The sequence below is a fragment of the Streptomyces sp. NPDC044061 genome (assembly GCF_056434305.1).
The window spans coordinates 279,535-320,262 of the sequence record NZ_JBWKFL010000002.1 but is presented as its reverse complement, the minus strand read 5'-3'; the positions used below and the strand labels follow the sequence as shown (position 1 = coordinate 320,262).

General features: G+C 71.9%; 29 protein-coding genes (2 of these 29 cut by a window edge). 13 read left to right on the top strand and 16 right to left on the bottom strand.

Going from position 1 to position 40,728, the window contains the following annotated elements:
- Nucleotides 1-186, top strand: the 3' end of a protein-coding gene (gene dusB / locus AC07CM_RS03925) for a tRNA dihydrouridine synthase DusB (RefSeq protein ID WP_478874729.1). 1,089 nt of this gene lie to the left of the window's left edge; the window shows 186 of its 1,275 coding nt (coding positions 1,090-1,275); its start codon lies beyond the left edge, outside the window; the stop codon is at nucleotides 184-186.
- Nucleotides 187-331: 145 nt separating this feature from the next.
- Here dusB and AC07CM_RS03920 read toward each other — a convergent pair whose 3' ends face one another.
- From AC07CM_RS03920 to AC07CM_RS03910, 3 genes are all read right to left on the bottom strand, one after another.
- Nucleotides 332-1,948: an alkaline phosphatase family protein gene (locus AC07CM_RS03920; RefSeq protein ID WP_478874896.1), complete on the bottom strand. Its 1,617-nt coding sequence runs from the start codon at nucleotides 1,946-1,948 to the stop codon at nucleotides 332-334.
- Nucleotides 1,949-3,283: 1,335 nt separating this feature from the next.
- Nucleotides 3,284-5,221 carry an amylo-alpha-1,6-glucosidase gene (locus AC07CM_RS03915; protein WP_478874728.1) on the bottom strand — a complete coding sequence of 646 codons (1,938 nt, stop codon included), beginning with the start codon at nucleotides 5,219-5,221 and terminating at the stop codon, nucleotides 3,284-3,286.
- Nucleotides 5,218-6,672: an MGH1-like glycoside hydrolase domain-containing protein gene (locus tag AC07CM_RS03910; protein ID WP_478874727.1), complete on the bottom strand. Its 1,455-nt coding sequence runs from the start codon at nucleotides 6,670-6,672 to the stop codon at nucleotides 5,218-5,220. Before AC07CM_RS03910 ends, AC07CM_RS03915 begins: the two co-directional genes overlap by 4 nt.
- Before the next feature lie 120 nt (nucleotides 6,673-6,792).
- Here AC07CM_RS03910 and AC07CM_RS03905 point away from each other — a divergent pair, with 120 nt between their 5' ends.
- The 3 genes from AC07CM_RS03905 to AC07CM_RS03895 all read left to right on the top strand — a co-directional run bounded on the left by AC07CM_RS03905 (nucleotide 6,793) and on the right by AC07CM_RS03895 (nucleotide 14,366).
- Entirely contained in the window at nucleotides 6,793-8,013 is a 1,221-nt protein-coding gene (locus tag AC07CM_RS03905) for an ROK family transcriptional regulator (protein ID WP_478874726.1), read from the top strand.
- Between the two features lie 406 nt (nucleotides 8,014-8,419).
- Nucleotides 8,420-11,140 carry a pyruvate, phosphate dikinase gene (gene ppdK, locus AC07CM_RS03900; RefSeq protein WP_478874725.1) on the top strand — a complete coding sequence of 907 codons (2,721 nt, stop codon included), beginning with the start codon at nucleotides 8,420-8,422 and terminating at the stop codon, nucleotides 11,138-11,140.
- 625 nt (nucleotides 11,141-11,765) lie between these two features.
- Entirely contained in the window at nucleotides 11,766-14,366 is a 2,601-nt protein-coding gene (locus AC07CM_RS03895; RefSeq protein ID WP_478874724.1) for a tetratricopeptide repeat protein, read from the top strand.
- A gap of 604 nt (nucleotides 14,367-14,970) precedes the next feature.
- Here the strand turns inward: AC07CM_RS03895 and AC07CM_RS03890 are convergent.
- Together AC07CM_RS03890 and AC07CM_RS03885 are read right to left on the bottom strand one after the other, a co-directional pair.
- Entirely contained in the window at nucleotides 14,971-15,114 is a 144-nt protein-coding gene (locus tag AC07CM_RS03890; RefSeq protein ID WP_478874723.1) for a hypothetical protein, read from the bottom strand.
- A 91-nt stretch (nucleotides 15,115-15,205) separates the two neighbouring features.
- Entirely contained in the window at nucleotides 15,206-16,135 is a 930-nt protein-coding gene (locus AC07CM_RS03885) for an alpha/beta hydrolase (protein WP_478874722.1), read from the bottom strand.
- Nucleotides 16,136-16,243: 108 nt separating this feature from the next.
- On the opposite strand from AC07CM_RS03885, the gene AC07CM_RS03880 reads away from it, so the two are divergent.
- Nucleotides 16,244-16,690: a MarR family winged helix-turn-helix transcriptional regulator gene (locus AC07CM_RS03880; RefSeq protein WP_478874721.1), complete on the top strand. Its 447-nt coding sequence runs from the start codon at nucleotides 16,244-16,246 to the stop codon at nucleotides 16,688-16,690.
- A gap of 481 nt (nucleotides 16,691-17,171) precedes the next feature.
- Here AC07CM_RS03880 and AC07CM_RS03875 read toward each other — a convergent pair whose 3' ends face one another.
- Nucleotides 17,172-18,122 carry a zinc metalloprotease gene (locus AC07CM_RS03875; protein WP_478874720.1) on the bottom strand — a complete coding sequence of 317 codons (951 nt, stop codon included), beginning with the start codon at nucleotides 18,120-18,122 and terminating at the stop codon, nucleotides 17,172-17,174.
- 204 nt (nucleotides 18,123-18,326) lie between these two features.
- Between AC07CM_RS03875 and AC07CM_RS03870 the strand changes: the two genes are divergently transcribed.
- Nucleotides 18,327-18,665, top strand: coding sequence for a hypothetical protein (locus AC07CM_RS03870; RefSeq protein ID WP_478874719.1), 339 nt, complete (start codon nucleotides 18,327-18,329; stop codon nucleotides 18,663-18,665).
- A 37-nt stretch (nucleotides 18,666-18,702) separates the two neighbouring features.
- Nucleotides 18,703-19,629: an oxidoreductase gene (locus AC07CM_RS03865; protein WP_478874718.1), complete on the top strand. Its 927-nt coding sequence runs from the start codon at nucleotides 18,703-18,705 to the stop codon at nucleotides 19,627-19,629.
- A 170-nt stretch (nucleotides 19,630-19,799) separates the two neighbouring features.
- Here the strand turns inward: AC07CM_RS03865 and nirD are convergent, their stop codons facing one another.
- The 6 genes from nirD to AC07CM_RS03835 form a co-directional block, all read right to left on the bottom strand.
- Nucleotides 19,800-20,150 carry a nitrite reductase small subunit NirD gene (gene nirD, locus AC07CM_RS03860; protein ID WP_478874717.1) on the bottom strand — a complete coding sequence of 117 codons (351 nt, stop codon included), beginning with the start codon at nucleotides 20,148-20,150 and terminating at the stop codon, nucleotides 19,800-19,802.
- Complete coding sequence (gene nirB / locus AC07CM_RS03855; protein WP_478874716.1) at nucleotides 20,147-22,765, bottom strand: nitrite reductase large subunit NirB; 2,619 nt, start codon at nucleotides 22,763-22,765, stop codon at nucleotides 20,147-20,149. The genes nirD and nirB overlap by 4 nt, the downstream gene beginning before the upstream one ends.
- A complete protein-coding gene (locus AC07CM_RS03850; RefSeq protein WP_478874715.1) occupies nucleotides 22,766-23,980 on the bottom strand; it encodes an NAD(P)/FAD-dependent oxidoreductase in 1,215 nt (404 codons plus the stop codon). It lies immediately after the preceding gene.
- Between the two features lie 195 nt (nucleotides 23,981-24,175).
- Nucleotides 24,176-24,817: a class F sortase gene (locus AC07CM_RS03845; RefSeq protein WP_478874714.1), complete on the bottom strand. Its 642-nt coding sequence runs from the start codon at nucleotides 24,815-24,817 to the stop codon at nucleotides 24,176-24,178.
- 153 nt (nucleotides 24,818-24,970) lie between these two features.
- The gene (locus AC07CM_RS03840; RefSeq protein ID WP_478874713.1) at nucleotides 24,971-25,540 is read right to left on the bottom strand and encodes a hypothetical protein; all 570 of its coding nucleotides are present in this window, start codon (nucleotides 25,538-25,540) and stop codon (nucleotides 24,971-24,973) included.
- Between the two features lie 350 nt (nucleotides 25,541-25,890).
- Nucleotides 25,891-27,540 (bottom strand): M4 family metallopeptidase, encoded by a 1,650-nt coding sequence (locus AC07CM_RS03835; RefSeq protein WP_478874712.1) that lies wholly within the window; start codon nucleotides 27,538-27,540, stop codon nucleotides 25,891-25,893.
- Nucleotides 27,541-27,677: 137 nt separating this feature from the next.
- On the opposite strand from AC07CM_RS03835, the gene AC07CM_RS03830 reads away from it, so the two are divergent.
- On the top strand, nucleotides 27,678-28,112 hold the full coding sequence (locus tag AC07CM_RS03830) for a gamma-glutamylcyclotransferase family protein (protein WP_478874711.1): 435 nt from the start codon (nucleotides 27,678-27,680) through the stop codon (nucleotides 28,110-28,112).
- Here AC07CM_RS03830 and AC07CM_RS03825 read toward each other — a convergent pair whose 3' ends face one another.
- The 3 genes from AC07CM_RS03825 to AC07CM_RS03815 all read right to left on the bottom strand — a co-directional run bounded on the left by AC07CM_RS03825 (nucleotide 28,113) and on the right by AC07CM_RS03815 (nucleotide 31,994).
- Nucleotides 28,113-28,943, bottom strand: a complete 831-nt coding sequence (locus AC07CM_RS03825) for an arylamine N-acetyltransferase family protein (RefSeq protein WP_478874710.1) — start codon at nucleotides 28,941-28,943, stop codon at nucleotides 28,113-28,115.
- A 59-nt stretch (nucleotides 28,944-29,002) separates the two neighbouring features.
- Nucleotides 29,003-31,177: a molybdopterin oxidoreductase family protein gene (locus AC07CM_RS03820; protein WP_478874709.1), complete on the bottom strand. Its 2,175-nt coding sequence runs from the start codon at nucleotides 31,175-31,177 to the stop codon at nucleotides 29,003-29,005.
- Between the two features lie 139 nt (nucleotides 31,178-31,316).
- A complete protein-coding gene (locus AC07CM_RS03815) occupies nucleotides 31,317-31,994 on the bottom strand; it encodes a SanA/YdcF family protein (protein ID WP_478874708.1) in 678 nt (225 codons plus the stop codon).
- A gap of 153 nt (nucleotides 31,995-32,147) precedes the next feature.
- Between AC07CM_RS03815 and AC07CM_RS03810 the strand changes: the two genes are divergently transcribed.
- From AC07CM_RS03810 to AC07CM_RS03790, 5 genes are all read left to right on the top strand, one after another.
- Entirely contained in the window at nucleotides 32,148-33,008 is an 861-nt protein-coding gene (locus tag AC07CM_RS03810) for a sirohydrochlorin chelatase (protein ID WP_478874707.1), read from the top strand.
- A gap of 85 nt (nucleotides 33,009-33,093) precedes the next feature.
- Nucleotides 33,094-34,368 (top strand): deoxyguanosinetriphosphate triphosphohydrolase, encoded by a 1,275-nt coding sequence (locus AC07CM_RS03805; protein WP_478874706.1) that lies wholly within the window; start codon nucleotides 33,094-33,096, stop codon nucleotides 34,366-34,368.
- Between the two features lie 104 nt (nucleotides 34,369-34,472).
- Nucleotides 34,473-35,738, top strand: a complete 1,266-nt coding sequence (locus AC07CM_RS03800) for an NAD(P)/FAD-dependent oxidoreductase (protein ID WP_478874705.1) — start codon at nucleotides 34,473-34,475, stop codon at nucleotides 35,736-35,738.
- Nucleotides 35,739-35,785: 47 nt separating this feature from the next.
- On the top strand, nucleotides 35,786-37,687 hold the full coding sequence (gene dnaG, locus AC07CM_RS03795) for a DNA primase (RefSeq protein WP_478874704.1): 1,902 nt from the start codon (nucleotides 35,786-35,788) through the stop codon (nucleotides 37,685-37,687).
- Nucleotides 37,688-37,853: 166 nt separating this feature from the next.
- Nucleotides 37,854-39,032 (top strand): RNA polymerase sigma factor, encoded by a 1,179-nt coding sequence (locus tag AC07CM_RS03790; RefSeq protein WP_478874703.1) that lies wholly within the window; start codon nucleotides 37,854-37,856, stop codon nucleotides 39,030-39,032.
- Nucleotides 39,033-39,071: 39 nt separating this feature from the next.
- Here the strand turns inward: AC07CM_RS03790 and AC07CM_RS03785 are convergent, their stop codons facing one another.
- Nucleotides 39,072-40,728, bottom strand: the 3' portion of a protein-coding gene (locus tag AC07CM_RS03785; RefSeq protein WP_478874702.1) for an ABC transporter ATP-binding protein. It continues 272 nt past the right edge of the window; only the last 1,657 of its 1,929 coding nucleotides appear in the window; the start codon falls outside the window, past its right edge; its stop codon occupies nucleotides 39,072-39,074.

Below are 40,728 nucleotides of genomic sequence, written 5' to 3'. Positions count from 1 at the left end.
CTCCCCCCCCCCCCCCCCCCCCCCCACCCCCCCCCCCCCCCCCCCCCCCCCCCCCCCCCCCCCCCCCCGCCCCGCGGCCGTACGTCCGGCAACAACCGGGTGGTGCTGCCGGACGGCTGGCTGAAGGACCCGTACGACTGTGCCGGCGTCAGCGAGGACGCCGAGCTGGATACCTCCGGCGGTTGAGCGGTTCTTTCCCAGCTGCCCGGTTGAGCGGTACTTTCCCACCCACCCGCCCGCCTGACTCGGGCGGTCGGGTGGTGAGCGTCGCGGGGCTCTGCCCCGGGCCCCGGGGTGAGCGCGTCGGGCCCCGACGGGGTCGCGTTCCGGGTCAGCCCTTCCTGGGGTGGGGGATGGAGCCGTAGGCCGTCAGGAAGCGGTCTCGGAAGGAGCTCATCTTCCATACCGGGGCGTTGTGGGCGGGGCGGAGACCGTCCGTCCAGCCCCAGTCGGCGATCTTGTCGAGGACCTTGGGGTCCTTGGCGACGATCGAGATCGGCACGTCACGGCTGGCATGGTTGCCGCTGACCCGGGCGATGGGCTGGTGGTCGCCGAGGAAGACCAGAACCGTGTCGTCGTTGCCGTAGCGCTCCAGCCACTGGGTCAGCGCGGTCACCGAGTACTGGACCGACTTGCCGTACTCCTGACGGGACTTGGTGGTGTCGGCGATGATGTCGGCCGGCTTGTTGCCCGCCGCCTGGATGCCCTTGAAGATCGAGCCGTCGCCGAGCTGATCCCAGCCGACCATCTTCGGGATCGGAGCCCAGGGCTGGTGGCTCGAGGTGAGGATGAGCAGCGACATCCGCGCCTTGCCGTCGGCGGGCTGCTTGCTGTGCACCCGGTCCTGGTACTGCTGCAGCGCGTACTGGTCCGGCATGGTCGACCAGCTGAACTTCGGTCCCTTGTAGCCGAGTTGGAAGGCGTTGTAGACCTTGTCCAGGCCGTAGAAGCTCTGCTCCGGCCAGGCCTTCTGCACACCCGGCATGACGCCGACCGTGTCCCAGGCACCGGTCTTCTTGAAGGCGCCGGTGAGGCTGAGGTGGTCGCTCGCCATGACGGTGCGGTAGCGCTGCTGGTTGCTGATCCACAGCCCCGACATGGTGGTGGAGTGGCCGAGCCAGCTGCTGCCGCCGTAGGTCGCCGAGGTCAGCCAGCCGCTCTTGGCGTGGAAACCCGCCTTCGCCAGCGCCTCGGTGCGTTCGTCAAGGGTCTTGTCGACACCGGGCGCCATGATCGGATCCTCGATCGCGCTGCGGCCGTAGCTCTCGATGAACGTGAAGATCATGTCCTTGCCGCGCAGGTCGGGCACGAGCTGGGAGCCGGGGGTGTTCCCGAAGGCGTCCACCCTGGCCACCTTCTCGAACTCCGCCTCGTCCCGGAGGGTGTCGGCCACCCGGCGGGCCTGGATCTTCACGGCACTGGCTGTGCGGTCCGAGGCGATCGGCACGCCGGATATCTGCAGGCCGAGGGAGGAGCAGGTGATCCAGACGACGCCCGCGATCAGCGTGCCGCGGGTGGCGGTGCCGGTGTGTCGGGCCAGGAGGTTGCTCAGCCGGACCATGGACAGCGCCAGCAGCACGAAGAGCAGCAGTACGAGGGCGATCAGACCGGCGGTGGCGGCCAGGGTGGCCGTTCGGCCCAGCGAGTCCTCCAGGTACGACTGCGCGTCGCCGAGCAGACTCCAGTCCAGGACCAGGTTGAAGCTGCGGCCGAGGTACTGGTTGAACCCCATGTCGAGCAGGTTCAGCACGGTCATCGCGGCCAGCGCCATGCCGGACACCGCGGCCAGCACCACCCGGGGCCGGCGCGGCAGCGCCAGCATCACCGCGGCCCCGATGACCGCCTCCGCCGGTATGCGCGTGAACTTCGCCGGCCTGAGCCCGACGACGCTGTTCGGCAGCACGAGTGCGGCGACGACCAGGGCGGCGGCGAGCACGGTGAGGGTCACGGAGAGGGCCTGGGAGGCGGCCGGGTGCGCATCCCGCCACCGGCGGACCCGAGCCGACCAGCCTGCCCAGCGGCGACGGGTGGGGCGGGGGGTGGTGACGGTGCCGGCGGGTACGGCGGCGTTGGGTTCGGCCGCCTTCCCGTCGGGTTCGGAATCCTCGCCGACGGCTTCCGTAGAGGGAGAGGCTTCGGCGGTGCTCTCGGGCGCGTCGGCGGTGGTGCTGTCGGGGGCTTCGGCGGGCGCGTCCGTGATGGTGCCCTCGGGCGCGTCGTCGGCTGACTCGACGGGCGTGTGCTCGGGCGCGTTCTCAGCCGCGTCCTCGGGCGCGTCCGCAGCGGTGTTCTTCGCCGCGTCCTCCGGGGCGTCGGCGGCGGTCGTGCCCACCGATTCCTCCCGGCTGCCCTCGGGTCCCTCCGGGCTGTCCGCCCGTTCCCCCCGGCTGCCCTCCGGTTCCCCCGGGGTGCCTGCCTGTTCTGTCCGTTCCTCCCGGTCGGCGAGGACGTCCTCGGCTCCCCCGGCCGTACCCGGCGACTGACGCGTGCTCGTGTGCTGAGGCAACCCGGAGGTCCTTCCGTGCGCGACCCGTGACGGAGCGGCGGGCCACGCTGGGGAGGTTGGGCAGGGCCGGAGAGACCCGGCCCGCCTGGCCCGCCGCCATCCCGTACGGCCGGTCCGTGGCCCCTGTTCACAGCACCGGGCAAACACCCGGCAAACGCCTGGCCATCGGTTCCTCTGGACGCCCGGCGCACCACCGTCCGCCCGGTCTCGCCCGGAGTGTCACGCACGGCCGCCCGGCCGCCCCGCGCGGTCACGCACGGCCGCCCGGCCGCCCCGCGCGGAGTGTCGCCCACCGCCGTCGGTCCGCCCCGTGCGGAGTGTCGCCCACCGCCGTTTGCCCGGTCTCGCGCGGAGTGTCACGCACGACCGTCCGCCCGGTCTCGCCCCGCGCGGTCACGCACGGTCGCCCGGCCGCCCCGCGCGGAGTGTCGCCCACGGCCGTCCGCCCGGTCTCGCGCGGAGTGTCACGCACGGCCGCCCGGCCGCCCCGCGCGGGGTGTTGCGCACCGCCGTCGGTCCGCCCCGTGCGGAGTGTCGCCCACCGCCGTTTGCCCGGTCTCGCGCGGAGTGTCACGCACGGCCGTCCGCTCGCCCCACGCGGTCGCGCACGGCCGGCCGCCCACCCCGCGCGGAGTGTTGCGCACCGCCGTCGGTCCGCCCCGCGCGGAGTGTCGCCCACCGCCGTCCGCCCGGTCTCGCGCGGAGTGTCACGTACGGCCATCCGCCCGCCCCGCGCGGAGTGTCACGCACGGCCGTCCGCCCGCCCCTCACGGAGTGTCAAGCGCCCCCGACCGCGGTGAGCAGTGCGAGTGGCGCTGCTGCCGAGCGGGACTCGCGGACGCACGCGTGTGGGTAGGGCACCGGCTCGGGGTGGGTGTCGCGGCCGTAGCCCGCCAGCACCTCCGGCAGCCGGTGACCCGCGGCCGTCGCCGCGTCGACCAGGGCGTGCGCCACCGTACGGGCCTCGTCGTGCAGCCCGTACCGGGCCAGGCCCAGCGTGATCAGCGCGTTGTCGTGCGGCCAGACCGAGCCCCGGTGGTAGGAGAGCGGGTGGTACGCCGGCTGGCCGGAGGCGAGCGTGCGCACCCCCCAGCCCGAGAAGAAGTCCGGTTCCAGCAGCCGTCGCCCGACGACCTCGCCGTACTCCTTGTCGAGCAGCCCCGACCACAGCAGGTGCCCGGCGTCCGAGGCCAGCGCGTCGACCTGGCGGCCCTCGCCGTCCAGCGCGAGCGCCGGGAAGGAGCGCTCGCGCATCCAGAAGTCCCGCTGGAAGCGGTCCCGGAGGTCGGCCGCAGCCTGTTCCAGCAGCGCGGCGTACGTCTCGTCGGCCCACACCGTGCGGGACACCCACGCCGTGCGGCGCAGCGCGTCGTACGCGTAGCCCTGGGCGCCCGCGGCCATCACCGGCCCGGTGGGCCGGGTGCCGTCGGACCAGCAGATGGCGCCGGGGGAGTCCTTCCAGTTCTGGTTGGCGAGGCCGCCCTCGTCGGCGCGGTAGACCAGGTAACCGCGCGAGGTCAGTCCGCCGTGGTCCAGCATCCAGCCGACGGCGGCACGGGCGTGCGGCTCCAGGCGGCGGGCCAGGTGCGCGTCGCCGGTCCGCTCGACGTACGCCCCGAGCAGGATCAGGAACAGCGGGGTCGCGTCGACCGAGCCGTAGTACCGCCCGAACGGCACCTGCCCGAAGTGCGCCAGCTCGCCGTGGCGCACCTCGTGCACGATCTTGCCGGGCTGGGCGACCGAGGACATACCGGTCCCGGTCGCCTGGGTCGCGGCCAGCGCGAGCAGCGTGGCGGCGGCCGGCTGGGGTCGGTACGGCAGCGAGAACAGGGCGGTGAGCAGGGCGTCCCGGCCGAGCAGGGTGAGGAACCAGGGGGCGCCCGCCGCAGGGACGCGCAGCTCCTCGCCGTCGGGTCCGGTCGCCGGTACCTGCAGGGCGGCCAGGTCGGCCAGGCCGCGGGCGCAGGCCGCCGCCAGCTCCGGCCAGCCGGTCGGGAAGGCGACACCCTCCACGAACCTGCCCTCCAGGTCGAGGAGTTGTTCGTTCACGGCGGCGGGGGAGCGCGGCACGCGCAGGGCGCGCCGGTCGCCGTGCGGGCGGGCCATCACCCGCAGCACCAGCTCGGTGGTGCCGTGGGGTTCCAGGTCCAGCGTCCACACCAGGCGGCGGGCGCCGGTGCCGGTCTCCTCGACGGCGTCCGGGGCGGGCTCGGCCGTGATGGTCGTACAGGACCGCCATTCGGCCCGCCGGTAGGTGAACTCGATGCCGTCGTCGAGGACCTGACGGGACCGTACGACGCCCGCCTTGACGTAGGTGCGGTGGTCGGAGCGCAGCTCGAACTGGTCGGTGAAGTCGGCGTCGGCGGTGATGGCGAGGCGCACGGTGGTGGGCGCCGGACGGTTGCTGGTGATCCGCAGGGACTCGACGAACGCGCTGTCGCCGACGGCCTGTTCACGGAACAGGGTGTGCGCGGGCGGCTCCTGCCGGCCTCCGCGCGGCACCAGTACACAGCGGGCCGCGTCGCCGTCCGCGACGGGGCTGAGCACCTCGGGCACCGCGCCGTCGACGGTGAGCTGCCAGCGGCTGAGGTGCCGGGCGTCCCGTACGAATAACCCGTCCGGGGAGCTGCCGCCGCGCACCCCGCTGATGTCGCCCCGGTCGCCCACGGCGGCGAACGTCGCCCCGTGCACGAGCAGATGATGCCGGTCCGTCATCCCCGGTCCCCTCCCTTGTCACTCGTGTCGAACGCGCCGGCGGCCGTGCGGGACACGGTGTGTCCGGGGCGCTCGTGCAGCAGATCCAGAGCGAGCGCGGCGGTCCAGCCGAAGCCGGTCGCGCCGCACGCCTCGCCGGTGTACGGGTCGACGTACTCGGCGAAATCGGTGGCCTCGGCGAGGCCCAGCAGCGAGTCCCGCAGGGCGTCGGCCGGCTCCCGGTGACCGTGCGCCCGCAGTCCCCGCTCCAGCAGCCAGTTCGTGTTGAACCACGCCGGCCCTCGCCAGTACCGGTGCGGGTCGAAGGCCTCGCCGAGGAGGTCGTAGCTCGGGACCAGGGTTGTGGTGTCGCCCAGCCCGAAGTGGGGGCCGCGCAGCGTGCGCACGAGCGCGGCGGCGACCTCCCGGGGCAGGTCCGGCAGCAGCAGGGGGACCAGCCCGGAGACGCCGCGCTCGGGGACGAGGCCGCCGCCTCGCAGATCCCGGCACAGGAACATCCCGCTCGACGGGTCCCACAGACGGTCCACCAGGGCGGTCGTCAGCCGCTCGACGCGGGCGCGGCGGGCCGTCCCGGCCGCCCCCAGTTCCTCGGCGATCCGGGCCAGCGCGTACTCCGAGGCGATCAGCAGGGCGTTGAACGCCGGGTCCTCCACGGCGAACCCGCCACCCCCGGCCCCGCCCCGCGCGCCCGCCCCGTCCCGGTACTCGGCGTCCCGGTACTCCGCCGCCAGCCGCACGTACCGCCCGTAGTCCAGATCCGTCGGCCGGTCCTCGGCGGCGCCGTGGTCGAGGTCGGCGCGGCGGAAGGAGCGGGCCGGTGCCGGGGTGACGCGGGCGAGCGGGGCGTCCCAGCAGGGGCTGTTGTCCATACCCTGTTCCCAGGGGTGCACGACGGACACCAGGCCGCCACCGCCCAGGTCGCGCCGGTGCAGCAGATACCGGTGCCAGGCGGCCAGTCGCGGATACACCGCGGCGAGGAAGCCGCGCGCCCGCGACAGACCGGGGTCGGCGCGGTGCACCAGCCAGGCCGCCAGCGCGTGCACCGGTGGCTGCACGATGCCAGACGTCTGTACGGTGCGCGGGGCGCCCGCGGCGCGTCCCGCGGTCGAGGAGCGCCAGAAGTCGGGGCTCGGGAAGTAGGCGTCGAGCGGTACGGAGGGGTTGAAGACGATGTGCGGGACGCGCCCGTCGCCCCACTGGGCCGCCAGCAGCGTCTCCAGCTCCGTCTGCGCCCGCAGCGGCGCGAGGTGCCTGAGGCCGATCGCGATGAACGCCGAGTCCCACGACCACTGGTGCGGGTACAGGCTCCGGGAGGGGACGGTCGAGGCGCCCGTCCAGTTCGCGTCCAGCACCCGGGCCGCCCTGACGTGCAGGGACGTGTCGGAGGCCGGCGGATCGTATGCGATCTCGCGTTCCGGGACACGGGCAGTGAGCTGGGCAGTGCGATCCACTCGGGGCTCCCCGAAGACGTCCGGCCGACCGGGTTTGGTTGTGTCTACAACAGGGTTACGTCTATTTAACACGCAAAACTCAATATGTAATGCAAGCTTGGGAAACACAAGGGGGTGCGCATGACGGGACAGCCCGGGAGGACCGGCAAGACCAGCAGCCAGGCCGGCGCCGGCGATCTGCTCGAACTGGTACGCAGTGGACGGGCCGTGACACGCGGCGCGCTCCAGCAGGCCACCGGCCTGTCCCGCGCCACCGTCGGCCAGCGCCTCGACCGGCTGTTCCGGGCCGGGTGGGTGCGCGAGGGCGCCGGCGGCCCGGTCGACTCGCCGCTCGGCGGCCGCCCCTCCATCACCTTGGAGTTCGACGACTCCCACGCCGTCGTCCTCGCCGCCGACCTCGACACCCGGCACGCCCGCGCGGCCGTCCTCACCCTGACCGGCGAGATACTCGCCGAGCACTCGGGCACCCTGGTGATCGAGGACGGCCCCGAGGCCGTACTGGGCGAACTCGGCCGCTGGTTCGCCGAGTTGCTGACCAAGGCCGGACGCCGGCCGGAGCAGGCGTGCGGCATAGGGCTCGCGGTGCCGGGTCCGGTGGAGAGCGGGACCGGCCGGGTGGTGCAGCCGCCGATCATGCCGGGCTGGGACGGCTACGACATACCGGGCCGCCTCTCCCGCGCCTTCACCGAGCACACCGGCGCGCCCGCGGTCCCGGTCCTGGTGGACAACGACGCCAACCTCATGGCGTACGGCGAGCAGCGCGCCGGTCACCCCGAGTGCTCGGCGTTCGTGCTGGTCAAGGTGTCCACGGGTATCGGTGCCGGGGTCGTGGTCGACGGCTCGATCTACCGGGGCGTCGACGGCGGCGCGGGCGACATCGGGCACATCCGCGTGGGCGGCGAGGCGCTGTGCCGGTGCGGCTCGTACGGCTGTCTGGCCGCCGTCGCCAGCGGCGGCGCCGTGGCCCGGCGGCTGGCGGAGTCCGGGGTGCCGGCCGCGTCCGGCTCGGACGTACGGGACCTGCTGGCCGCCGGACACCCGGGGGCGGCCGCGCTGGCCCGGGAGGCCGGACGGCGGGTCGGGGACGTGCTGGCCACGGTGGTGACCCTGCTCAACCCGGGCGTCCTGATGATCGCGGGGGACCTGGCCGGAACCGCCTTCCTCACCGGCGTCCGGGAGCTGCTCTACCAGCGGGCGCTGCCCCGCTCCACGGCCCACCTGGACGTCGTGACGTCCCGGCTGGGCGAGCGCGCCGCGCTGACGGGTGCCGGGGCGCTGGTGGTGGAGCACCTGTACGCGCCGGAGCGGGTGGAGGAGCGGCTGCTCGCGCTGGGTGTGTGACCGGGGCGTTTCCGTCCCGGATCGGCGTCCGCATGGTGAAATCGGGCACGCTGTGGCAGCGTGATTCTCGCCACCCTTGATAAGGGTTGCGCTCAGATGAGCGGATCTTGGGCGACTGCACTTCTCCAAGGGGTGGCACTCGGTGCCACCCCTTGATCGTTCATCGATCGAACTCAGACGTGTCGAGAGCCGCTCACCTGAGCGGTATTCCATGCCCCTGGGTATGGATGCATTCAAGAAGTGAACACATGAAGCCGTTGTTTCTTGCCGAGCCTTGACTTTCGATCCGCTGGCGGACGAGTGGTTACAGGCTCATGACGCGCAAGTGGACGTACCCAGGCACCTTCGATCTGGGTATGTTCCTCGCCGTCAGGGCAGCCACCGCGGCCTCAAGGAGTCGAGACCCGTGTCGGAAAACAAAGAACCCCACGTAGCGAAGTTCGTTTACGACTTCACCGAGGGCAACAAGGACCTCAAGGATCTCCTCGGCGGCAAGGGCGCCAACCTCGCCGAGATGACCAACCTGGGCCTCCCGGTCCCTCCCGGCTTCACCATCACCACCGAGGCCTGCAAGGTCTACCTCGACAGTGGCGAGGAGCCCGCGGCACTGCGTGACGAGGTGAGTGCGCACCTCGACGCCCTCGAGCAGAGGATGGGCAAGAAGCTCGGCCAGGCCGACAACCCCCTCCTCGTGTCGGTCCGCTCCGGCGCCAAGTTCTCCATGCCCGGCATGATGGACACCGTCCTGAACATCGGCCTCTCCGACAAGTCGGTGCAGGGCCTGGCCAAGCAGGCCGGCGACGACCGCTTCGCGTGGGACTCCTACCGCCGCCTCATCCAGATGTTCGGCAAGACCGTCCTCGGCGTCGACGGCGAGCTCTTCGAGGAGGCCCTCGACGCGGCCAAGGAGGCCAAGAAGGTCACCGTCGACACGGACCTCGAGGCCGCCGACCTGAAGAAGCTGGTCACCAAGTTCAAGAAGATCGTCAAGACGGAGGCCGGCCGGGACTTCCCGCAGGACCCGCGTGAGCAGATGGACCTCGCCATCAAGGCGGTCTTCGACTCCTGGAACGGCGAGCGCGCCAAGCTCTACCGCCGCCAGGAGCGCATCCCCGGTGACCTGGGCACCGCGGTGAACATCTGCTCCATGGTCTTCGGCAACCTCGGCCCCGACTCCGGCACCGGCGTCGCCTTCACCCGCGACCCCGCCTCCGGCCACCAGGGCGTCTACGGCGACTACCTGCAGAACGCGCAGGGCGAGGACGTGGTCGCGGGCATCCGCAACACGGTCCCGCTCGCCGAGCTGGAGAACATCGACAAGAAGTCGTACGACCAGCTCATGCAGATCATGGAGACCCTGGAGAACCACTACAAGGATCTCTGCGACATCGAGTTCACCATCGAGCGCGGCCAGCTCTGGATGCTCCAGACCCGCGTCGGCAAGCGCACGGCGGGCGCGGCCTTCCGCATCGCCACGCAGCTGGTGGACCAGGGCCTGATCGACGAGACCGAGGCGCTCCAGCGCGTCAGCGGCGCCCAGCTGGCGCAGCTGATGTTCCCGCGCTTCGACGAGTCCGCCAAGATCGAGAAGGTCGGCCGGGGCATCGCGGCCTCGCCGGGCGCCGCGGTCGGCAAGGCGGTGTTCGACTCCTACACCGCCGTGAAGTGGTCCCGCTCGGGCGAGAAGGTCATCCTGGTCCGCCGGGAGACCAACCCCGACGACCTGGACGGCATGATCGCGGCCGAGGGCATCCTGACCTCGCGCGGCGGCAAGACCTCCCACGCGGCCGTCGTCGCGCGCGGCATGGGCAAGACCTGTGTCTGCGGCGCCGAGGAGCTGGAGGTCGACACCAAGCGCCGCCGGATGACGGTGCCGGGCGGTCACGTCGTGGAGGAGGGCGACGTCATCTCCATCGACGGCTCCTCCGGCAAGGTCTACCTGGGCGAGGTCCCGGTGGTCCCGTCCCCGGTCGTAGAGTACTTCGAGGGCCGGATGCACCCGGGCGCCGACGACGCCGACGAGCTGGTCGAGGCCGTGCACCGCATGATGGCCTTCGCCGACCGCAAGCGCCGGCTGCGGGTTCGCGCCAACGCGGACAACGCCGAGGACGCGCTGCGCGCCCGCCGCTTCGGAGCCCAGGGCATCGGTCTGTGCCGCACCGAGCACATGTTCCTCGGTGAGCGCCGCGAGATGGTCGAGAAGCTGATCCTCGCCGACACGGAGGAGGAGCGCGAGGCCGCCCTCCAGCAGCTGCTGCCGCTGCAGAAAAAGGACTTCGTCGAGCTCTTCGAGGCGATGGACGGCCTGCCGGTCACGATCCGCCTCCTCGACCCGCCACTGCACGAGTTCCTGCCGGACATCACGGAGCTCTCTGTCCGCGTGGCGCTCGCCGAGTCCCGTCAGGAGCCGCACGAGAACGAGCTGCGCCTGCTCCAGGCGGTCCACCGCCTGCACGAGCAGAACCCGATGCTGGGGCTGCGTGGCGTCCGCCTCGGACTGGTCATCCCCGGCCTGTTCACCATGCAGGTCCGCGCCATCGCCGAGGCCGCGGCCGAGCGCAAGAACGGCAAGGCCGACCCGCGCGCCGAGATCATGATCCCGCTCGTGGGCACGGTCCAGGAGCTGGAGATCGTCCGCGAGGAGGCCGACCAGGTCATCGCGGAGGTCGAGGCGGCGACGGGGGCGAAGCTCAAGCTGGCGATCGGCACGATGATCGAGCTGCCGCGTGCCGCGCTGACCGCCGGTCAGATCGCCGAGGCCGCGGAGTTCTTCTCCTTCGGCACCAACGACCTGACCCAGACGGTGTGGGGCTTCTCCCGCGACGACGTCGAGGCCTCCTTCTTCACGGCGTACCTCGAGAAGGGCATCTTCGGCGTCTCCCCCTTCGAGACGATCGACAAGGAAGGCGTCGGCTCCCTGGTGAAGGCGGCCGCCCAGGCCGGCCGCGCCACCCGCCCCGACCTCAAGCTCGGCGTCTGCGGCGAGCACGGCGGCGACCCGGAGTCGGTGCACTTCTTCCACGAGGCCGGCCTGGACTACGTCTCCTGCTCCCCGTTCCGCATCCCGGTCGCGCGCCTGGAGGCGGGCCGCGCGGCGACCCAGTCGGAGGGCAGCGACCACCGCTGACCTTCGCCCGACCCCGGAGCCGCCGTTGGTCCCCGACCCTCACCGATCGGCGGCGGCTCCGGCGCACGAAGAGGAGGGGGCGGCGCCCTGTGCGGGGGTGCCGCCCCTCCGTGCATCATCTGTGGAGACTGTCAAGCTAAGTCGCTGACCAGGCAAAATAGCGTTTGTGGGCGTTGACTGCCGGTGGATGGGCCCGAAGCCGTTGTGCCCTCGTTGTGCCCTCTAGGTGCGGCTAGCGTATGCCGATGTCGAGCGGTGGCAGAACATCTACTTCTGGCCCCTGTACACGGGCACCGCGATCCCGATCGACAGCTGGCGGTCGCGGATGTGGCTGGATACCTGGGTCTAGCAGGGCATACACGCCAGGACGGCCCGCCATGATGCCGGGCCGTCCTGGTGATTGATGGTTATGCAAGGTCGTCACCGGCCACCCTCGGACGGCCCGGAGACGGCCCAGCTGGCACGGGCAGCAGGTTTACAGCGGGCTAAGTCCGCTGTCCGTGACCTGCAGGTTTGCCTCTGCGTGCTGCTGCTGGGGGATACCTGGGGGAATTAGCGTTTGTTCCAGGTCTGCTCTGTGTCGCGAACAGCCGGTGACCGGGGTGGGTGCGCGGGTACGGTCGGGGTGCTGGATCCGACCGTGTTCGAGGGGGCTGGGGTGGCGGGCGGGGAGGCGCCGTACGGCGCTGAGGGTGGGGACCACGTCGATTTCCGTGATGGCGTGTTCACCGGCCCGGTCACGGGCAAGGGCGACCACCATCACTACTACGGGACCCGGCGGCCTGCGGCCGCGTGGCCGCATCAGGTGGGGGTGATCCCGCCACGGGCGGGCTGCTTCCAGACCCGGGCCGAAGTGGTACGGCTGCGTGAAGCGCTCTCGGGTGGACGAGCTGCGGTCCTGGTGGGGCAGGACACGGTGCATGGTCAGGTGCTGGCCGGAATGGGCGGGGTGGGCAAGACCCAGCTGGCCGCCAACTACGCCCGCACCGCCTGGCAGGCTGGTGAACTGGACCTGCTGGTATGGATCACCGCGGGCAACGCCACCGCGGCCGCCTCCGGGTATGCGCAGGCCGCCGTGGAGATCCTCGGCGCCGACCCCACGGACCGGGAAACGGCCGCCCGCGCGTTCTTGGCCTGGCTGGAACCCAAGGCCAACGCGACGCCTTGCCGGTGGCTGGTCGTCCTCGACGACGTCACCGACCCCGCCGACCTGAACGGGCTGTGGCCGCCGGCCGGCCCGCACGGCCGGACCCTGGTCACCACCCGCCGCCAGGACGCCGCCCTGGCCGGCCGCCTGATCAAGGTCGGACTGTTCACCGAGGCCGAATCCCTCGCCTACCTCACCTCCGCACTCGGCGCCCGTAACCGCCACGAGCCCGACGAACAGCTCACCGCACTCGCCCAGGACTTAGGGCACCTGCCGCTCGCACTGTCGCAAGCCGCCGCCTACCTCATCGACGCCAGCATCAGCGCCGCCGCCTACCGGAGACTGCTGGCCGACCGTGCCACCCTGCTCGCCGACGCCGCCCCCGAGGTCCTGCCCGACGGCCAGACCCAGACCGCGGCGGCAGCCTGGTCGTTGTCCGTCGACCGCGCCGACACCCTGCGCCCGGCCGGCCTGGCCCGCCCGATGCTCCAGCTCGCCGCGTTCCTCAGCCCCAACGGCATCCCCCAAACCGTCCTGACCAGCGCTCCCGCCCTCGCCCACCTGACCCTGCACCGCAAGACTCCCGTGTCCGTCACCGCGGACGAGGCGGTCGGTGCGCTGCGGGCGCTGGATCGGCTCAGCCTCATCGACCACAGTCCCGCCACCCCCCATCAAGCTGTCCGCGTCCACCAGCTCATCCAGCGCGCCACCCGTGACACGCTCACCCCCGACCAGCACGACCAGCTCGCCCGCACCACCGCCGACGCCCTCATCACCGCCTGGCCCGCCGTCGAACGCGACACCGAAATCGTCCAGGCTCTGCGCGCCAATGCCACCACCCTCACCCGTACTGCCGAAGACGCCTTGTACCGGCCCGACGCGCATGGGGTGCTGTACCGGGCCGGACGAAGCCTCGCCGAAGCCGGCCAGGTCAGCGCCGCCACAGCCCACTTCCATCGCCTGACCGAGACCACCTGCCGCCACCTCGGCCCCGACCACCCCGACACCCTGACCGCCCGCCACGACCTCGCCTACCGGCGGGGGGAGGCGGGGGATGCGGTCGGTGCCGCAGCCGCGTTCGAGCAGCTGCTGGCCGACCAGGTTCGGGTGCAGGGTGAGGACCACCCCCACACCCTGGCCGCCCGCCACGAGCTCGCCCGGTGGCGGGGGGAGGCGGGGGATGCGGTCGGTGCCGCAGCGACGTTCGAGCAGCTGCTGGCCGACCGAGTTCGGGTGCAGGGTGAGGACCACCCCCACACCCTGGCCGCCCGCCACGAGCTCGCCCGGTGGCGGGGGGAGGCGGGAGACGCGGCCGGTGCCGCAGCCGCGTTCGAGCAGCTGCTGGCCGACCGGTTGCGGGTGCTGGGTGAGGACCATCCCGACACGCTGGGCGCCCGCCACGACCTCGCCCACTGGCGGGGGGAGACGGGAGACGCGGCCGGAGCCGCAGCCGCGTACGAGGAGCTGCTGGCCGACCGGCTGCGGGTGCAGGGTGAGAACCACCCCGACACCCTGACCACCCGCCACAACCTCGCCCACTGGCGGGGGGAGACAGGAGACGCGGCCGGCGCCGCAGCCGCGTACGAGGAGCTGCTGGCCGACCGGCTGCGGGTGCTGGGTGAGGACCACCCCGACACCCTGACCACCCGCAGCAACCTCGCCCGGTGGCGGGGGGAGACAGGAGACGCGGTCGGCGCCGCAGCCGCGTACGAGGAGCTGCTGGCCGACCGGTTGCGGGTGCTGGGTGAGGACCACCCCGACACCCTGACCGCCCGCAACAACCTCGCCAACTGGCGGGGGGACGCGGGAGACGCGGCCGGTGCCGCAACCGCGTTCGAGCAGCTGCTGGCCGACCGGGTTCGGGTGCTGGGTGAGAACCACCCCCACACCCTGGCCACCCGTATCAACCTCGCCTACTGGCAGGGGAAGGCGGGAGACGCGGCCGGCGCCGCAGCCGCGTTCGAGCAGCTGCTGGCCGATCGAGTTCGGGTGCTGGGTGAGGACCATCCCCACACCCTGGCCACCCGCCACAACCTTGCCTATTGGCAGCGGAAGGCGGGAGAGACACCCCGCACCTGAAGGCCGACGGGATCCGACGCCGTCGACGAGCCTGACGGCCTGGTCGCATGGGTTGCGGGGTACTGGCGTACGCCTACGGTCCCGTTGCCCTCTACGGATGCCGCTCCTCACCGCTCCGGCTGTGCCTTGCACTACGGCGGTTTTCAAGAGCGTTGCGGTATCGCGCTGAAACCGTCCTCTGACCTGCATCAATGCCACAAGCTGGCTGCATGATCGGTACCTTGGCCCACAGATGGCCCACGGCGCGTACATCGAACCCAATGGGAGCGCACGGCGAGGGCCACCATGGTCGCGTATTGGGTGTTCCTGCTCGTGATGGCACCGTTCGTTCTTGCAGCTTCGCTATGCAGGAAGAAGGCGTAGGGCGACCAAGACCCCGGTCCGGTGGAGAGAAACACCCCACCTTGCCCGACCGCTAGCCCTGGATGGAAACCCGTATGGCCCGGGGCCGCTGACCTGCGGCTTTACTGCTAGCGGCTGCGGCTCGTCTGTCACTGTCGGTCACCGTTGGTCGCCTCGGGGGGCCTCGGACGGCCCAGAGACGGCCCAGCCCCACACGCTTAGAAGGGTGCGGCCTTGCCCAGCGAGCTACCCAAGGTAGTGATCACCGGCCCCGCCGCTCGTTGGCCGCCTGAGGCAGAGCCTGGATGGGTGCGCCGGCAGCAAGGTGCTTCCCCCGCAGCCAGAGCACCTCGTACAGGTCCTCGGCGCTGGCCCGGTCCAGTCGGAGAACAACGTCATCGGTCATGGCGGCAAGCTACTGAAATTGAACCCGTGATGTCGGCGATGGCGCTCTTGTGGCCGTCGCCGACATCACGTGGAGGCCGTCGGGGTCGGTGTCAGTGGACCGGTTCGAGATGGTCGGCGTCCGGGCGCTCGGCGCTCAGGTGGGCGGTGAGGAAGCGGGCGGCGCGGTCGAGTGCGGCGTCCGCCTCGTCGAGGCGGCCGTAGTGGTGTTGGAAGACGTGGGGGAGGCCGGGGCCGACTTCGAGCGTGACCTCGACGCCGTCGGCGCCCGCGCGGCCGGCCAGCCGGACCGCGTCGTCGAGGAGCACCTCGTTCGCCCCGACCTGCACGAGGAGTGGGGCCAGTCCGGTGAGGTCGGCGAGCACCGGACTGGCCAGGGGATGCGCCCTGTCGCCTGCGCCGACGTAGAGATCGGCGCAGGCACGCACGTCGGCCTCAGTGAAAATGGGGTCGGCGCTCTCCTTGGAACGGATGCTTCCTCCAGCGAGGGTGAGGTCGGCCCAGGGGGAGAAGACGACCACGGCTGCTGGTTGCGGCAGCCCGGCCTCCCGGGCGGCGAGCAGCGTGGCGATGCTCAATCCACCACCGGCGGAGTCACCGGCCATGACGAGGTCCCGTGGGTCGGTGCCCGACGCCAGCAGCTCGCGGTAGGCCGCGAGCCCGTCGTCGACAGCCGCGGGGAAAGGGTGCTCGGGCGCCAGCCGGTAATCGACCGACGTCGCGCGCAGCCCGGCGCGGCGGGCCAGTTCACCGACCAGCCCTGCGTGGGTGTCCGGTGAGCCGATGACGTAGCCGCCGCCGTGCAGGTAGAGCAGTCGGCCGCGGCCGGAGGCTTCGGCCGGCTCCAGCTCCAGTGTCGGCCGCCCGCCCAGGACGGTCCTGCGGGTGACCACGCCCTCCGGCGTGGGGCGGGTGACAGCTGCGGCGAAGCCGCTGCGCTGTTCCTCGGGAGTGGGCCGTGTCTCGCTGCGAGGGGCGGAACGGAGTATGGCGTCCAGGGCGTCGCGCTGCTGTCGGGACATGCGGGGCCTCCATGGGTCGGGGTGCGACGATGAATTCCTTGGAATCCATCTGCCCGACCCCAACCGGATTCCAAGGAAGATGATTCCTGGGAATCCACTGGAGCTAATGTGAGCCATATCACCCCGACCTTCACCGACCTGGTCCGTGTCGAGACCCGGCTCTACAACGCGGTGAACACCCGGTTGCGCGACGAACAAGGGCTGGGGTTGGGACAGTTCGAGCTCTTGGAGATCATCGACCGCGTGCCGGGATGCCGCGTTCTCGACATCGTCGGCGAACTGGCGATCACCGTGGGGGCCGTCAGCAAGGCGGTCGACCGGCTGGTGGCTGCGGGCTGGTGCCTGCGGGTCGCGCACCCCCAGGACCGCCGTTCGTCCGTCCTCCGCCTCACACCCGCGGGTGAGAAGCAGTTGTCCGCTTCCCGCCCCATTGTCGAAAGCGAGCTCATCTCACTGACCGCGGCGGTTCCCCCCGACGACCTCGCCCGCATCGCCTCAACCCTGGCCATCCTTCGCGCAACCCTCGAGGCGGGCACCCACGGCCGGCCGGGATGAGGGGACATGACCGGCGAATGGCATCCGACCCCCCAGAGTTGAGTGACGCTGCTTGGCCCCGCAGGGCCGACATCACGAATTCAATTTCAGTAGCCGACCAGCAGCGCCGTGTGGCCGTGCGCTTAGAAGATGCGGGCACGCTGTGGTGGGGCGGTCGGATGGTTCCGTGCTGCTCCCGTGCCGGGCCGCCAAGCAGCCGCTCGCAACGGGGCCGTGGGCCGCACTTATCCCCGGCTCATCGCCCCGACCCGAGCGGCGCTCAAAGCCACGGGCCGGCCGTACGTGATCGAGAACGTGGCCGGCAGCTGAACGTGTACACGCACTTGTGGGAGGCGGAGGAAGGCCGGACCGCCGCCATGATGGAGGCCGCGCTCGGCGATGTGCCCTGAGAGTGCCCTAGGAGGGGCGGCGGATGTCGAGTTCCCAGCTCAGGGTGTTGCTCTTACACCCTGTGCGGGGGTGCCGCCCCTCCGGTGTGCCGTCATACCAGCGCGGCCTGCCGGGTCAGTGGCAGGCGGGCGTGGTCGAGGGCGGCGTCCATGCGGGCCGCCTGGCCCTGGGTGAACATGAACATGGCCGCGTCGTCGGTGTAGTCCATGTAGTTCATGAACATGTCGCCGCTCGGCGCGTTGCCGCACGTCACATGGGGGAAGGCGGGCGAGCCGAGGTTGGGTCCGGCCTGGTTGGGCGTGTCCGACACGAAGTCGCTGCCGCTGCAGCCCTCGTCGTCGTCGCCCCAGATGTGCCGCAGGTTCAGCCAGTGCCCGATCTCGTGCGTGGCGGTGCGCCCGCCGTTGAACGGTGCGGTGGCCGTGCCCGTGGTCCCGAAGCCGGTGTGCGTGATGACGACTCCGTCCGTGGAGGCGGCGCCGCCCGGGAACTGGGCGTACCCGAGCAGTCCGCGCCGCAGCTGGCACACCCAGAGGTTGAGGTAGGTGTTGGCCGGCCAGGCGTCCATGCCCCCGCTGAGCGAGAACTTGACCATGTCGTCCGTGTCGAAGTCGCGGTGGGGGGTGTGGGTGCGGGTGATGCCGTCGGTGGGGCGCCCGAGGGAGTCGGTTCTGGCGAGATGGAACTCGACGCGGGCATCGGCGGCGAGGTCCCGCCACACGTCCGGCACTCGCGTGATGTCCGGGTTGGCGGCCCGGTAGTCCTGGTTGAGGACGTCGATCTGGCTCTGGATCTGGGCCTCGCCGATGTCCTGCTCGGGCGTGTTGAAGACCACGTGCACGACGACGGGGATGTCGATCACGCCCTGCCGTGCCGTCGTCTGCTGTGCCCGTTCGTAGGCGAAGGCGGTGTTCTCGATGGTCGCGCGGTTCGCTGCGTACTCGGGGTTCCGGTCGAGGAGTCTGCGGTGCACCTCCATCGCGCCGCACCAGCGGCTGTACTGGGCTGAGGTGGCACGGAGGAACGACTCTGCGTTGGACATGGCTGTGCCTTCTCGAAAATGGCTGCGAAGGAACGCTGTTCCGGCGGGGAGCGGTCACCCGCTGAGGGGGCTCTCGCCGCTCGAGTGCGATGGAGCGAGGGCCCGGTGCGGCAGCTGTACACCAGCCGATGTCTTCTACACTAGGCCTGACTCCACAAAACGGTCAATTTGTAATAAATCCAACGTCGGTGAGGTGGTGGGACCATGGGCGCGCTTCCCCCGGGCCTGTTCCGCTCCTGGGTGCACTCCTTCGAGGAGGACACCGGGGATGTGACGGTCTATCGGCCGGACGACCACCCCTTCCCGCCGGCGCGGGGCCGCGGTGGGCTGGAGTTCGCCCCGGATGGTGTCTTCGTCAACCATCCGGTGGGCCGCGGCGACGCGCCGGACGCCGTGCCCGGCCGCTGGCGCCTCGTGGACGACCGGCATCTCGTGGTCTCCTACCCCGCGAGCGACGGGCGGCAGCGCGAGCGGGAACTGGAGATCGTGGACTGCGACGACGAGGTCCTGCGGATCCGCTGGATCCGTACGGATCAAAGGTGAAAGATTCAACCTCCCTTCGTGGACAGGAGTTCGGCGAATGTCCGGATGGCACACACGCGACCTGCCGGACCAGACCGGGCGCGTCGCCGTCGTCACCGGAGCCAACAGCGGGCTCGGCTACGTCACCGCCCGCGAGCTGGCCCGCAAGGGAGCCCGGGTGGTGCTCGCCTGCCGGAGCGGGAGGCGGGGTGAGGAGGCGGTCGAGCGCCTCCGGGCGGAAGTGCCCCGAGCCGCCGTCGAGCTCGCACGGCTCGATCTCGGGGACCTCGCCTCCGTGCGGGACTTCGCGGGCCGGCGGCCGTACGAGCGGATCGACCTGCTCGTCAACAACGCCGGTGTGATGGCACTGCCCCACGGGACCACGGTGGACGGGTTCGAGACGCAGTTCGGGGTCAACCACCTGGGGCACTTCGCGCTCACCGGACTGCTGCTGCCCGCCCTGCTGGCCACGCCGGGCGCCCGTGTCGTCACCGTCTCCAGCCTGATGCACGCCCTCGCCAACATCGACCTGCGCGACCTCAACAGCGAGCGTCACTACCGGCGTTGGATCGCGTACGCCCGGTCCAAGACCGCCAACCTGCTCTTCACGCACGAGCTGGCGCGCAGGCTCGCCGACCGCGGCGGCGACGTCGTCGCGGCCGCCGCACACCCGGGATACGCCGCCACCAACCTGCAGACCGCCGGGCCACGGGCCGAGGGGCGCAGGGGCGCCGAGCGGGCCATGGAGATCGGCAACCGGCTCTTCGCCCAGCCGGCCGAGGCGGGCGCGCTGCCCACGCTGTACGCGGCGACCGCGGACGGTGTACGGCCGGACTCCTTCCTCGGGCCCTCCTTCGCGATGTGGCGGGGTGCGCCCGCGCCGTCCTGGCGGGCGCCCTGGACGCTCAACGACGCGGCGGCGGGCAGGCTTTGGGATGCCTCCGTGCGACTGACCGGGGTTGATTTCGGCGCTCTCGAGGTGTGACACACCGCCACAACGCCCCCTCCGTGTGTTCGACGAGCCCTCCGGCGGACGCGCCGCTCACAGGGAGCCGCCGCTGTCCACCACCAGGTCGGTGCCGACGGGCGAGGCCGCGGCGGCCGAGGCCAGGTGGAGGACGGCGGCGACCTCCTGGGTGCCGGAGATCCCGAGAATCAGAGCGATCGCACCTCGTACGTCGGCACCCGCACCGACTCGTCGTCCAGGCAGTGCCCGGTCGCCAGGTCGAAGCGCTGCTTCAGCAGCGGGGACGCCACGAACGGGCGGCCCAGGTGGGTGCCGGTCAGGCCGCGGGAGAGGACGGCCGCGCCGGTGAACGGGTCGCGGTTGCCGATGGCGTACAGCCGGTCCGACCGGTCCCGGAACAGGGCCGCCTGGCGGCCGTCCGGGAGCAGGGCGGCCACCCCGCGTCCGGGTGCCAGCCGGTGCAGGTCGCAGACGGTGAACCAGCCGTCCTCCAGCTGGAGCTGGACCTTCAGGTCGGTCGTCTCGAGTGCCAGGGTCATCGCTGGGCGCTTCCTTCCAGGACCTCGTCGGCGGTTCGCATGCCGATGGACAGCAGTGGCAGGTCGGGCTTCATCTGGTCGCGCTCGGGAACGAAGGCGACGACCGGGTCCGGGGTGTCCGGGGCGTTCACGAAGGACACGAACCGGGCCAGCTTCTCGGGGTCGTTGACTGTCTCGGCCCACTCGTCGCGGTAGTGCGCGACGTGGGCCCGCATGAGCCGCTCCAGCTCGTCGCAGATGCCGAGCGAGTCGTGCACCACCACGTCCCGTACGTGGTCCAGGCCGCCCGGGATCCGCTCCAGCCAGGTCGAGGTGCGCTCGAGGCGGTCGGCGGTGCGGATGTAGAACATCAGGAACCGGTCGATCAGCCGGACCAGTTCGGCGTCGGACAGGTCCTGCGCCAGCAGATCGGCGTGGCGCGGGGTCGCGCCGCCGTTGCCGCCGACGTACAGGTTCCAGCCGTTGGCGGTGGCGATCACCCCGAAGTCCTTCGACTGGGCCTCGGCGCACTCGCGCTGGCAGCCGGAGACCGCCGACTTCAGCTTGTGCGGGGAGCGCAGCCCCCGGTAGCGCAGCTCCAGGTCGATCGCCATGCGGACCGAGTCCTGGACGCCGTAGCGGCACCAGGTCTGGCCCACGCACGACTTCACGGTGCGCAGCGCCTTGCCGTACGCGTGCCCGGACTCGAAACCGGCGTCGACCAACCGCGCCCAGATCAGCGGCAGTTGCTCCACCCGGGCGCCGAACATGTCGATCCGCTGGCCACCGGTGATCTTCGTGTAGAGGCCGAAGTCCCGGGCGATCTCACCGATCACGATCAGCTTCTCGGGCGCGATCTCCCCACCGGGGATCCGCGGCACCACCGAGTACGAGCCGTTCTTCTGCAGGTTGGCGAGGAAGTGGTCGTTGGTGTCCTGCAGGGCCGCCTGCTCACCGTCCAGGACGTAGCCGCTCGCGCCGATCGCCGGGGCGAGCGAGGCGATGATCGAGCCGACCGCCGGCTTGCAGACCTCGCAGCCGTCGCCGCCCGGGGCGCCCTCGCGGCCGTACCGGTCCAGCAGGTCCCGGTAGGACGTGATGCGCAGGGCGCGGACGATCTCGTACAGCTCCTCGCGGGTCTGGGAGAAGCAGCCGCACAGGCCCTTGTCCACCTCGACGCCGCTCGCCTCCAGCTCGGCGTCGACGAGCTGGCCGAGCACCTTGACGCAGCTGCCGCAGCCGGTGCCGGCCTTGGTGCACTTCTTCACCTCGGGCACGGTCACGCAGTTGTGCTCGGTGACCGCGCCCCGGATCGTGCCCTTGCTGACGTTGTGGCAGGAGCAGATGATCGCCTCGTCCGGCAGGGCGGACGGGCCGAGCTGGGCCCCCGAGTCCGCTCCGGCGGGCAGGACGAGGGACTCGGGGGAGATGGGGGGCACCGAACCCGTCAGCGCGCGCAGCGTGCCGTACGCTTCCGCGTCGCCGACCAGGATGCCGCCGAGCAGCGTGCCGTCGCGGCCGATGACCAGCTTCTTGTACAGGCCCGCACGGGAGTCGGAGTAGACGACGTCCAGGCAGCCCTCGGCGGTGCCGTGCGCGTCGCCGAAGGACGCCACGTCCACGCCGAGCAGCTTCAGCTTGGTGGACAGGTCGGCGCCGGTGAACGTCAACTGGTCGGTGTCGTCCTCGGCGATGGCCGCGGCGGCCGTCTCGGCCTGCTCGTACCCCGGGGCCACCAGGCCGTACACCCGGCCGTCCGCGGCCAGCGCGCACTCGCCGATCGCGAACACGTGCGGGTCGGTGACCGTCCGACACCGCTCGTCGACCGTGATGCCGCCGCGCTCGCCGACCGCCAGGCCGCAGTCGCGGGCCAGTTGGTCGCGGGGGCGGACACCGGCGCTGAACACCACCAGGTCGGTGGCGAGTTCGGAGCCGTCGGACAGCTTCATGCCGGTGACGGCGCCCGCGGCGTCGGTCACGATCTCCTGGGTGCCCACGCCGGTGTGGACCGTCAGGCCCATGTCCTCGATGGTCCGCAGCAGCGCCGCGCCACCGCCGTCGTCCACCTGCACCGGCATCAGGCGCGGCGCGAACTCCACGATGTGCGAGGTGAGTCCGAGGCCCTTGAGGGCACCCGCCGCCTCCAGGCCGAGCAGTCCGCCGCCGACCACGGCACCCGTGGTCGCCTTCGTCCTCGCGTACTCCTCGATCGCGAGCAGGTCCTCGATCGTGCGGTAGACGAAGCAGCCGGTGGCGTCCTTGTTCGGCACCGGCGGCACGAACGGGTAGGAGCCGGTGGCCAGGACCAGGACGTCGTAGTCGACGACCAGACCCGAGCGTGCGGTCACCCTCCTCGCCTCGCGGTCGACGGTCTCAGCGGGGTCGCCGACGTGCAGTTCGATGCCGTGGTCCTTGATGAACCCCATGTCGGTCAGCGAGAGGTCCTCGGCCGTCCGGCCGGAGAAGTACGAGGTCAGCTGGACGCGGTCGTACGCCGGGCGCGGCTCCTCGCAGAGCACGACCACGCGGTGCGTGGCGGTCAGGCCGCGCTCGGCGAGCGCTTCGAGGAAGCGCTGGCCGACCATGCCGTGGCCGACGAGCACGATCGTGGGGGTGGGCCCCGGGGTGGCGGTCATTCAGGAGCCTCCATCGTTGGTGAGCAGGTGGAGCAGCGGGCCGTCCGTCGGGAGCGGCTCTGCTCCCTCCCAGGCGCGGGCGAGCGCGCCGACGGTGCCGAGTTCGCCGACGAGGACCCCGCCGACCAGGCGGTCGTCGCGGACGACGACCTTGCGGTAGGTGCCCCGGGTGGCGTCGGTGAGCTGTACGACGTCGTCGCCGGGACGGGCCTCGGTCTCACCGAACGCGGCGAGGTCGAAGGGGGAGCCGGGACCGGTGAGGGTCAGCCGGGTCAGCGAACGGGTGCCGGTGTAGCGGGCGTTCGGGTCGCCGGCCAGCAGCTCGGCGAGGGCGTCGGCCTGTTCGAGGGCCGGGGCGGCGAGGCCGTACAGCATCCCGTCGTGCTGGGCGCAGTCGCCGACGGCGTGGATGTGCGGGTCGGAGGTGCGCAGTTCGTCGTCGACGAGGACGCCCTTGTGGACGGCGAGGCCCGCCTGCTCGGCGAGGCCGGTGCGCGGCCGTACCCCGCAGGCGAGCACCACGAGGTCGGCGTCGAGCGCGTACCCGTCGGCCATCTCCACCGAGCGGACCGCGCCGCCGACCGAGTGCACGTCCCGCACCCGGCACTCGGTGTGCACCTCGACGCCGAGGTCCTTCAGATGCCGCAGCACCAGCCGGGAGGCGTTCGGGTCGAGCTGGCGCTCCATGAGCCGCTCGGCCTGCTGGGCGAGCACCACCTGCGCGCCGCGCACGGCCAGCGCGCGGGCCGCGGAGACCCCGAGCAGCCCGCCGCCGACGACGACCGCCCGCACACCCGGTCGTACCGCCTTGGACAGGCCCAGGCAGTCGTCCATCGTGCGGAACGCGTGGACGCCCTCGGGGAGCTGGTGGTCGGGCGTGAACAGACCACGCAGCGGCGGCAGCACGGGGTTGGAGCCGGTGGCCAGCACCAGCGTGTCGTATGCGATCGGCGCGCCGTCGGCCCGGTGCAGCCGCCGGGCCGCGCGGTCGATGCCGGTGATCCGGGTGCGTACATGGCCGCCGGGCGCGGGGAGGGCGATCACCTCCGGCGCGTACCGGCCGGCCAGCACCTCGGCGAGCAGGACCCGGTTGTACGGCGGGTGCTCCTCGTCGCCGACGAGCAGCGCGGGCGTGCCCAGCTCACCGAGCCGCCGGGCGAGCCGTGCGCCCGCGAGGCCGGCGCCGATCACCACCACACGCGTTTTCGAGGTCATGCATCGCAGCGTGCGGCCCCGACGTTACCCGGTCGCATCACTCCTGTTTCCCGTGAGGAACGCTGCCCTCAGCGGGGGCGGCCAGGGGGTGTGAGGGTCCCGAGCGCACGCCGGTGAGCGCTGTGAGGTGACTGGTGAGGCGGCCTGTGAGGCGGCTTCGACCAGGCGTTCGGCCCAGACGCCGCTCGGATGTGCCTAGCTCCTGTCCTGGGAGGACGCCCGGCTGCCCGTCAGATGGGCGAACACCACCACGTTGCCCTGGTAGCCGGTGGTCTTCGAGTAGCCGCCGCCGCAGGTGATGACGCGCAGCTCGGGGCGCTTCGCGGCGCCGTAGACCTTGTCGTCGGGGAAGTTCCTCGCCGCGTACACCTCCACCGCGTCCACGGTGAACACGGCCACCGAACCGTCCTGGCGGTCCACCTCGATGATCGCGCCGCGCTTGAGGGCGCCGAGGTCGTAGAAGACGGCGGGGCCCTCGGTGTTGTCGACATGGCCCGCGACGATCGCGGTGCCCGTCTCTCCGGGCGTGGTGCCGGCCTCGTACCAGCCGGCGAGGTTCTTCTTCTCGGCGGGCGGCACGTCGAGGCTTCCGGCGGAGGTGAGCGCCAGGCCCATGAGGGCGGCGTTCACGCGGATCGCGGGGATGCGGATGCGGGTGGGCGGGGACGGTTCGAGCGCGGCGGCCGTGAGCCGCTCCTCACCCGGGTCGGGCCGGCCCTCGGCGGCCGTCGGCTGCGGCGGCGCGTGCGTCCCGCTCCCGGCGCCGAGCAGCCACACCGCCGAGCCGAGGGCGACGACGGTGACCGCGGCTATCGCGGTGTCCCCGATCCTGCGCATACGAACCCCTCTTCCGGAGGCGGACCTCCTGCGAGGCGGGGACCGGGCGGGTCCCCGAGGTGGGCCCCCAGCCCCCTCCGGGCCGCGAGGGGCATCGGACCCGGAGGGGGCGGGGACTTGCGGTACCGGTGGACGGACAGCGGAGGGTGTCCGTCAGATCCCGTCGCCTCTCGCCCGGCGATGCAGGAGCCAGGTACCGCCCGCGGCGGCGACGGCCAGAGCCGCCACACCCGCCGTGGTATGCACGGGGTCGGTGCCGAGTGCGCCACCGACCCCCGTCTTCACACTTCCCCGCGGCTGCACCTGCTCGTGCGCCGCGGTCAACGCCACCACCAGGTCGCCCGTGACCTGCTTGGACCCCTCCGCGCACCTCGCGACGATCTCGTACGTCCCCGGCTGCGCGCTCGGCGGCACCCGGAACTGGCCGATCGCCTCGCCCTCGTGCGTGCTGGGCGCCAGCGTGAAGGTCCCGGCGCCGACCGCGCCCGCGTCCCCGATCGCCGAGCCCTTGTCCCCGCACGCCGCGGTGTTCACGGTGACCTGGCTGCCCGGGACCGTCGTCGACGGGTACACCTGCAGGCTGTCGGTGAGCGCGCCGAGGGGGCGGGCCGGGGCCGAGAGCGTGAGCGCGCGCGCCTCGGCACCGTGGGCCGGTGCCGTGGCGAGTCCCGCCGTGGCCACGGCGAGCGCGGTACCGGTCAGCAGACGGGCGGTGCGTCGCATGGTGCTCCCCTGAGCTTGTCCGACTCGTTCAGGGGTGCGCCCCTGCCCTTCCGAGGTAAATGGCCCTCGGCCCGGTCCGCTTCCTGAGAGCTCGTCAGGAATGTGGTGAACGGGTGACTCCCGTGGCACCCACACAGCCCAGCGGGATCACGTTCCGGCAGGTCATGAGGGGTGCGTGAAGCGCCCGAGACAACAAGTATGAAAAGAACACGAATGGAGCGACGGGCGCCGGTGAACGGGTGACGGAGCCCTCGCATCGCCCCCACCGGCCCACCCGCGTCCGCCGTGGCCGCGCACACCGGAGGGCCGGTGCCCGTTCAGGTACCGGCCCTCCGCCCGCAAGCCGGGCCTCAGTTCACGTTGACGCCGCTCCACGCCGCCGCCACCGTGTTGTACTCCGTGCTCCCCGCGCCGTACAGGTCCTTCGCCGCGTTGAGGGTCGCCGTCCTCGCTCCCGCGTAGTTCGTGGAGGACGTCATGTAGACCGTCAGCGCCCGGTACCAGATCTTGCCGACCTTGTCCCGGCCGATGCCGGTGACCGTCGAGCCGTTGTAGGTCGGCGAGTTGTAGCTGACCCCGTTGATGGTCTTCGCGCCGCTGCCCTCCGCGAGCAGGTAGGCGAAGTGGTTCGCGACGCCCGAGGAGTAGTGGACGTCGAGGTTGCCGACCGAACTGCTCCAGTAGTCCGCCGAACTGCCGTCCTTGGAGGGCTTGTCCATGAAGCGCAGGGCCGGCTTGCCGAAGCCCGACTTCACGATCTTCTCGCCGATGAGGTAGTCACCGGGGTCGGAGGAGCTGTTCGCGTACCACTCCACCATGGTGCCGAGGATGTCGGAGGTGGCCTCGTTGAGTCCGCCGGACTCGCCCGAGTAGGTCAGGGCGGCCGTCTTCGACGTCACCCCGTGGGTCATCTCGTGCCCCGCCACGTCCAGCGCGACCAGTGGCCCGAAGGTGCTGCCGTCGCCGTCGCCGTACGTCATGCAGAAGCAACTGTCGTCCCAGAAGGCGTTGTTGTAGTTGCTGCCGTAGTGGACGCGGTTGTACGAGCCCTTGCCGTCGCCCGCGATGCCGTTGCGGCCGTGGACGTTCTTGTAGTAGTCCCAGGTCTCGTTGGTGCCGTACTGGGCGTCGACGGCGGCCGAGGAGCGGTCGGTGTTGCTGCCCGAGCCCCAGTGGTTGTCGGCGTCCGTGAACAGGGTCGCGGGGGCCCGGCTGAAGCAGATGCCGAAGAAGCACAGGTCGGTCTTGCCCTCGGCGTCACCGGTGTAGGTGTTGCCGCGCGTCGGGTCCTTGAGCTGGTACGACGACCCCGACTGGGTCGTCTCCAGCGGAACCGTGCCGCTGTAGAGCGACTTGCCGTCGCCGGTGGCCGTCTCGATGCTGTCCCAGGCGTCGATCTGGGCGCCGGTGCGGGCGTCGGTCAGCACGGTCCGGGCGACCGGGTTGCCGAGCGAGTCGAGGCCGACGGCGTCGGTGCGCCAGGCGAGCTTCGGCGTGCCGTGCAGGGCGTCGACGACCAGCTCCGGCTTGGCCTTCACCTTCTTCAGCGTCTCGCCGAGGTTGGCGGCGCGCAGGGCGTTCACCGCGAGGTCGGCGGCCTTGGGGCCCGACACGGCGGGGATGATCGAGGACAGCGAAATGTGGCTTCTCGTCGCCCGGTCGGCGCTGCGGAAAGCGCCGTCCGGAGCCAGGTGGACCACGAAGTCGCCGCCGAGCACGGGGAGGTTGTGATAGGTACGGTCGTACCGGACGTGCTGGGTGCCGTTCCGGTCCACGACGACGTCGCGGACGCTGGTGTCCTGGGCGGTGGTCAGGCCCAGACTCGCCGCGTGCGCCACAAGGGCCGAGGCCGCGTTCTCGACGGCGGTGGCCCGGGTCGGCCGGGCGTCGGCGTGTGCGGCGGGGGAGAGGGCGGCGGCCAGCAGGGTCGCGGTCGTGACGGCGACGCCGGCGGTGGCGAGACGACGGGATCCTCGGACGTGCTGACGTATCCGACTCATCTGTCTCCTTGGGGAGGCGCCTTCGAGGCGTGGGGGTGGCGCTGACGTTCCTGAGATTTAAGAGGCCATGACATGGCATGTCCATAGCGTCTTCATGGAGATGTGTGGGGACCCGGAGGGGGTACAGAATCGTTTCCGTGATCGCTCCGGACCACCGACACCCCCTGCCGTTCTTCGTCTACGGCACCCTTCGCCCCGGCGAGCCCAACCACGACCTGTTCCTGCGCGGGCGTACGGGGTCGGAGGAACCGGCCCGCCTGACGGACGCGGCCCTCTACGACGGCCCCGGCTACCCCTACGCCGTCGAGGAGCCCGGAGCAGGGGCGATAAACGGCGAGCTGGTCACCGCGCTCCCGGACGCCTACGGCCCCCTGCTCGCCGAACTGGACCGGCTGGAGGAGTACGTGCCGGGCGACCCCCGCAACCTCTACGAGCGCGTCGCCCGGGACGTACGGCGCCCGGACGGCAGCCCCGTCCGGGCCTGGGTGTACCTCGCGGCGGCGCCCGTCGCCGCCCGGCTGCGCACACGCGGCACACGCATCGAGGACGGCGACTGGCTGTCCCGCCGCTGATCAGCCCAGCAGCGTCAGCCCCTCGGGCACGGCGATCCCGAACTCCTCCGCCACCACGCGCCGCGCCTCCGCCTCCCCGGTGAGCTCGCGCTCGGTCACCGTGCCGTCGGCACGGGTCTCGACCAGCCGGGCGCCGTCCAGGGCGAGATGCCCCTCGGGAGTGGTCCGCTGCAGATAGGGGCGGTGGGTGAAGGGGGAGCGGGGGTTGGTCCCGACGTGCCAGTTGAACACCTCGAAGTCGGGCGCGGCGAACGGCTCCAGCGTGAACGCGTACTGGCTCACCCAGTCCCGCACGTCCCAGTCGTACGCCTGCAACGCCCACAGCTCCAGCGGCCCGTCGTACGGCGGCTGCACCAAACGGTGCCGGCGCCCGCCGCCCTCGAACTCCTCCCCGACGGCCAGCGGCACCGGAGCCAGCAGCGCCCCGGCCGCCCCGAAACCGACGTCCGCCAGATACGGCCGCGGCTCACCCGGCACCTCCACGCGCAGCATCATGTGCGTACGCGGACGGCTCTCGGGATTCGGGGCACCCAGCACGACCCGGCCTGCCAGCCCGCCCACCCGGAGGCCGAGCGCCTCCAGCGCCAGCCCGAGCAGGGTGTTGTGCTCGTAGCAGTAGCCGCCGCGCCGGCCGTGCACCAGCTTGGCCAGCAGATCCGCCGGGGCCAGGGACGGGGCCCGGCCGCCCAGGGCGTCCAGGTTCTCGAAGGGGATGCTCAGGGCGTGCGCGAGGTGCACACCCCGCAGGGTCCCGAGACGGGCCTGCCTGTCGCCCTCCCATCCGATGCGCTCCAGATAGGCGTCGAGGTCGAACCGCTCGCTGTCGGACATGCCTGAAACCCTAAGCCGGGCCGCCCCGCCGTGACCGCCTCCCCGGGACGGAGACCGCGCTACTCCTGTGGTCCCAGGGCTTCCACCCGGACCGCGCACGTCTTGAACTCCGGCATGCGCGACGTCGGGTCGAGCGCCGGGTTGGTGAGGGTGTTGGCCCGGCCCTCGCCCGGCCAGTGGAAGGGCATGAAGACGGTGTCCGGGCGAATGCCGGCGGTGATGCGGGCGGGAGCCACGGCGCGGCCGCGCCGGGAGACCACCGCCACCGGGTCGCCCTCGGCCGCCCCGAGCCGGGCCGCGAGGCGCGGGTGGAGTTCCACGAACGGGCCGGGTGCGGCCGCGTTCAGCTCGGCCACCCGGCGCGTCTGCGCGCCGGACTGGTACTGCGCGACCACCCGGCCGGTCGTCAGCAGCAGCGGGTACTCGGCGTCCGGCTCCTCGGCGCTCGCCCGGTGCGTCACGGCGACGAACCGGGCCCGGCCGTCCTCGGTGGCGAACCGGTCGAGGAAGAGACGCGGGGTGCCGGGGTGCGCGTCGGAAAGGGCGGGGGAGGAGCCGCCGGCCTCGGCGTCCCGGGCCGGGTCGTCGGGCAGGCCGTCGAGCAGTGTGTCCTCGCCGTCCCCGGCGGGGTCCGCCGGACACGGCCAGAACACCCCGTTCCCCTCCGCGAGCCTGCGGTAGCTGATCCCCGAGTAGTCCGCCGGACCGCCCGCGCTCGCCCGGCGCAGCTCCTCGAAGACCTCCTCGGGGTCGGCCGGGAAGCCCTTCTCCACGCCGAGGCGGGCGGCCAGGGCGTGCAGGACCTCCAGGTCGCTGCGGACGCCGGCCGGCGGGCCGACCGCCCGGCGGCGCAGCAGGACCCTGCCCTCCAGACTGGTCGTCGTCCCCGTCTCCTCGGCCCACTGGGTGACCGGCAGGACGACGTCCGCGAGCTCCGCCGTCTCCGAGAGGACCACATCGCACACGGCCAGGAAGTCCAGTGAGCGCAGCCGCTCCTCGACGTGCGCCGCGCGCGGCGCCGACACCACCGGGTTGGAGCCCATCAGCAGCAGTGTCCGGACGTCCGTGCCCAGGGCGTCCAGCAACTCGTAGGCGCTGCGCCCCGGCCCGGGCAGGCTGTCCGGGTCCACACCCCACACCTCGGCCACGTGCCGCCGCGCCGCCGGGTCGTCCAGCTTGCGGTAACCCGGCAACTGGTCGGCCTTCTGGCCGTGTTCGCGCCCACCCTGCCCATTGCCCTGCCCGGTCAGGCAGCCGTACCCGGACAGCGGACGGCCCGCGCGGCCGGTCGCCAGACACAGGTTGATCCAGGCGCCCACCGTGTCCGTCCCCTTGGACTGCTGCTCCGGCCCCCGCGCCGTCAGCACCATCGCCGACGCCGGTTCGCAGAACAGCCGTACGGCCTCCCGTAGTTGTGGGACGGACACCCCCGTGATCCGCTCCACGTACTCCGGCCAGTGCCCCATCGCCGCCGCCCGGGCCTCCTCCCAGTCGGCCGTGCGCTCCCGGATGTACTCCTCGTCCGTGCGCCCCTCGGCCACCACCAGGTGCAACAGACCCAGTGCCAGCGCGAGATCCGTCCCCGGGCGGGGTGCCAGGTGCAGGTCGGCCTGCTCGGCGGTCTTCGTGCGGCGCGGGTCGACGACGATCAACGTGCCGCCGTTCTCGCGCAGTTCGCTGAAGAAGCGCAGCGAGGGAGGCATGGTCTCGGCGAGGTTGGAGCCGACCAGGATCACGCAGCCGGTGCGCGGGACGTCCTCCAGCGGGAACGGCAGGCCCCGGTCCAGACCGAACGCCTTCGTGCCGGCGGCCGCCGCCGACGACATGCAGAAGCGGCCGTTGTAGTCGATCTGTGAGGTGCCCAGCACCACCCGCGCGAACTTGCCCAGCGCGTAGGCCTTCTCGTTCGTCAGCCCACCCCCGCCGAACACCCCCAGGGCATCGGCGCCGTACCGCTCCCGGGCCGACCCCAGCGCGCCGGCGATCCGGTCCAGCGCCTCCTCCCAGGAGGCGGGCACCAGCCGGCCACCGGAGCGCACCAGCGGCGAGGTCAGCCGGACCGCCGACGACAGCACCGCCGGTGCCGTACGGCCCTTGCCGCACAGCGCGCCCCGGTTCACCGGGAAGTCCGGCCGTTCGGTCACCTCGACGCCCCCCTGCGGCAGGGGCGTGATGTTCATCCCGCACTGCAGGGCGCAGTACGGGCAGTGGGTGGGCGTCGAGGTGGTCTCCATGCGGACCAGCGTGCTTCGGGCGTGTTACGGCCCGGGCCCGCTCCCGGTTACACGGCCGGGACGGCCACCTCCCCGCGCCGGCCCGGGCGCCGTGAGGGCGACCGCCGCCGCTCGGCGGCGAACCCCGGGCCGCCCCGGGTCACCGGCCCGCCGCGAGCGCCCGCGCCACCCCGGGCTCCTTCCGGCCGAGGAACCGCGGATCCGGCTGGAACAGCGCGTCCAGCGCCGCCTTGCCGGCCGCGAACACCTCACGCGTGCCGCCGTAGTACCAGGTCGCGTCGTGCTTGGCGGCCACGCCGACCCCGTACGACTCCACGCCCGCCGCCTCGCACAGCGCCACCGCCCGCCGGATGTGGAAGCCCTGGCTGATCAGCACGGCCCGGTCCACCCCGAAGATCTCCTTGGCCCGCACACAGGAGTCCCAGGTGTCGAAACCGGCGTAGTCGCTCACGATCCGCGCGTCCGGCACCCCGTGCTTCCTGAGGTAGGCGCGCATGGCGTCCGGCTCGTCGTAGTCCTCGCGGCTGTTGTCCCCGGTGACCAGGACGACCTTGATCCGGCCCGTCCGGTACAGCCTGGCCGCAGCGTCCAGCCGGTGCGCGAGGTACGGCGACGGCTCCCCGTCCCACAGCCCGGCCCCGAACACGACGGCGACGTCGGCGCGTGGTACGTCCGCCGTGGTCCGCAGCCGGTCCGCCGTCGACACGTACAGCCAGGTGGCCGGCAGCAGCGCCAGCACGCACCCGGCCATCACGGCCTGCACCAGCCGGCGCCGCCCCTTGCGGGTGCGCGGCAGCCGCGGCCGACGGATCTTCATACGGTCCCCCAGGAATCGGTTCCGACCATGGAGGACGCGAGCCACGGCGATCCGGTTCGCCTCACATCGTGCATCCGTACGACGTGAACCCGCGGAAAATACCCGTGACGACCCGGCAACGGCCACGCAACCTCCCGCCGTCAGGATCGTTCCATGACGGCGTCGAACCCTCCTCGCGACGAGTCCACCATCCACCTCGACAGCACGGCGCACCTCATGAACAGCATCAGCAGCCAGCTCGCCGGCCGGCTCAGGCTCGTCTCGCCGATCGGACGCCGCCGCCCGGCCCCGGCCGCCCTCGTCCTGGTCGCCCACGGCAGCCGCGACCCGCGCGCGCTGGACACCGTACGGGCCCTGATGGACCGCGTGCGCGAGCTGCGCCCGCGGCTCCCCGTGCACCTGGGCCACATCGAGCTGAACGAACCCCTGCTCCCGGACACCCTCGCGGCCCTCGGCGACACCCGCGCCGTCCTCGTACCGCTCCTTCTCGGCCGCGGCTACCACGTCAAGCGGGACATCCCCGAGATGGCCGCGGCCGCGTCGGCACACGCGCGCGTGGCCGACCCGCTCGGCCCGCACCCGCTCCTGGTGGAGACCCTCCACGCCCGTCTGATCGAGGCCGGCTGGCCCGCGAACACGGACGCGGGCACGCGCAGGACCGGGGCCGTCGTGCTCGCGGCGGCCGGCTCCCGCGACCGCGACTCCGCCACCGACACCCGGCGCACGGCCCGTCTCCTCGCCGACCGCCTGGGCGTCCCGGTGGTCCCGGCATACGCCTCGGCGGCGACCCCGACGGTCCCGACGGCGCTGCGGGCACTGGCCGCGCGGGGCCGCCACGCGGTGGCCGTGGCCTCGTACTTCACGGCACCGGGCCGGTTCGCGACGCAGTGCGCGGAGCAGGCCCCCTGGATCGCCTCGGCTCCCCTGGGAGCCCACGAGGCGATGGCCCGCCTGGTCCTCCACCGCTACGACCAGGCACGGGCGACGACGGAGGCGGAACTGGCCTCGGCCTGAAGCGCGAGGCTCTGAAACCGAACCCGGCACACCACCGGGCGCCCGGCACCCCCCGATTGTCACCGCCGACGCTTACTGTCGAATCATGGAAGGCACCGCACTCCTCGACACCTACGACCCTGCGTCACTCGAACGATGGGCCTCCGAGCCCGACAAACGCCCGGGCCGCACCGCCTTCCAACGCGACCGCGCCCGGATTCTGCACTCCGCCGCCCTACGGCGTCTGGCCGGCAAGACCCAGGTCGTCACGCCGGGCACCCGCAACCAGGCCTGGGACGCGAGCCCCCGCACCCGGCTGACCCACTCCCTGGAGTGTGCCCAGGTCGGCCGGGAGCTGGGCGCGGCGCTCGGCTGCGACCCCGACCTGGTGGAAGCGGCCTGCCTCTCCCACGACCTCGGCCATCCCCCTTTCGGGCACAACGGCGAACAGGCCCTGAACGAGTTCGCCGACGACTGCGGCGGCTTCGAGGGCAACGCGCAGTCCCTCAGACTCCTCACCCGCATCGAGCCCAAGCGCTTCACCCCCGAGGGCTCCGTCGGCCTCAACCTCACCCGCGCCGCCCTGGACGCCGCCACCAAGTACCCCTGGCCGCGCGGCGCCCACCCCACCGACCCGGCGTCCCCGAAGTTCGGCGTGTACGAGGACGACCGCCCCGTGTTCGACTGGGTCCGCAGCACCGCCCCCGGCACCCGCACCTGCTTCGAGGCCCAGGTCATGGACTGGTCGGACGACGTGGCCTACTCGGTGCACGATGTCGAGGACGGCCTGCACGCCGGCCACATCGACCCCGACTGCCTGCACGCCGAACCCGAGCGGCAGGCGGTGTTCGACGTGGCCGTCGGCCGCTACGTCCCCGCGGACACCGACCCGGCCGAGCTGGCCGCCGCCCTCGACCGCCTCCAGGACCAGGAGTGGTGGCCGCACGGCTACGACGGCACGGCGGTCGCCCAGGCCCGCCTCAAGGACGCCACCAGCCAGCTCATCGGCCGGTTCTGCCTGGCCGCCGAGGGCGCGACACGCGCCGCGTACGGCGGCGGCCGGCTCACCCGCTACGGCGCCGAACTCGTCGTACCCCGCGAGGCCCGCCTGGAGTGCGCGGTGCTCAAGGCCGTCGCCGACCGGTACGTGATGCAGCGCGCCGAGCAGGAGCGGCTGCGCGCCGACCAGCGGGTGGTGGTCGCCGAGCTGGCCGAGGCGCTCACCGCCCGCGCCCCGGACGGTCTTGACCCGCAGTTCCGGGCACTGTTCGACGAGGCACCCGACGACAACGCGCGCAAGCGGGTGATCGTCGACCAGATCGCCTCCCTGACCGACGCCTCAGCACGCTCGCTGCACGCGAGACTAAGGGGGCATATGTGAAAGGAAAGTGACCCAGGGTGGCCTGATCGGGTCACTCCCTCTTCCCGCACCACGCTGCGTGCGGGACGCTCGCATGTGGCGGCACCCTTACGAGGAGGCATCAAGTGGTCGACGCGGATCAGACATTCGTCATCGTCGGAGGCGGTCTCGCCGGCGCGAAGGCGGCCGAGACGCTCCGTGCGGAGGGCTTCACCGGGCGCGTGATACTGATCTGTGACGAGCGTGACCACCCGTACGAGCGCCCGCCGCTGTCCAAGGGCTACCTGCTCGGCAAGGAGGAGCGGGACAGCGTCTTCGTGCACGAGCCCGCCTGGTACGCGCAGAACGACATCGAGCTGCACCTCGGCCAGACCGTCGACCGGATCGACCGCGCCGCGAAGACCGTGCGCTTCGGTGACGACGGCACCCTCGTCCACTACGACAAGCTCCTGCTCGCCACCGGCGCGGAGCCCCGCCGCCTCGACATCCCGGGCACGGACCTGGTCGGCGTCCACCACCTGCGCCGCCTCGCCCACGCCGAGCGGCTCAAGGGCGTCCTCACCTCGCTCGGCCGGGACAACGGGCACATCGTGATCGCGGGCGCCGGCTGGATCGGCCTGGAGGTCGCGGCGGCGGCCCGCGAGTACGGCGCCGAGGTCACCGTGATCGAGCCGGCGCCGACCCCGCTGCACGGCGTCCTCGGTCCCGAGCTGGGCAACGTCTTCGCCGAGCTGCACCGCGCGCACGGGGTCCGCTTCCGCTTCGGGGTCCGGCTCACCGAGATCGTCGGGCAGGACGGCATGGTCCTCGCGACCCGCACCGACGACGGCGAGGAGCACCCGGCGCACGCCGTTCTCGCCGCGATCGGCGCGGCACCGCGGGTCGCGCTCGCGGAGGCGGCCGGGCTCGAGCCGGCCGACCGGGCGCACGGAGGCGGTGTCCTGGTGGACGAACGGCTGCGGACCTCCGACCCCGACATCTACGCGGCCGGTGACGTCGCCGCCTTCCCGCACCCCCTCTTCGACACCCGGCTCCGGGTCGAGCACTGGGCGAACGCGCTGAACGGCGGCCCGGCCGCGGCCCGCGCGATGCTCGGCCAGGACGTCACCTACGACCGCGTGCCCTACTTCTTCACCGACCAGTACGACCTGGGCATGGAGTACAGCGGGTGGGCGCCGCCCGGGTCGTACGACGAGGTGGTGATCAGGGGCGACGCGGGCAAGCGGGAGTTCATCGCGTTCTGGGTGCGCGATGGCCGGGTCCTGGCCGGGATGAACGTGAACGTGTGGGATGTCACAGAGCAGATCCAGCAGCTCATCCGTTCCAAGGCCCGGGTGAACACCGAAGCACTCGCGGACCCCCACGTACCACTCGACGGCGTCGCCTCCTGACCTCCTGGAGCGCCGGCACTGTCACACGGCCCCCGTAGAATTCACGCGTGGCAGGACGGATCAACGACGAGGACGTGAAGGCGGTACGGGACGCGGTCCCGATCGACGCCGTGGTCTCCGAGTACCTCCAGCTGCGCAACGCCGGTGGCGGCAACCTCAAGGGGCTCTGCCCCTTCCACGACGAGAAGTCGCCGTCCTTCCAGGTCAGCCCGAGCAAGGGACTCTTCCACTGCTTCGGCTGCCAGGAGGGCGGCGACACCATCACCTTCGTCATGAAGGTGGACCACCTCTCCTTCTCGGAGGCCGTCGAGCGGCTGGCAGCCCAGGCCGGCATCACCCTGCGCTACGAGGAGGGCGGGTACAACCCCGCCCACCAGCGCGGCGAGCGCATCCGCCTGGTCGAGGCGCACAAGATCGCCGCCCAGTGGTACGCCGAGCAGCTCGCCACCGGCCCCGAGGCCGAGACCGGCCGGCTCTTCCTCGCCGAGCGCGGTTTCGACCAGGCGGCCGCCGTCCACTTCGGCGTCGGCTACAGCCCCCAGGGCTGGGACCACCTCACCCGCTACCTGCGCGGCAAGGGCTTCACGGACAAGGAGCTGATCCTCTCCGGGCTGTCGCAGGAGGGGCGGCGCGGCCCGATCGACCGGTTCCGGGGCCGGCTGATGTGGCCCATCCGGGACATCGGCGGCGAGGTCGTCGGCTTCGGCGCCCGCAAGCTCTACGAGGCCGACAACGGCCCGAAGTACCTGAACACGCCCGAGACGGCGATCTACAAGAAGTCCCAGGTGCTGTACGGCATCGACCTGGCCAAGCAGCACATCGCCAAGAGCAGCCGGGCCGTCGTCGTCGAGGGCTACACGGACGTCATGGCCTGTCATCTGGCGGGAGTCACGACGGCCATCGCGACCTGCGGCACGGCCTTCGGCGGCGACCACATCAAGATCCTGCGCCGCCTCCTGATGGACAACGGCTCGGCGCGGGTGATCTTCACCTTCGACGGCGACGCGGCCGGCCAGAAGGCGGCCCTGCGCGCCTTCGAGGACGACCAGAAGTTCGCCGCCGAGACGTACATCGCGATCGCGCCCGACGGCATGGACCCCTGCGAGCTGCGCCTGGCCAAGGGCGACGACGCGGTCACCGACCTGGTCGAACCCCGCACCCCGCTCTTCGAGTTCGCGCTCCGTCAGATCGTGGCCCGCTACGACCTGGACACCCCCGCGGGCCGCGCCGCCGCCCTGGACGAGGCCGCCCCGATCGTCGCCCGCATCAAGAACAGCGGCGCCCAGCACGAGGTCGCCGTCGAACTCGCCGGCATGCTCGGCATCCTCGACACCCAGTTCGTGGTCAAGCGCGTGGCCCAGCTGGCCCGGTGGGCCCGCGAGCGTGGCGGCGGCCGGGGTCCGGCCCCCGCGCAGCAGCAGCGTCCGCAGGAGACGTACGAGCCGGTGCGTGCTCCCTCCGGCCCCGCCCTGACCCTGCGCAACCCGGTCTACGCCACCGAGCGGGAACTCCTCAAACTGGCCCTGCAGCGCCCGGACTTGGTCGCGCCCGCGTTCGACGCGTACGGCGTCGACGAGTTCACCGCCCCGCCGTACGCGGCGGTGCGCCTGGCGATCGCGGAGGCGGGAGGCGCGGAGTACGGCACCCAGGACGCCCAGGAGTATCTGGTCCGTGTCCGTGAGGCGGCCCCCGACGACACGGTCCGGGCGATGGTGACGGAGCTGGCGGTCGAGACGATCATGCGCCGCACGGTCGACGAGGCCTACGCGGGCGAACAGCTCGTCACCGTCCGGCGCAGGGCCGTCACCCGTCGGCTCACCGACCTCCAGGGCTCCCTGACCCGGCTCGGGCACTCCGATCCGGCGCAGTCGGCCGCCATCCAGAACGAGATGATGGTCCTGACCAGGTACGACAGGGCTCTGCAGAACGAGGGTCCGGCGGCCCTCTGAGCCACCCGGGTCACCACGCCGTCACGGACCGGACGCAAAAAGTCACCGCACGCCCCTCGTGGCGGAGATGTGTCTTACCCCACACTGGGGGCGGTGCCCGAGTCCTCCGCTCACGAAGTACCGCTGCCGCACACCCCAAGCAGCGATCATCCTGGAGGTCGCCCCCGTGCAGACCCAGACCCTCACCCAGACCGACGGCAGTACCAGCGCCACCAGCAGCACCGCGGACGAGCCGGACGCGGAGACGGACGTCCTCGTGGCCGTGCCCCCGCAGGGCCGAGCCTCCCTGCACCCGGAGGCGGTGCCCGCCGAACCGGCGGATCCGCCCGCCGAAGCGCTCACCGAGGAATCCGAGGATCCCGCGGGCCCCGGAGAACTCGAGGAGGCCGCCGAGCCCGTCGAGGCCCGGGTGGCCGCCCGCGCCGACACCGGCGGACCCTCCTCGGACCTGTTCCGCCAGTACCTGCGCGAGATCGGCCGCATCCCGCTGCTCACCGCGGCCGAGGAGGTCGAACTGGCCCGCCGGGTCGAGGCCGGGCTGTTCGCCGAGGAGAAGCTCAGCAACACCCCCGACCTGGACAGCGAGCTCGCGCTGGACCTGGACCGGCTCGTGGTGATGGGCCGGATGGCCAAGCGCCGCCTCATCGAGGCCAACCTTCGGCTCGTGGTCTCCGTCGCCAAGCGGTACGTCGGCCGTGGCCTGACCATGCTCGACCTGGTCCAGGAGGGCAACCTCGGACTCATCCGGGCGGTGGAGAAGTTCGACTACGCCCGCGGCTACAAGTTCTCGACCTACGCCACCTGGTGGATCCGGCAGGCCATGTCCCGCGCCCTCGCCGACCAGGCCCGCACCATCCGCGTTCCCGTGCACGTCGTGGAACTGATCAACCGGGTCGTCCGCGTCCAGCGCCGCATGCTGCAGGAACGCGGCTACGAGCCGACCCCCGACGAGGTCGCCGCCCACCTCGACCTGCCGCCCGAGCGCATCTGTGAGGTGCTGCGACTCGCCCAGGAGCCGGTGTCCCTGCACGCTCCGGTCGGCGAGGAGGACGACGTGGCCCTCGGCGACCTCATCGAGGACGGCGACGCCGCGAGCCCCGTCGAGTCGGCCGCGTTCCTGCTGCTCAGGCAGCACCTGGAGGCCGTGCTCTCCACCCTCGGCGAGCGTGAACGCAAGGTCGTGCAGCTCCGTTACGGCCTGGCCGACGGCCGTCCCCGCACCCTGGAGGAGATCGGCCGCCTCTTCGGCGTGACCCGCGAACGCATACGGCAGATCGAGTCCAAGACCCTGAACAAGCTCAGGGACCACGCCTTCGCCGACCAGTTGCGGGGCTACCTGGACTGAGAGGGGCCGCTCACCCGGACGTGAGCGGCCCCTCGGGGATCAGTCGACCTCGGCGACCGCCTGCGCGAACTGGGCCTTGTACAGGCGCGCGTACGCCCCGTCGGCCGCCAACAGTTCCGTGTGCGCGCCCTGTTCGACGATGGACCCGTTCTCCATCACCAGGATCGTGTCGGCGTCCCGGATCGTCGACAGCCGGTGCGCGATGACGAACGAGGTCCGCCCGTCGGCGAGTTTGGCCATCGCCTTCTGGATCAGCACCTCGGTACGGGTGTCGACGGAGCTGGTCGCCTCGTCCAGCACCAGGATCGTCGGGTCGGACAGGAACGCCCGCGCGATGGTGATGAGCTGCTTCTCACCGGCGCTGACGCCCGTGCCCTCGTCGTCGATGACGGTGTCGTAGCCCTCGGGCAGGGTCCGGACGAACCGGTCCGCGTGGGCGGCCCGCGCCGCCTCCTCGATCTCGCCCCGGGTGACCTCGCGCGAGGCCCCGTAGGCGATGTTGTCCGCGATGGTGCCGCCGAACAGCCAGGTGTCCTGCAGCACCATGCCGATCCCGGACCGCAGGTCGTCCCGGGACATCCCGCGGATGTCCACCCCGTCGAGGGTGATGCGCCCGCCGGAGACGTCGTAGAACCGCATCAGCAGGTTGACCAGCGTGGTCTTGCCCGCGCCGGTCGGCCCGACGATCGCCACCGTCTGCCCCGGCTCCACCGTCAGCGACAGATCCTCGATCAGCGGCTTCTCGGGGTCGTACCGGAACGACACGTGCTCCAGGCGCACCCGGCCGCGCAGTTCGGCCGGCCGCTCGCCCGGCACCGGATCCGCCTCCTGCTCCTCCGCGTCCAGGAGTTCGAAGATCCGCTCGGCCGAGGCGACACCCGACTGCACGAGGTTCGCCATGGACGCCACCTGCGTCAGCGGCATCGAGAACTGCCGCGAGTACTGGATGAAGGCCTGCACATCGCCGATGGAGAGCGCGCCCGACGCGACCCTGAGGCCACCGACGACCGCCACCAGGACGTAGTTGATGTTCGACACGAACATCATCAGCGGCTGCATCACACCGCTGTTGAACTGCGCCTTGAACGCGGCCTCGTACAGCGCCTGGTTCTGCTCGGCGAACTGCTTCGCCGACTCCTCCTGGCGCCCGAACACCTTCACCAGGGTGTGCCCGGAGTACATCTCCTCGACGTGGGCGTTCAGCTTGCCCGTGGAGCGCCACTGCTGCACGAAGTGCGGCTGCGACCGCTTGCCGACCCGGGTGGCGACCACGAACGACAGCGGCACGGTCACCAGGGCGACCAGGGCCAGCAGCCAGGACACCCAGAACATCATCACCAGTACACCGATGATGGTGAGCACCGAGTTGATGAGCTGGCCCATCGACTGTTGGAGCGTCTGCCCGATGTTGTCGATGTCGTTGGTGGCCCGCGAGAGCACCTCACCGCGCTGGCGCTTGTCGAAGTACGACAGCGGCAGCCGCGACAGCTTCGTCTGGACGTCCTCACGCATCCGGTACATCGTGCGGTTCACGGCCCGGTTCACCAGCCGCGTCGCCACCGCCATCAGCAGACCGGCGACGAGGAACGTGCCCAGCGCGAACAGCAGAACGTGCCCGACGGCGTCGAAGTCGATGCCCTTGCCGGGGGTGAAGTCGGTGCCCTTGAGCATGTCCGCGACGGAGCCCCGGCCCCGC

Bases quoted from the DNA above. Each gene is read 5' to 3' on its own strand.
- AC07CM_RS03915 (WP_478874728.1), bottom strand. From the start codon at position 5,221: ATGACGGACCGGCATCATCTGCTCGTGCACGGGGCGACGTTCGCCGCC.
- AC07CM_RS03905 (WP_478874726.1), top strand. From the start codon at position 6,793: ATGACGGGACAGCCCGGGAGGACCGGCAAGACCAGCAGCCAGGCCGGC.
- AC07CM_RS03890 (WP_478874723.1), bottom strand. From the start codon at position 15,114: ATGACCGATGACGTTGTTCTCCGACTGGACCGGGCCAGCGCCGAGGAC.
- AC07CM_RS03885 (WP_478874722.1), bottom strand. From the start codon at position 16,135: ATGTCCCGACAGCAGCGCGACGCCCTGGACGCCATACTCCGTTCCGCC.
- AC07CM_RS03875 (WP_478874720.1), bottom strand. From the start codon at position 18,122: ATGTCCAACGCAGAGTCGTTCCTCCGTGCCACCTCAGCCCAGTACAGC.
- AC07CM_RS03870 (WP_478874719.1), top strand. From the start codon at position 18,327: ATGGGCGCGCTTCCCCCGGGCCTGTTCCGCTCCTGGGTGCACTCCTTC.
- AC07CM_RS03865 (WP_478874718.1), top strand. From the start codon at position 18,703: ATGTCCGGATGGCACACACGCGACCTGCCGGACCAGACCGGGCGCGTC.
- nirD (WP_478874717.1), bottom strand. From the start codon at position 20,150: ATGACCCTGGCACTCGAGACGACCGACCTGAAGGTCCAGCTCCAGCTG.
- nirB (WP_478874716.1), bottom strand. From the start codon at position 22,765: ATGACCGCCACCCCGGGGCCCACCCCCACGATCGTGCTCGTCGGCCAC.
- AC07CM_RS03850 (WP_478874715.1), bottom strand. From the start codon at position 23,980: ATGACCTCGAAAACGCGTGTGGTGGTGATCGGCGCCGGCCTCGCGGGC.
- AC07CM_RS03845 (WP_478874714.1), bottom strand. From the start codon at position 24,817: ATGCGCAGGATCGGGGACACCGCGATAGCCGCGGTCACCGTCGTCGCC.
- AC07CM_RS03840 (WP_478874713.1), bottom strand. From the start codon at position 25,540: ATGCGACGCACCGCCCGTCTGCTGACCGGTACCGCGCTCGCCGTGGCC.
- AC07CM_RS03835 (WP_478874712.1), bottom strand. From the start codon at position 27,540: ATGAGTCGGATACGTCAGCACGTCCGAGGATCCCGTCGTCTCGCCACC.
- AC07CM_RS03825 (WP_478874710.1), bottom strand. From the start codon at position 28,943: ATGTCCGACAGCGAGCGGTTCGACCTCGACGCCTATCTGGAGCGCATC.
- AC07CM_RS03820 (WP_478874709.1), bottom strand. From the start codon at position 31,177: ATGGAGACCACCTCGACGCCCACCCACTGCCCGTACTGCGCCCTGCAG.
- AC07CM_RS03815 (WP_478874708.1), bottom strand. From the start codon at position 31,994: ATGAAGATCCGTCGGCCGCGGCTGCCGCGCACCCGCAAGGGGCGGCGC.
- AC07CM_RS03810 (WP_478874707.1), top strand. From the start codon at position 32,148: ATGACGGCGTCGAACCCTCCTCGCGACGAGTCCACCATCCACCTCGAC.
- AC07CM_RS03805 (WP_478874706.1), top strand. From the start codon at position 33,094: ATGGAAGGCACCGCACTCCTCGACACCTACGACCCTGCGTCACTCGAA.